We start from the raw sequence: 57,671 nt of genomic DNA on the forward strand, positions 1-57,671 counted from the left end.
AATACCGCACCTGACAGCCAAGAGGATAAGCGCGGTGAAACGAGTGCATGTAGCAGCAGCGGTGATCCGCGGTGTCGATGGCAGGATCCTGCTGGCGCGCCGTGCCGATACCCAGCATCAAGGCGGCCTCTGGGAATTTCCCGGTGGCAAGGTGGAGGCCGATGAGTCGGTTGCTGCCGCCTTGTCCCGCGAATTGCAGGAAGAACTGGGCATCCAGGTCACCACGGCACGCCCGCTGATCAAGGTGCAGCATGACTACCCGGACAAGCAGGTGTTGCTGGATGTCTGGGAAGTCTCGGCCTTTACCGGCGAGCCCCATGGTGCCGAAGGGCAGCCGTTGGAATGGGTGGCCCCGCGAGACTTGATCAACTATGCGTTCCCCGCAGCGAATGCCCCGATCGTGGCGGCGGCGCGGCTGCCGGCTGAGTACCTGATTACCCCGGGCGAGCTGGAAACCCCGACGTTGCTGCGCGGTATTCAGAAGGCGATTGCCGGGGGCATCAAGCTGGTTCAGCTGCGTGCGCCCAATGGTTACGACCCTAAGTACCGTGACCTGGCGGTGGACGCCGTTGGCCTGTGTGCCGGCAAGGCGCAATTGATGCTCAAGGGCCCGTTTGAGTGGTTGGGGGATTTCCCGGCGGCCGGCTGGCACATGACGTCGGCGCAGTTGCGTAAATACGCGAGCAAGGGACGCCCGCTGCCGAAGGATCGCTGGTTGGCGGCTTCCTGCCATAACGCTGAAGAACTGGCGCTGGCGCAAATGATGGACGTGGATTTTGTCACGCTGTCACCGGTGCAGCCGACACAGACGCATCCGGATGCTCAGCCATTGGGTTGGGAGCAGGCGGCCGAGTTGATCCGTGGGTTCAGCAAGCCGGTGTTTTTGCTCGGCGGCGTAGGGCCGACTGAGCGGGAACAGGCTTGGGCCGCTGGTGCTCAGGGTGTGGCAGGTATTCGGGCGTTTTGGCCGCAGGTTTGATGTTGTTCTGACGGGCCTGTTCGCGGGCAAGCCCGCTCCCACAGTCGACTGGGTTTCAACGTTGGAATGCAGTCAAATGTGGGAGAGGGCTTGCTCGCGAAGGGGCCAGATCAGTCACCCCAAAACTCAGTGTGGCTTAGCCGCCGCCTGCCACAACACCTCCGCAACCCCCTGGCGCTTGGCAATCACCCGTGCCGCCACAAACAACAAGTCCGACAACCGATTGATGTACGCCAACCCCACGCCTTCCAACGGTTCAATCGCATTCAACTGCTGACACCGCCGCTCCGCACTGCGCGCCAGGCTGCGGCACACGTGCGCTTGGGCGATCAGCGCTGAACCACCGGGCAAGATGAAGTTTTCCAGTGGCCCGACTTCCTCGTTCCAGCGATCAATCGCCGCTTCCAGCCGATCAACTTCGGCCGCATTCAATGCCTTGTACACCGGCATCGCCAGCTCACCGCCCAAATCGAACAACCGATGCTGGCAAGGGGTAAGCACCTCAATCACATCGTCCAGTTGCGGATGCTTGCCGCTCTGCTCTTCAAGGCTGGCCAGCAGTAAACCCAACTGGCTGTTGAGCGTGTCCACCTCGCCGATGGCTTCCACGCGCGGGTGGTCCTTGGGCACGCGGCGGCCGTCGCCCAGGCCGGTCTCGCCTGTGTCGCCGGTACGGGTGTAGATCTTCGACAGGCGAAAGCCCATGGTTATTGCTCCAGTTGAGTCAGGTCAAAGGTTGGCATTTGGCTGCCGGCCAACGGCAGGCGCAGGGTGAAGCAGGTACCTTGGCCGAGGGTGGAATGCACTTCCATCTGGCCCTTGTGGTTATTGGTGATGATGAAATACGACACCGACAGCCCCAGCCCGGTGCCTTGGCCGATTTCCTTGGTGGTGAAGAACGGCTCGAAAGTGCGTTTGCGCACGTTTTCGCTCATGCCGATGCCATTGTCTTCCACCTGGATCTCCGCCCAGGGCGGGTTGAGGCGGGTACGCAAAATAATGCGCCCGGGCTCGCGGTCGTCTTCACGCAGGTGAATGGCCTGGGCGGCGTTTTTCAACAGGTTGAGCAGTACCTGTTCCAGTTCGTTGGCGGTGCCGGGCACCGGGCCGAGCTGCGGGTCGAACTGGCGGATGATTGCCTGACCCTTGAAGTCGAAGCCGATCGTCAGGTCGAAGTCATTACCGGCAATTTCCACTGCCTGGTCGATCAGTGCCGGCAAATCGCAAGGCGCCATTTGGCGATTGCTGCGGCGGCTGAAGCTGAGCATATGCGTGACGATCTTCGCCGCGCGTGCGCCGGCTTGCTGGATGCCATCGAGCAATTGCGGGACTTCGCGGCCCTGCAGGTAGCGGTTGACCACCTCCAGTTCGATGCCCGCCTGTTCCGCGTGTTCCAGGTTTTTCGGCAGGTCGGGAGACAGGCGGCGGCGGATGTTCTGCACGTTGTGCAGGATTGCCCCGAGCGGGTTGTTGATTTCGTGGGCCATGCCCGCGGCCAGGCCGCCGACGGAGAGCATTTTTTCCGACTGCACCATCATTTCTTCCAGCGACAAGCGCTGGGTGATGTCGTCGATACGGATCACCACCCCGCGCCCGGCGCCGCCCATCAAGGGGTAGAAGGTCAGGGCGTAATGCTTGGCCTCGTCATCCTTTATCCAGGTGACGCGCTCAATGCGTTCAACCGTGTGTTGCTCAACCGTGGCCTTGATTTGCGGCAGGTAGGGCTTGAGTGGCTGGAACGCGAGGAAGATCGGCTGGTTCAGCGCTTCGTCCAGGCGCGTGCCGGAAAGCGCAGTGGCTTCCTGATTCCACTGGGTGACGTAGAGTTGTTCGTCCAGGGCGATCAGCGCAGAAGGCATCGAGTCGATAATGCTGTTGAGGTAATTCTGGAAGCCCGTGAGTTTTTTCTCGATCTTGCTGCGAACCTGCACCTCGAGTTCCAGCTTGCGGTTGGTGTGGCGCGTCTCTTCGGCCAGGCCCTGGGCTTGGGCGTAGGCGGCCTGGGAGTCGTCCCGCGCTCGCTTGAGCTGATGCTCGCGGGCTTCGATGCGCGACAGCATGGTGTTGAACGCTTCGGCCAGGCTGCCGATTTCATCATGGTTGCCGCGCCCGGCACGCAGGGCGTAGTTTTCTTCGCGGGTCACCTGGCGCGACAGTTCTTCGAGTTCGTGAATCGGGCGGGTGATCAAGCGTTTGATCTGCCGGGCGATGACCAGCCAGAGCAATACGCTGAAAATCAGGATGCCGAGGCTGGCTGTCAGCGTGCCGGTATAAAACGCCACGGGTAGCTCGCTGCTGGCAACCAACAGTAAATGCCCCGGAGGCTGGCCGGCGCGGGGCAGGGTGATGACCTGGTTGCTGCGAAATTCGGTGACGCGCCAGGCCTCGATATGCCGGTAGTTGTCCGGCAGGTGCAGGCGGTTGCCATGTTGCATTTGGGCCAGGCGGGTGCCTTCGCCGTCATACAACGCGGCGGCGCGTAATGGCGAGTAACTGGTCAATTCGCTGAGCAGGGCGTCGGCCTTGGCCGGGGATTCGAGGGCTTCGGCGGCGAGGGCGGGGTTGGACACCAGGCGACCGATGGCCTGCAACGCCTGCGGGGCCATGCTTTCCTGGGAGATCCAGTAGGCGGCGCTGATAAACGTCAGGTTGGCCACCAACAATACGGTGGTCAACAACACCAGCAGGGCGGCCAGCAGTTTCTGCCCTACCGGTAGATTTTCAAGACGCTGGCGCAATGGCATCAGGGTTTTCCCAGGTGATAGACAGGTAGGCAGGGTAGCGCGTGCCTCAGTCGGTGGCTAATCCGCGTGCGCGTAAGTGGTCGATCAGCCGCGCTTGCACCTGTTGCAGATGCGGCAGGACCAACTGATGGCGGGCTGCCGCCTGGCAAGCGTAGCCCAGCAGGTAGCTGATTTCGGTGCGCCGGGCGTTGGCCACGTCTTGATACATGGAGGAGTAGTTGGCCGCCGTTGCGTGGATGACCCGCTCTACTTCGCTGTGTAACGCCTCGGCGGCGGCCGGTTGACCGCAGCATTCGAGCAACTCGGTCAATTCGGCGCACAAGGTCGCCACTTCGCATTGGTGGTCGTGCAGGCCGCCGTTGCGGCACTGGTAGAGCACGGTCAACGGGTTGATCGCGCAATTGAGCGCCAGCTTGCGCCACAGGCGGGTGAGAATATCGGTGCTCCATTCGTGGGGAATGCCGGCGGCGTGCAGGTCGTCCAGCCACAGCGGTGGCGTCGGGTGGCCCGCGTCCCCCAGCCAGGTGTAGCCATGGCCGGCAAAGACCACGCGCCAATCGCCGTCGCGGAATGCGCCCTCGGTGCTGGAGGCGAAGATGCAGCGGGCCTGCGGCAGCTGCGCGGCCACGGCATCCTGGCTGCCCAGGCCGTTTTGCAACAGGATCAGTTCGGCGTCCGGTACCAGCCGGTGTTGCAGCTGTGCGATGGCGGTTTCGGCGTCGTAGGCTTTGCACGCCACCAGCAGACGATGAATGGGTTCTTGGCTGTGGGGCGTTTCGCCGATCACTGGGTAGGTGTGTGCTACGCCATGCTCTACCAGCGTCAGGCCGTTTGCCTGCCGGTAGCTGGACAGGCGGGCCTCATCCCGCAGGATCAGCCGCACGGGCACGCCCGCGCGCGACAGGCGTGTGGCCCACAGTGTGCCCAGGCTGCCGGCGCCGAGAATGTGCCAGGTAGTCGACATGAGTTTTTGCTCCGTAGGGTCGCTCACAGTGAACAGCGCGAAAGAACCGCTATAATGCCTCGGCATTTTAGCTTGGGCGCGCTCCATCTCTACTGAGCCCGCCCCTTATATTGGAGAAATGACATGCCTTCGTTCGACGTGGTATCCGAACTGGACAAACACGAAGTCACCAACGCCGTCGAGAACGCCGTCAAGGAATTGGACCGCCGCTATGACTTGAAAGGCAAGGGCAGCTTCGAGTTCAAGGAAAAGGAACTGACCGTCAACCTGACCGCTGAAGCCGATTTCCAGCTGGAAGCGATGATCGAGATTCTCAAGCTGGCCCTGGTCAAGCGCAAGATCGACGTGCAGTGCCTTGAAGTCAAGGACGCCTACGCCTCCGGCAAGCTGATGAAGCAGGAAGCCGTGCTCAAGGAAGGCATCGACAAAGAGCTGGCGAAGAAGATCGTCGCGCATATCAAGGATGCCAAGCTGAAAGTCCAGGCCGCCATCCAGGGTGAACAGGTTCGCGTGACCGGCAAGAAGCGTGACGATCTGCAAGAGGCAATCGCGGCCCTGCGCGCCAAGACTTTCGACATGCCGCTGCAGTTCAATAACTTCCGCGACTGATGGCACTTTGCGGAACCTGCGGGTGTTTTTGACGTCCCACGCCCCAGAGTCTGTGCCTACACTTGAGCCCCACGGGGCTCATTTGCGTTTTATGGCAGTCAATCAAGCCGCACATCCGCGCAACAGGAGAAGATAGATGGATTTGAACGCTGAAGTGGATCACCTGATCAAGACCTCGCAGTCCTGGATCCCGATGATTATGGAATACGGCAGCCGAGTGTTGCTGGCAGTGATAACCCTGGCCATCGGCTGGTGGCTGATCAACGTATTTACCCACCGCGTAGGGCGCTTGCTGGCCATTCGCAATGCGGACCTGGCGCTGCAGCACTTCATCACCAGCCTTGCCAACATCGCATTGAAAGTGATGCTGATTGTCAGCGTGGCTTCGATGATCGGCGTGGCAACCACCTCGTTCGTCGCCGCCATCGGTGCGGCCACCCTGGCTATCGGCCTGGCGTTGCAAGGCAGCCTGGCCAACTTCGCCGGCGGCGTGCTGATTCTTCTGTTCCGCCCGTTTCGCATCGGCGACTGGATCGAGGCTCAAGGCACGTCCGGGACGGTCGACAGTATTCAGATCTTCCACACCGTGCTGCGTACCGGCGACAACAAAACCGTGATTGTGCCTAACGGCATTCTGTCCAACGGCATCATCACCAACACCAACCGCCAGCCTACCCGCAAGGTAGTGTTCGACGTGGGTGTCGACTACGAAGCCGACTTGCAGAAAGCCCGTGAAGTGCTGCTGGAGCTGGCGAAAGACCCGCGCGTGCTGACAGACCCACCAGCGGTGGCGGTGGTGTCGACGTTGGGCGACAGTTCGATCACGGTGTCTTTGCGTTGCTGGACCAAGACTTCCGATTACTGGGACGTGGTGTTCATGCTTAATGAACTGTCGCGTGATCGCTTGAAAGGCGCGGGCATTGATATTCCGTTTCCACAGCGCGTTATCCGCGTGATGCAGGAACCGGCTGCGAAATAACTAAGCGCAGTGTATCGAACTTGGCCGAATGGTCAGGTTCAATGCGCGCCGTTAACCTCGTTAGTTAGCTTGCTAGTTATTTTTTCAGCGAAATAAAACTGCAATAAAAAAGCCGCTCCCTTGCAAACAGGGGAGCGGCTTTTTATTTAAGGCCGAGGCCTTAAGCCATCGTTGTAATCAAACTGGCAATTACAAGATGTTCAACGGGTATTGCGCGATCAGACGCAGTTCGTCGATAGACGCCGAACCGTAGTACACGCCATCAGACGAACGATAGGTCGCTTGACGCACGCGCAGGCTCAGGTCTTTTGCTGGACCGCTCTGAATCACGTACTTGGCTTCGATGTCACGTTCCCACTCTTTGCCGTTGGAGGTCTCTGCGGTATTAGCGCCGGTACCTTTAACGTAGCGAGTCATGAAGCTCAGGCCTGGCACGCCGAAGGTGGCCATGTTCAGGTCATAACGAGCCTGGAACGATTTTTCGTCTTCTGCGTTGAAGTCGGAACGGGCGATGGAGTTGGCCAGGAAAATCGTGCCGCCGCCGTCTACGCCGTAGCCGTAGTCACCGTCACCGCTGACTTTCTGGTAGGCCAGGGTGAACGTGTGAGCCTGGATGGTGTACGCGCCTTGCAAGCTGTAGGCACGGTTGTCCAGTTTGGTGGTGCCGTCTTTTTCTGCGCGTTGCAGGCCGGCGCCGTCGCTCTTGGTGCTGTAGATGTTGAAGTCAACGGCCAGGGACTGTTCGTTGCTCAGCGCGTGAGTCCAGTTCAGGTTGGCGTAGGTTTTCTTCCAGTAGTCTTCAGTCTTCGCGTAGTAGAGGCTGGCGCTGACTTCTGGAGTCAGGGCGTAGACACCGCCGATGAAGTCGGTTTTGGTCAGGCCCAGGCTGTCACGGTAAGTCTGTGCTTGTGCCACGCTCGAGGTGAAGTGACCACCTTCAAGTTTCAGGCCCTTGATCTCGTTGCTGGTGATCGAGATACCTTGCGGCAGCTCTGGCAGCAAGCGGCTGTCATCGGAGGCGAATACCGGCGCGGTGGTGTACTGGTCGCCGACTTTGAGCACGGTGTCGGAGATGCGGAACTTAACAGCGCCGCCGCCTTTGGAGTAGTCGTCTTGCGCGCGGCCGTCTGCACCGGTAGGGAACAGGCCAGTGCCCGAACGACCCTTGCCGCTGTCGAGTTTCACGCCCAGCAGGCCGATGACATCAACACCGACGCCGATGGTGCCTTGGGTGTAGCCCGACTGGAACAGGCCGTTGAAGCCCAGGCCGGTTTCGTCTACACGGCTTTTGCCGGTGTCGTTGTTACGGAAGTCGCGGCTGAAGTTCAGCAAGCGAGTGTTGATGCTGAAAGTACTGTCTTCAACAAAGCCCTTGGAATCGTCCTGGGCGGACGCCATTGCGAACTGCGAGGTGCCTGCTGAAACAGCCAGGGCGATCATGCTCCACTTCATCACGCGCATCGTGATTTGCTCCTTTGGTTTTAGGAAGAGTACTGCCGTCCCACCTGTATTTTTATCTGGGCGGCTCTTTCTTTTTTTGTGTCGGCGCAAAGTTATATCACGCGGACCCTATTGACGATACTTACCCATCTATCCTTTCAGCTTCTTTACGAGGCTGTCGTAAATTGCTATTTCCATGTCGCAAATTCACAGCCCGATTGTCACCAGGCTGACAACTTAAGTGCTGTTTTCAGACCGCTTTCGAAGTTTGAAATCTTCCGTGATACGCACTGAATCGCTTGTGTTTTTATCGCGAAACACCTGCTTCCAAACGGGTGTCGTTGCCGACGATAGTGGGGTGAATGCAACAAGCGTGCACAAAGCGGTAACCGAATGTCATTTTTTCGTGAAAAACGTTACGGGAGTGTAAAAACCGCATAAGCACGGGCTTTTTACGCCGTTTGGTTTGGGCTTGACGTCCAGGTGTTACACCTGTGAAGGGGTACCTAAATCCTGTTCCAGAGAAAAACGTTACCGGTTGACCCCCATGAGTGGGTAATCGGCGGATCCCTTTGAGCACAGGTGGGTCATTTTGGTGCATCCCGTCGAGGCCCGATTTAGCGTAGCTCAAATATTCGCCTGCCTCTAAAGGGTGCAAGTTTTTTATCCGCATGCATCCAGGCTTTCCGCATTCGCCGTGAAGCGCTGCGCATTCAAAGGTATGCTGGGCACCTGAAATTGACCTGCCAAACGGAGTGCCCGCGTGTTCGCCTTAGACCAACGCCTGCAACAAGACACACTGGCTATTGGGGACTTCCCGCTCTGCCGCCTGCTGCTGTCCAATGACTCGAATTACCCATGGTTCATCCTGGTGCCGCGCATTGACGGTATCAGTGAAGTGTTTCAGCTGGATGTCGCCGATCAGCACACCTTGTGGCAGGAAACCACGGCCCTGGCGGCGTTGTTGAACGAAGGGTTGGCAGCCGACAAGATGAACATTGGTGCGCTGGGTAACGTTGTCAGCCAGTTGCACGTGCATGTGATCGTGCGCAAGCGTGATGACGCCGCCTGGCCTGCACCGGTGTGGGGCAAGCATCCGGCCCGACCGTACACCGAAGAGCAAGTAACGGCGATACGCACCCGACTGCGCGCTTTATTGCCTGCCGGCTTCATCTTTAGCCAGGACTGAATTATGGATCTGCAAGACCGCGTCACCGACCTGGAAAGCCGCCTGGCCTTTCAGGACGACACCATCGAGACCCTCAATGACATTCTGGTCACCCAGCAGCGGGCGGTAGAGCGCCTGCAGCTGCAGATGACGGCGCTGCTCAAGCGTCAGGAAGAAATGGGTGGCCAGTTCGAATCATCCGAAGAAGAAGCGCCGCCGCCACATTATTAAGGTGCGCCATAAAAAAACCGCGACCCAGCCAGGCTGGATCGCGGTTTTTTTTGCGCCGAGAAAGTATCAGCGACGCGGCAATGCCGCGATCACGTCTTCGGCTTGCAGGCCTTTGTCACGGTTCATGACGGAGAACTCCACGCGCTGGCCTTCGACCAGAACGCGGTGACCTTCGCCACGGATGGCCCGGAAGTGGACGAAGATATCGTCGCCCGAATCGCGGGAAATAAAGCCGAAGCCCTTGGAGGTGTTGAACCACTTCACGGTACCGGTATCCCGGTTGGTCATGTCGTAGTTTTGCGTGGCTGCCGCTGGGGACGAACGGTAGAAGCTGATGGCCAGGTGAAGAACGATAGCGACCACAGCAATCACCAGGCTGAGCAGGATAGCCGGGTGGCCGCCGACTTCAGGCATAGGTGCCAGGAGGGTGAGGGTTTGAACGACAACGGTCAGTACCAGCAGCGCGCTGACCAGGTTTTGCAGTTGATGACGTGTGCCTTTGTTCCAGTATGGGATCACCGGTGCCAGCGTCAGGTTAAGAAGGCCGAACAAGGCCAGGTACAGAGCGTCGTGTTGTTCCAGGTAGGGAGGGCTTCCCTGTTGCAAGCTCGGTATAAAGGACAGCAGCAACGCTGCAACGCCCGTTAGCAGGTGGACGATTTTCAACATTTTGATTAACTCACGTTAAGAAGGATCACAAGGAAGAGCTGACGGGCACGGTTCGCTTCTGAACAATGGGAGGCGTTGGGCACGTGCACGGGTATCAGCCTATGTGGTGCGCCGCGCAAATTAACGGCAACCACACGCCGTCTATTTAACAGCAAAGGCTGTGCCTACTCAAATCAAGCATTTCGGGGTGTTGCAGGCGCGATGGCATTTCTGCTTCAAACACTTGTCCTAGACAGGTGCGGACTTTTTCGGCGGCATTTCGGGCGTTTTCCTACTCAAGGCTGAGGCCTGCGCGCCGCCGATTGAGCGGGGACCGCTGGGTGTTGCAAGCCTGTCATGCAGCGGGGCGATTTGCCGCACGCCAGTTGCGTGTGTCGGGCTGCACACCGCCTGCACTCTTGCTAGAGTGGTCCTGCACCTGATCAATGAATGCTCGTCAATTGAAGGGGAAAAACATGGCAATCGATATTGGTATCAGTGAAGAAGATCGTAAATCCATCGTCGATGGGCTTTCACGGCTGCTGTCCGATACCTATGTACTGTATTTGAAGACCCACAACTTCCATTGGAACGTCACGGGCCCCATGTTTCGTACGCTGCACTTGATGTTTGAAGAGCAGTACAACGAACTGGCGTTGGCAGTGGACTCCATTGCCGAGCGTATCCGTGCCCTGGGTTTCCCGGCGCCGGGTGCCTATTCGATCTACGCCCGTCTGTCTTCGATCAAGGAAGAAGAGGGTGTGCCCAGCGCAGAAGAGATGATCAAGCAATTGGTGGCGGGCCAGGAAGCCGTGACCCGCACGGCGCGCGGTATCTTCCCGTTGCTCGATAAGGTCAGCGATGAGCCGACCGCCGATCTGCTGACCCAGCGTATGCAAGTCCACGAAAAAACGGCGTGGATGCTGCGTTCCCTGCTCGAAAACCAGTAACGCTCCAGCCCCAAAAGCAAACCGAGCGGTGCCGTCCTGGCGCCGCTCGCTTGTTTCTCTGCGCTTCCTGGCGTTGTCCTACGACTATCGACTCCGCGTCTTCTGGCTGCCTGTCACGTCCTGCTGTTTTATAGGGCCACTGTCCGATGGGAGAAACCCATGGGCTGCTGTTTGGCAATGGAGTGTCAGGTGTATGTCACGCGGAGTGGGTAGTGGAGTGATGGAAACCTGCGGTTTTCATAAGATAAAAGTCGATCCTTTCGCTAAAGGCTTCGATATGGGACTGGCCAAGCCGTTGTCCCGGTCGGTCAGGCTCAACGGGTTTTCCACGTGCCTGCGGCTTGAGCAGATCTATTGGAATATCCTCACGGAGATAGCCAGGCTCAATGCCTGCTCAGTCAGCGCATTGCTGTCTTATGTCGATCGGGAAGTGCATTTGCGTTACGGAGGAGTGAAGAACTTCAGTGGCTTGGTCAGGGTGGTGTGCGTGGTTCACGTATTAAAAGGCAATACGGCGTCGCACCACCCTGACTAGTCAGGTGGCACCGGGCCGGCCCGCTACCTGGCGGGCAAGGCCTGGGGCAGAAAGCCGGCTGCGCTGCTTCGATTTACCAGATATAATCCCGCGCTTTGCTGCGCGTGCCGGGTCTTTACCCACAGGGCGGGTGCAGCGCAGTAATGATCTGATCGCCGAGACATCTCCATGCCCATGTACGATTATCAATGTGCTTCCTGTGGTCATCAGTTGGAAGCCATTCAGAAAATCAGCGCAGCGCCGCTGGTCGATTGCCCTGCCTGCCAGGCACCTGAGCTGAAGAAGATGTTGTCCATGCCGGGCTTTCGCCTGAGCGGCGGTGGCTGGTACGAGACCGACTTCAAGACCGGCGCCAAGAAGAATCTGGCGGGCGGCGACAAAGCAGACTGAGTTGAACTCTACGCGCAGGCTCCTGCATTATCCGTCCCCTGCTTAACTGTACGGTGACGAGGCGAGCCTCCACCGAAATTCGAATTACGAGAAGTGAAACCACTATCATGATGCGCAGCCACTATTGCGGCCAACTGAACGAGACCCTGGATGGTCAGGAAATCACCCTGTGCGGATGGGTTCACCGTCGCCGTGACCACGGCGGGGTGATCTTCCTCGATATCCGTGATCGTGATGGTCTGGCCCAGGTGGTGTTCGATCCGGACCGCGCTGAAAGCTTCGCCGCCGCCGACCGCGTGCGCAGCGAATATGTTGTGAAAATTACCGGTAAGGTTCGCCTGCGTCCGGCCGGTGCCGTGAACGCGAACATGGCGTCCGGCGCGATTGAAGTGCTGGGCTACGAGCTCGAAGTGCTGAACGAGTCGGAAACCCCGCCGTTCCCGCTCAACGAATACTCCGACGTCGGCGAAGAAACTCGCCTGCGCTATCGCTTCCTGGACCTGCGTCGTCCGGAAATGGCCGAGAAGCTGCGCCTGCGTTCGCGCATGACCACCAGCATCCGCCGCTTCCTCGACGAAAACGGCTTCCTCGACGTCGAAACGCCGATCCTCACCCGGGCCACTCCGGAAGGCGCGCGTGACTACCTGGTGCCGAGCCGTACCCACGCCGGTTCCTTCTTCGCCTTGCCGCAATCGCCGCAACTGTTCAAGCAACTGCTGATGGTGGCTGGCTTCGACCGTTACTACCAGATCGCCAAGTGCTTTCGCGACGAAGACCTGCGCGCCGACCGCCAGCCGGAATTCACCCAGATCGACATCGAGACCAGCTTCCTCGATGAAAAAGAGATCATGGGCCTGACCGAACAAATGATCCGCAACCTGTTCAAGGAAGTGCTGGATCTGGAATTCGGCGATTTCCCGCACATGACCTTCGAAGAGGCCATGCGCCGCTACGGTTCCGACAAGCCAGACCTGCGAATCCCGCTGGAACTGGTGGACGTGGCCGACCAGCTCAAGGAAGTCGACTTCAAGGTGTTCAGCGGCCCGGCCAACGACCCTAAATGCCGCATCGCCGCCCTGCGCGTGCCTGGCGGCGCGAGCATGCCGCGCAAGCAGATCGACGACTACACCAAGTTCGTCGGCATCTACGGTGCCAAGGGCCTGGCGTACATCAAAGTCAACGAGCGCGCCAATGGCGTTGACGGTCTGCAATCGCCGATCGTGAAGAACATTCCGCTGGACAACCTGAACGCGATCCTCGATCGCGTTGGTGCGGTCGACGGCGACATCGTGTTCTTCGGCGCCGACAAAGCCAAGATCGTCAGCGAAGCCCTGGGCGCGCTGCGGATCAAGCTGGGCCACGACCTGGACCTGCTGACCTGCAAGTGGGCACCGATGTGGGTCGTCGACTTCCCGATGTTCGAAGAGAACGACGACGGCAGCTTCAGCGCCTTGCACCACCCGTTCACTGCGCCGAAGTGCTCGCCTGAAGAGTTGGAAGCCAACCCGGCAGGCGCGCTGTCGCGTGCCTACGACATGGTCTTGAACGGCACCGAGCTGGGTGGCGGTTCGATCCGTATCCACCGCAAAGAAATGCAACAAGCGGTGTTCCGCCTGTTGGGCATCAACGAAGCCGAACAGGAAGAGAAATTCGGCTTCCTGCTCGATGCCCTGAAGTACGGCGCGCCGCCGCACGGTGGCCTGGCATTCGGTCTGGACCGTCTGGTGATGCTGATGACCGGCGCCCAGTCGATCCGTGAAGTGATCGCCTTCCCGAAAACCCAGAGTGCTGCGGACGTAATGACCCAGGCTCCGGGCGTGGTGGATGCCAAGGCGCTGCGCGAGTTGCACATCCGTCTGCGCGAGACGCCAAAGGCTGAGTAAGGCTGCTGCGTGAAAGCGCACTGAGGTTTACGCAGTCTAAAAAGGCGCATCTTCGGATGCGCCTTTGCGTTACAAGGGTTGTGCTTTCAAGAGGAAAATCCTGCCTGGGGCGGGATTGATAAGGTTTCTAGAGAATTTCGGAGTTGTGTTATGGCTGGCCATTCCAAGTGGGCGAACATCAAGCACCGCAAAGAGCGTCAGGATGCCAAGAAAGGCAAGATCTTCACCAAGTGGATTCGCGAGCTGACCGTCGCTGCCCGCCAAGGCGGTGGTGACCCGGGCTCCAACCCGCGTCTGCGCCTGGCGCTGGACAAGGCTCTGGGCGCGAACATGAGCCGCGACATCATCGACCGCGCCGTGGCCCGTGGTGCCGGCGCCGCCGACACCGACGACATGGTCGAACTGAGCTACGAAGGCTACGGCCCGGGCGGCGTGGCGGTGATGGTCGAGTGCATGACCGACAACCGCAACCGTACTGCGGCAGCCGTGCGCCATGCGTTCAGCAAATGCGGCGGCAACCTGGGCACCGACGGTTCGGTGGCCTACCTGTTCGAGCGCAAGGGGCAGATCACCTTTGCGCCGGGTACGGATGAAGACGCGCTGATGGAAGCTGCGATGGAGGCTGACGCCGACGACGTGGTGACCAACGAAGACGGTTCTATCGACGTGTTCACCTCGTTTGCCGGCTTCTATGCGGTGCGCAACGCGCTGGAAGCGGCAGGTTTCAAAGGCACTGACGCGGAAATCGTGATGCTGCCGACCACCAGCGCCGAACTGGACCTGGACGGCGCGCAGAAAGTGCTGAAGATGCTGGATATGCTTGAAGACCTGGATGACGTGCAGAACGTGTACTCGAACGCCGACATCCCTGAGTCTGTGGCCGAGCAGCTAGGCTGAAGGGCGATGTAGATCACAATGTGGGAGCGGGCTTGCTCGCGAAAGCGATGTATCAGTCAGCATATGAGTTGACTGACACATCGCTTTCGCGAGCAAGCCCGCTCCCACATTAGAGCTTCTCTGTATCAAAAATTGTTTTTACCCAACCCGCAGGCGTTATGACTTTAATCCTAGGTATCGACCCCGGTTCGCGCATCACCGGTTTTGGCGTGGTGCAACAGACCCCGCGCGGCTGCGTCTACGTCGCCTCGGGCTGCATCCGCACCGGCGCGGGCGAGTTGGCCGAGCGCCTGCAGATTGTCTACCGCGGCGTGCGTGAAGTGATCCAGACCTACGGCCCGGTGACCATGGGCATCGAAAAGGTGTTCATGGCGAAAAACGCCGACTCCGCGCTCAAGCTTGGCCAGGCCCGTGGGGCCGCGATTGTTGCCGGCGCGGAGGAGGGCATGGAAATCGCCGAGTACACAGCGACCCAGGTCAAACAGGCTGTGGTCGGCACCGGTGCGGCGAATAAGGAGCAGGTGCAGATGATGGTCATGCACATGCTCAAGCTCACCTCAAAACCGCAAATCGACGCCTCCGACGCCCTGGCCATTGCCATTTGCCATGCGCACACGCGCTCAAGCTTGCTGCCGCACGGCCTGGGCACGGCACGCAGTCGTGGCGGCCGGCTGCGTCTCTGATAGCATCAGCGCAATCGTTATTTCCGGTCAGGCCTCGATCTGACCCCAAGCTTTAAGGATCTGAACCGTGATTGGACGCTTGCGCGGCACCCTGGCTGAAAAACAGCCACCGCACCTGATTCTGGATGTGAATGGGTTGGGGTATGAGCTGGAAGTGCCCATGACCACCCTGTACCGCCTACCGTCGGTCGGCGAGCCGCTGACCCTGCACACCCATCTGGTGGTACGGGAAGACGCGCAACTGCTCTACGGTTTCATTGGCAAGCGCGACCGCGACTTTTTCCGCGAGTTGATTCGCCTGAATGGTGTAGGGCCAAAGCTCGCGCTGGCATTGATGTCGAGCCTGGAAGTCGATGAGCTGGTGCGCGCGGTGTCGGCCCAGGACACTTCGGCGTTGACCAAGGTGCCGGGTGTCGGCAAGAAAACCGCCGAGCGCCTGCTGGTAGAACTCAAGGACCGCTTCAAGGCCTGGGAAGTGGTGCCGAGCATGTTTGCCCTGGTGCCGAACCAGCCGGACATGCCGGCAGGCCAGGTCGCCAGCGCCGAGAGCGATGCGGTCAGCGCGTTGATCTCCCTGGGCTACAAGCCTCAGGAAGCGAGCAAGGCCGTATCGGCTATCAAGGACAAGAACCTGAGCAGCGAAGACATGATCCGCCGAGCCCTGAAGGGAATGATTTAAGTGATTGAAGCTGATCGTCTGATCGCGGCCACTGGCCCGCGCGACCGTGAAGAAGTCCAGGACCGGGCCATCCGCCCGCTCAGCCTGGCCGAATACATCGGCCAGCCCACCGTGCGCGAGCAGATGGAGTTGTTCATCCAGGCCGCGCGCGGGCGCAGCGAGTCCCTGGACCACACCTTGATCTTCGGCCCGCCGGGGCTGGGTAAAACCACGCTGGCGAACATCATCGCCCAGGAAATGGGCGTGTCGATCAAGTCCACCTCCGGCCCGGTGCTGGAGCGTCCGGGTGATCTGGCGGCCCTGCTGACCAATCTTGAACCGCACGATGTGCTGTTTATCGACGAGATTCACCGGTTGTCGCCCATCGTCGAAGAAGTGCTGTACCCGGCCATGGAAGACTTCCAGCTCGACATCATGATCGGCGAAGGCCCGGCGGCCCGCTCGATCAAGCTCGACCTGCCGCCGTTCACCTTGGTGGGCGCGACCACCCGCGCGGGCATGCTGACCAACCCGCTGCGAGACCGTTTCGGCATTGTTCAACGTCTAGAGTTCTATAGCACCGCAGACCTGGCGACGATTGTCAGTCGTTCGGCGAGTATTCTTGGCTTGCCGCTCGACCCGGAAGGCGCCTTTGAAATCGCCCGTCGAGCGCGGGGCACGCCGCGGATTGCCAACCGTTTATTGCGACGTGTGCGCGATTTTGCTGAAGTGCGCGCCAAGGGTCATATCACCAAGGCCGTGGCCGATTTGGCGTTGAACCTGCTGGATGTGGACGAACATGGCTTCGACCACCAGGATCGACGTCTACTCTTGACCATGATCGAGAAGTTCGACGGCGGCCCGGTGGGTGTGGACAGCCTGGCGGCGGCGATCAGCGAGGAGCGTCATACCATTGAGGATGTGCTGGAACCGTACCTGATCCAGCAGGGGTACATCATGCGCACGCCAAGGGGGCGGGTGGTGACGCGCCATGCTTATCTGCACTTCGGGTTAAACATTCCGTCACGATTGGGCGAGATGCCTGTAGTAGACGAATTCCTGGATGCAGTGGACGATTAAAAAGCTCACGTCAGTCGATTTATCTGAGGTTTGTGCTGTCCTAGTGGCTGGTAGCGTCATTCAGTTGCTGCAAATGTTTCAGAGAATGGAAAAAACAGTTGCCCAGCCGGATTGGCAACCTGAGGAGTAAGCACTAGAGTATGCGCGCGCAAAACGGGGATCAGTCGTTCGCACATCGCTGTCGCGTTTATTACGAGGACACCGATGCCGGCGGCATCGTTTATTACGTCAACTACCTCAAGTTCATGGAGCGGGCTCGAACCGAGCGGCTACGGGAGCTGGGCTTTGCCCAATCCCAGCTGGCAGGGGAGGACCTGTTATTCGTCGTGCATTCCAGCGAGGCGCGTTATCACGCACCGGCGCGATTGGACGACGAGTTGCTGGTCAGCGCTGAAGTAATCGAATTGAACCGTGTCAGCCTGCGCTTTAAACAGCAAGTCAGGCGGGCAACGGATGCAACGCTGCTCTGTGAGGGGCAGTTCCTGGTGGCCTGTGTGCGCACCAATAGTTTGAAACCCCGGGCCATTCCCGAAGCTCTACGTGCGGCCTTTGCCGGCGTAAGCGGCGCGGGTAAACAATCAAAGCAGGAGATTTAGCGTGGAACCTACCGTCGTCGACCATTCCTCCATGTGGAGCCTGGTCAGCAATGCCAGTGTCGTGGTTCAACTGGTGATGCTGGTCCTGGTAGCCGCATCGGTTACCTCTTGGGTCATGATTTTTCAGCGCAGCAATTTGCTGCGTGCCGGTCGACGTGCCCTGGAGAGCTTTGAAGAGCGCTTCTGGTCGGGTATCGACCTGTCCAAGCTGTACCGCCAGGCCGGCAGCAACCCGGACCCGGATTCGGGCGTCGAGCAGATCTTCCGCGCCGGCTTCAAGGAGTTCTCCCGCCTGCGTCAGCAACCGGGCGTTGACCCGGAAGCAGTCATGGAAGGCGTGGCCCGTGCCATGCGCGTCGCGATTTCCCGCGAAGAAGAGAAGCTGGAGCAAAGCCTGCCGTTTCTCGCCACCGTCGGTTCCGTGAGCCCGTATATCGGCCTGTTCGGTACGGTGTGGGGCATCATGAACTCCTTCCGTGGCCTGGCTCAGGCCCAGCAAGCGACCCTGGCCACCGTGGCCCCGGGTATCGCCGAAGCCCTGATCGCTACCGCGATCGGCTTGTTCGCTGCTATCCCCGCAGTAATTGCCTACAACCGTTTTGCCGCGCGCGGCGAGACCTTGATCAGCCGTTACTACACCTTCGCCGACGAATTCCAGGCGATCCTGCACCGTAAAGTGCACACCAGCGAAGAATAAGCAGGTAATTCCCAATGGCTTTAATCGCTCGAGCTCGCAAAAAGCGCAAGCCGGTCGCCGAGATGAACGTAGTGCCTTACATCGACGTGATGTTGGTGCTGCTGGTCATCTTCATGGTGACCGCGCCGATGCTCAATCAGGGCGTGAAGGTTGATCTGCCCAAGGTTTCCAGCGAAGCCTTGCCGCAAGACAACAACACTCAGGTCCTGACCATTTCGATCAAGGCTGACAAGACCTATTACTGGAACCTTGGCAGCGAAGTCGACACCCAGAAACAGCAGGACAAGGCCATGACCTTGCCGCAGATGACCGATGCCGTGACCAAGATCATCCGGTCCGGCAACGAAGGCGGCAAGCACACCCAGGTGTTCATTCGCGGCGACAAAGTGGTCGACTATGGTTCCGTCATGGGCGCCATGGGTGGGCTGCAGAAGGCCGGCGTGGGTAACGTTGGCTTGATTACCGAGGCGCCCTGATGCAGCAACAGCGAGAGCCGTCCGCCTCGGAAAGCTACTTCTGGCCTAGCGTCTGGGCAATTGCCCTGCACGTCCTGGTGTTTGGCATGCTGTTCGTCAGCTTTGCCATGACCCCGGACTTGCCGCCAGCCAAGCCGATCGTGCAGGCGACCCTGTATCAGCTGAAATCGAAAAGTCAGGCCACCACCCAGACCAATCAGAAGATTGCGGGTGAGGCCCAGAAGTCGGCTGCGCGCCAGACTGAAGTCGAACAGATGGAACAGAAGAAGGTCGAGCAGGAAGCGGTGAAGGCTGCTGCGGAACAAAAGAAAGAAGAGGCGGCTCAAAAGGCCGAGGAATCGAAAAAGGCTGACGAAGCCAAGAAAGCTGACGAGGCGAAAAAGGCTGATGAAGCCAAAAAAGCCGATAAAGCTGCCGAAGCTAAAAAAGCCGAAGAGAAACAATTGGCTGATATAGCTAAGAAGAAGTCTGAAGAAGAAGCCAAAAAAGCTGCCGAAGAAGAGGCCAAGAAAAAGGCCGCTGAAGACGCCAAGAAAAAGATAGTCGAAGACGCGAAGAAGAAAGCCGCCGAAGACGCCAAGAAAAAAGCTGAAGCAGACGAGGCGAAGAAGAAAGTCGCCGACGACGCGAAGAAGAAAGCTGCCGCCGACGCCAGCAAGAAAAAGGCCCAGGAAGCAGCACGTAAATCCGCCGAAGAGAAAAAGGCCCAGGCCTTGGCAGATTTGCTTTCCGACACGCCGCAGCGTCAGCAAGCCTTGGCCGATGAACGTGGTGATGAAGTCGCGGGCAGTTTCGACGACCTGATTCGGGCACGGGCAGCGGAAGGCTGGACACGTCCACCTTCGGCACGCAAAGGCATGACAGTAGTGCTGCAGATCGGCATGTTGCCGGACGGTACGGTGACTTCGGTCAGCGTGGCCAAGTCCAGTGGTGACGGTTCGTTCGACAGTTCGGCGGTTGCCGCGGTCAAGAACATTGGCCGGTTGACCGAGATGCAGGGAATGAAACCAAGCGACTTCGCTCCCTATCGTTCATTCAAGATGACATTCACACCTGAGGATCTAGCCTTGTGAGAAACCTTCTTCGAGGAATGCTTGTCGTTATTTGCTGTATGGCAGGGATAGCGGCGGCGGATGAAAAGAACATCCTGGTTACCAGCGGTAGCGATCGGGCCACCCCGATTGCCGTAGTACCGTTCGGCTGGCAGGGCGGCAGCGTGCTGCCGGACGACATGGCCCAGATCGTCAGTGACGACCTGCGCAACTCCGGGTACTACGCGCCGATTCCGAAAGGCAACATGATCAGCCAGCCTAACCAGGCCAGCGAAGTTGTGTTCCGTGACTGGAAGGCAGTGGGCGCCCAGTACCTGATGGTCGGCAACATCACGCCGGCCGGCGGTCGCCTGCAGATCCAGTACACGTTGTTCAACGTGGCCACCGAGCAGCAGGTCTTGACCGGCAGCGTATCGGGCACCGCCGAACAACTGCGGGACATGGCGCACTACATCTCGGACCAGTCGTTTGAAAAGCTGACCGGTATCAAGGGTGCTTTCTCGACACGTCTGCTTTATGTAACGGCTGAGCGTTTCTCTGTAGACAACACTCGTTACACTTTGCAGCGTTCGGACTACGACGGCGCACGTGCTGTGACCTTGCTGCAATCGCGTGAGCCAATCCTGTCGCCGCGCTTTGCGCCGGACGGCAAGCGTATTGCCTACGTATCGTTCGAGCAGCGCCGTCCACGGATCTTTGTTCAGCACATCGATACAGGTCGTCGCGAGCAGATCACCAACTTCGAAGGCCTCAACGGTGCACCAGCCTGGTCGCCGGATGGTTCGCGCCTGGCGTTCGTGCTCTCCAAGGACGGCAACCCGGACATCTACGTGATGAACATGGCTTCGCGCCAGATCAGCCGTGTTACCAGCGGCCCGGGCATCAACACCGAACCTTTCTGGGGTAAGGATGGCTCGACCATCTACTTCACCTCCGACCGTGGCGGCAAGCCACAAGTTTATAAAGCGAACGTGAATGGCGGTGGCGCAGAACGCGTGACCTTTATTGGTAACTACAATGCCAATCCTAAGCTTTCGGCCGATGAAAAGACGTTGGTGATGATTCACCGTCAGGATGGTTTCACTAATTTCCGGGTTGCGGCCCAGGATTTGCAGCGCGGAACCGTAAAAATCCTCACAGATACCAACCTTGATGAGTCAGCTACTGTTGCGCCCAACGGCACCATGGTAATCTACGCCACCCGCCAGCAGGGCCGGGGAGTCTTGATGCTCGTGTCCATTAATGGACGCGTAAGGCTCCCGCTTCCTACCGCTCAAGGCGAAGTCAGAGAACCGTCCTGGTCCCCTTACCTGAACTGACGCGGCGCTACAAAAAGAAGTACTTAACACACTGGGGTTCATTAGGAGTTTCACGATGGAAATGCTGAAGTTTGGTAAGTTTGCTGCTCTGGCTCTGGCTCTGTCCGTAGCCGTTGGTTGCTCGTCTAAAGGCGGCGACAATGCCGGTGAAGGCGCAGCTGTTGATCCAAACGCTGGTTACGGCGCTAACACTGGTGCAGTTGACGGCTCCCTGAGCGAAGAAGCTGCTCTGCGCGCTATCACCACTTTCTACTTCGAATACGACAGTTCGGACCTGAAGCCAGAAGCCATGCGCGCTCTGGACGTTCACGCGAAGGACCTGAAAGCTAACGGCGCTCGCGTTGTTCTGGAAGGTAACACTGACGAACGTGGTACTCGTGAGTACAACATGGCACTGGGCGAGCGTCGTGCGAAAGCCGTTCAGCGCTACCTGGTACTGCAAGGTGTTGCTCCAGGCCAACTGGAACTGGTTTCCTACGGTAAAGAGCGTCCAGTTGCTACTGGCCACGACGAGCAGTCCTGGGCTCAAAACCGTCGCGTCGAACTGCGTAAGTAATTCGTCATGCGAACGTGCCGTCGTGCTCTAACTGTATTGGCTCTCAGCCTCGCACCGCTTGCGGTGTGGGCTGCGGTTCCTGTGGAAGATAGCAACTCTGGCTATAACAATAGCGGGAGCAGTTATCCGCCAGCGGGTTATGGCACGAACGGCGCCTATGCTGGGGGAGCGGCTACGTCCGCTCCCTCGGCACAGGGCGAACTGTTCAACCAGCTGCAACGCATGCAGGATCAATTGTCGCAGCAACAAGGCACGATTGAAGTTCTGCAGAATCAAGTGAACCAGCTTAAGCAAGAAGGCCTGGAGCGTTACCAGGATCTTGACCGACGCATTGGAGCCGGCGTTACACCTGCCGCCACTCCTGATAATTCTTCTGCCGGTGGCGCACCAAGCGCCGCCGGTGGTGCAGCAGCAGGGGCCGCGGCGGCAAGCCAAGCCCCTGCCGCCAGCAGCGAACCGGGTGATCCGGCGAAAGAAAAGCTGTATTACGATGCAGCCTTCGACCTGATCAAAGCCAAGGATTTCGATAAGGCCAGCCAGGCCTTTACCGCATTCCTGCGCAAATACCCGAACAGCCAATACGCGGGCAATGCCCAGTACTGGTTGGGCGAGGTCAACTTGGCCAAGGGTGATTTGCAAGGTGCAGGCCAGGCTTTTGCCAAGGTCAGCCAGCTTTACCCAAAGCACGCCAAGGTGCCTGATTCGTTGTACAAACTCGCTGACGTAGAACGCCGCCTGGGTCACACCGACAAGGTCAAAGGCATTCTGCAGCAGGTGGTTGCCCAATATCCGGGTACCTCCGCTGCCCAGTTGGCACAGCGGGATCTGCAGCGCTTGTAAGCGATGCTTCCCGTTTAGAAGAAACCCGCGCCTGGCGCGGGTTTTTTCGTTAGAATCCACGCCCTTTTATGAAACACGCTTCCTGGGGTTTACGCGTTTGCGCAATTCCTTGAAGTGCCTGACGGAGGCGGACAGCCTGTTTAGCTGTTACGCCCGTGGCGACTATGCAAGACACATTACGTATTACCGAAGTTTTTTACTCGTTACAGGGTGAAACGCGCACTGCTGGCCTGCCGACTGTATTTGTACGGCTGACCGGCTGCCCCTTGCGTTGCCAATACTGTGACAGCGCCTACGCCTTCAGCGGCGGCACCGTGCGCACCCTGGACGACATCATCGAGCAGGTTGCCGGTTTCAAGCCGCGCTACGTCTGTGTGACGGGCGGCGAACCCCTGGCCCAGCCCAATGCCATCGCGCTGCTCAAGCGGCTGTGTGACGCCGGTTACGAGGTTTCCCTCGAAACCAGCGGCGCCCTGGACATCTCGGCCGTGGATCCGCGCGTCAGCCGTGTGGTCGACCTCAAGACCCCTGGCTCCAAAGAGGCGCACCGCAACCTGTACGCCAACATGGACCTGCTGACCGCCAATGACCAGGTCAAGTTCGTGATCTGTTCCCGCGACGATTATGACTGGGCGGCTTCCAAGCTGATCCAGTACGGGCTGGACCGTCGTGCAGGCGAGGTGCTGTTCTCTCCCAGCCATCACGACCTGAACGCTCGCGACCTGGCTGACTGGGTGGTGGCGGACAACCTGCCGGTGCGCCTGCAGTTGCAGCTGCACAAATACCTGTGGAATGACGAGCCGGGGCGCTGACATGGCTGAACAAAAGCGTGCAGTCATCCTGCTTTCCGGCGGTCTGGACTCGGCCACCCTGGTGGCCATGGTCCGCGCCCAAGGCTTCAACTGCTACACCCTGAGCTTCGACTACGGCCAGCGCCACCGCGCCGAGCTGAACGCCGCCGCGCGCGTGGCCCGTGACATGGGCGTGGTCGAGCATAAGGTGATCGGTCTCAACCTCAATGGCATCGGCGGGTCCGCGCTCACCGACAGCAGCATTGCCGTGCCCGAGGCGCCCAGTGAAGGCATTCCGCTGACCTATGTGCCAGCGCGCAACACCGTATTTCTGTCTCTGGCGCTTGGCTGGGCTGAAGTATTGAATGCGCGCGACATCTTCATCGGTGTCAACGCGCTGGACTACAACGGCTATCCAGACTGCCGACCAGCGTACGTCGAGTCGTTCGAGCGCATGGCCAACCTGGCCACCAAGGCCGGCGTAGAGGGGCAGGGCTTCCATATTCAGGCGCCGCTGCAGAACATGACCAAGGCGGACATTGTGAAGACTGGTGTAGCACTTGGCGTCGATTACACGCTGACTGTTTCCTGCTACCAGGCAGACGATGACGGCCGTGCATGTGGGAAATGCGACGCCTGCCGACTGCGCGCAGAAGGCTTCCAGGCGGCCGGAATTACTGACCCAACGCGTTATTTCTGATTTATTTAAAATAAGGTGTTGAATAATCCTTAGAAATCAGTATTATACGCGCCACCACACAGCGGGTCGTTAGCTCAGTTGGTAGAGCAGTTGGCTTTTAACCAATTGGTCGTAGGTTCGAATCCCACACGACCCACCATTTTTGGCGGTTTAGAAAATCCGGAAGGCCCACGCAAGTGAGGATTTCCGGGTTTTTTTTTGCCTGTGATTTGGGCCTTGCGACGCCAGGCTTTACTGCGAGCCCTTGGCATACAGACTTATCGCAGCCTGTGCATCGATCAATAGGTAAATCCAGCCCGCTCGGGCTGAGCCTGCCACCAAGCCGCCAATGCTTTACCACGCCGAGCGGTTAGCCAAACCGCCCGGTAATGTAATCCTCAGTCTGCTTCATCTTCGGCGTGGTAAAGATCTGGTCGGTCTTGCCGTACTCAATCAATTCCCCCATGAACATGAACGCGGTGTTGTCCGACACCCGTGCGGCCTGCTGCATGTTGTGGGTCACGATGATCACCGTGTACTGCGTCTTCAATTCCGTAATCAATTGCTCGATGCGCCCGGTGGAAATGGGGTCGAGCGCTGAGGTCGGCTCGTCCAGCAGCAACACTTGCGGGCGCAGCGCGATGGTGCGTGCGATGCACAGTCGCTGTTGCTGGCCACCGGAGAGGCTCTGTGCGCTCTGGTTGAGTTTGTCTTTCACCTCATCCCACAGGGCGCCGCCGCGCAGGGCTTGCTCGACGCGATCGTTCATTTCGCGGCGGGAAAGTTTTTCGTGGTGGCGCACGGCGTAGGCGATGTTGTCGTAGATCGACATCGGAAACGGCACCGGCTTTTGGAACACCATGCCCACGTGGCTGCGCAGGCGATTCATCGAGTAGCCGGGAGCGAGGATGTTTTCGCCGTTGAGCAGCACTTCGCCACGGGCTTCCTGCTTGGGGTACATCGAGTAGATGCGGTTGAACACGCGCAGCAAGGTGGATTTGCCACAGCCTGAAGGGCCGATGATGGCGGTGATGCGTTTTTCCGGGATATCAATGTCGATGGCGTTCAGCGAGCGCTGGTTGTTGTAGAAAAACTCCAACCCGCGCACCTGGATTTTGGTTTTTTCGTGAGCAATGCCGGTGGCGTCCATCAGTGAGACCTATTGCGTAAAAGGATCAGGCGGGATGTCAGGCTCAGCACCAGCACGAACAGCGTCAGCACCAGTGCACCCGCCCAGGCGAGCGCGTGCCAGTCATCGAACGGGCTCATGGCGTACTGGAAAATAACCACGGGTACGCTGGCAATCGGCTTGAGCAGGTTGCTGCTCCAGAACTGATTGCCGAAGGCGGTGAACAGCAAGGGCGCGGTTTCCCCGGTAATCCGCGCCAGGGCGAGCAGGATGCCGGTGACGACGCCGGCCTTGGCCGCTCTCAACACAATCTGCAGCGTCAGCTTCCATTGCGGTACACCCAATGCCAAGGCTGCTTCGCGCATGGTCGAAGGTTGCAGCTGGAGCATTTCATCGGTGGTGCGCACCACTACCGGGATCACCAATAACGCCAGGGCCAGGGCGCCGGCGATGGCGGAAAACCCGACCTGATGGTTGGTCAGCAGGTTCAGCGGCAGGATGACGCCGGTATAGATAAACAGGCCCAGCACAATCGACGGCGCCGACAGCAGGATGTCGTTGATAAACCGCACCGTGGTGCCCAGACGCGAGTGGCGGGCGAACTCCGCCAGCCAAATTCCCGCCATCAGCCCGATGGGCGTGCCGATCAACAGCGCGATGCCGGACATCAGCGCGCTGCCGTAAAAGGCATTGGCCAGTCCGCCTTCGGTACCGGGTGGCGGAGTCATCTGGGTAAACAGGCGCAGGTTGAGCGCCTGAAACCCATTGATGAGGGTGGTCAGCAGTATCCACGCCAGCCACAGCAAGCCAAAGGCGGTGGCGCCGCAACTGAAGAACATGGCCACGGCGTTTTTAAGCGCGCGTTTGCGGTACAGGCGTTCGTGAGTGTTCATAACCCTTCCTTACGCGACAGGCGCATCAGCATCAGGCGCGCCAGTGCCAGCACCACGAATGTCACGATAAACAGCAAGAAGCCCAAGGCGATCAGCGCGGAGCGATGCAGGTCGGTGTAGGCCTCGCTGAATTCGTTGGCGATGACCGAGGCAATCGAGCTGCTGGGCATCAACAGGGACGCGGAAAACTGTTGCGCGTTACCCAGTACGAAGGTCACGGCCATGGTCTCGCCAAGGGCGCGGCCCAAGCCGAGAAAAATCCCGCCTACGACGGCCGAGCGGGTGTAGGGCAAGACGATGTCCCACACCACTTCCCAGGTAGTGCTGCCAAGCGCGTAGGCCGATTCTTTCAACGGCGTGGGCACACTACGAAACACCTCATGCATCACCGAGGTGATAAACGGCATGATCATCACCGCCAGCACGATGCCAGCAGTGAGCATGCCAATTCCCAACGGCGGGCCCTGGAACAGCGAGCCAACAAAGGGCAGGGCACCCAGGTAGTCATTGATCAAGGGCGAGAGGTGTTCGGCCATGAACGGCCCGAATACGAACAGGCCCCACATGCCATAGATGATCGAGGGGATACCGGCGAGCAGCTCAATGGCCGACGCGACCGGCATCTTCAGCCAGGGTGGCGCGACTTCGGTGAGAAAAATCGCAATGCCGAAACTCACCGGCACCGCGATCAGCAAGGCCAGAAACGAGGTGACCAAGGTGCCGTAAATCGGCACCACAGCACCAAAGTGGTTGTTCACCGCATCCCATTCGGTGCTGGTGATAAAGCTCCAACCAAAGGTCTTGAACGCCAGGCCGCCGCCCCACAGGGTCGAGGCCGCAATGGCACCCAGCAGCGCCAACACCAGCATGGCTGCGCCGAACATCGAGCGTTTGAACCACAAGTCGTGGCGTTGATCGCGGGTGGCACGACGGTCGCCCGCGGTGTCGCCTGCGTGAGTAGTCATAACCAGCGGGTGGACGGTGTCGTTCATATCAGATGTGCTCACCGCCTCCCGCAATCAATGAGGAAGGCGGTTGTAGGGCGAATCAGTTGGCGAAGTCAGACTTCCAGTAACCTTCGATGCGCGACACCAGGGAGTCCGGCAGGGCTACGTAGTCCAGCGCTGCTGCCTGTTGTTGGCCTTTTTCCAGCGACCATTTGAAGAAGCTGAACGCTGCCTGGCTTTGCTCGGCATTCTTGGGCTGCTTGTACATGATGATCCAGGTGGTCGCCGTGATCGGCCACGCGCCTTCGCCTGGGGCATTGGTCATGATCAGGTTGAAGTCTTTGGCATTGGCCCAGTCGGCGGTGTCCGCGGCTGCCTGGAAGGCCTTGGCGTCAGGTTTGACGAATTTGCCCGACGCATTCTTCAACTGGGTGTAGGTCATCTTGTTCTGCAGCGCGTAGGCGTATTCCACAAAGCCGATAGAGTTCTTGATCTGCTTCACGTAGGCCGAAACGCCTTCGTTGCCTTTGCCGCCCACACCCACCGGCCACGGCACAGTGGTGCCGAAACCGATCTTGGTTTTCCAGCTGTCACTGACTTTGGCCAGGTAGTTGGTGAAGTTGTACGAGGTGCCCGAACCGTCGGAGCGGTGCACCACGGTGATGTTTGCCACCGGCAGGTTCAAGCCAGGGTTGAGCGCGGCGATGGCCGGGTCGTTCCAGGCCTTGATGTCACCGAGAAAGATCTTCGCCAGCACGTCGCCGTCGAGCTTCAACTGGCCCGGCGCAATACCTTCGACGTTCATCACCGGCACGATGCCGCCGATCACGCTGGGGAACTGGCCCAGGCCGCCGGCCTTGAGCTCGTCGGCCGACAGCGGGGCGTCGGAGGCGCCGAAGTCCACGGTGGCGGCCTTGATTTGGGCAATACCGCCTCCGGAGCCGATCGACTGATAGTTGATGCGGTTGCTGGAGTTCTTGCTGTAGTCCTGCGACCACTTGGACAGCACCGGGTAGACGAAGCTGGAACCGGCGCCGGTAACGTCAGTGGCGTGGGCCACGCCGCTCAGGCACAGGGCGGCGAACAGAACAGACAGACTTTTTTTAGTCGGCAACATCACGACAACACCTCAAGGGAAGGGGTAAGTGGATAGGTCCACCTGTCTAGGACGTGACGATTTAATTCCTGAGATATGTCTGTTTAATGACGGTTTGGCTTTATGAAGAAACATTTAGAAATGTTTGCGCCGATGAGCGCGGGCTTGCCCACGTCCACCGCCGCCGTGCTGCTTAGTTGATGCTTTGGTCGACCCCCGCCTGCAGCACCTGGTTGTCACTGTGCCCGCCCACCCGCAGCGGCCCAACGTTGAAGGCTTGATCCTTACGCGTGGCGTCGTCCTGTTTTTGGGTCAATTCATCCTTGGCCCCCAACGCCAGGTTGACCGGTGATTTGGACAGGTTCAGCCCCACATCCGCGCGGTAGTCGCTGCCAGCCAGCGTCGTTGCCGTCACCTTGGAACCGCCCAAGTCGACCTTGCCATTGTCCGCACTGATCCGCGCGCCCGTGAGGCGAGTTTCACCACTCACCTGCAGGTTGACGGCCTGGGTACCGCGCAGGCCCGACGCTTGAGTGACGCTGTCTTTCACCCCATGGCTGACGTCCAGCTTCAATGTCGGGGTGTAGGACGTGTTGCCGCTTTTGTCGCCAAACAGCACGCCTTCTGCCGTATCGGCCACCGCACTGCCGGTGGTGTTCTTGCCGCTGACGGCGTAGCTGTCAGTGGTTTTTGGCCAGACCTTGTCCTTGAGGTCGGACAGCCGAGTGCCCACGGCCTCCTTTTTGTCCGCCAGGTAAGCCTTGGCTTTGTCCACGCCTGTACCGAAGGCGCCACGCGGCTCGGGGTTCACGTCGTAGCTGCCGCTGCGGGTGAGTTTTTCGCCGAGGCGCTCCTTGGCGTTGCCGACGCTGTTGACCACGCTGTCCTTGGCCGAAGCCAGGTGCTCGGTGCCTGTGTCCACGGCGTTTTCGAGCTTTTCACGGTGCTTGTCGAACGCGCCCTCGGCCTTGGCTTGCACCTTGTCCTTGAGCGGGCCGCTGGCCTTGGCCAGTTTGCTGACCACGCCGGGCTGGTTTTTTTCGGCATCCAGCTTGGCGTCGACGTTGACCTGGGTGCTGCTGACTTGATCCTTGCGGCTCTCGACAACGAGGTTGCCGCCGACGTTGCCACTGACGTGCTGCGCTTCAATCCGCGCGCCAGCCAGGTGCGTATCACCGGCACTGTTGATGACAACGTTATCTGCCTTGATCAGGCTGTTCTGCTGGGTGGTGCCCTGCAGGCGATCCACGTCGACCTTGGCCCGCGCATTGATGGCGTGCTGGGTCTTGGGTGTGTCGTGCTCACCGGCGTCGGCCAGGGTGGTTTTGCCGCCGCTGCCGCCTGCGCCCAGGGTCACGCCCCAGGTGTTATGCGCCTGGGGCGATTGCGCCGATTCTTGCAGGATGCCGCCGTTCTGCGCCTCCAGATTGACGCTGTCAGCCACCACCTGGGTGCCTTGCAAGTGGATGGCATCCGCCGTGGCGGCGCCGCTGGTGAGGCTCACGTTGCCGTTGCTGTGCAACTGGCCGACGCTAACGCCTTGGTCGTTTTCCGCGCCTTTGCCGATGTTGAAGTTGGCGCTCAAGCTGCCAGTCGTGCCGCTGCTTTCGGCGCTGCTGGTCTTGCCGGCCCCCAGCGTCAGGCCGCCGCCCAGGTTGCTGGTGCTGCTCACGTGAGTAGCGGTGGCCGCCTGCAGGTTCAGCTTGCCGCCGGCGTTGAGGCTGATGTCACCGGTCTTCGCGGTGCTGCTGCCGACCTGAGTGCCTTGCAAAGTCATGTCGCCACCGCTGCTGAGCTGGACCGGGCCGTTGCCCTGCAGCGTCGCGACGCGCGCCTGACTGTCGTGGGCGTCCAGGCGCTTGTTGTCCAGTTGCACACCGGCACCGAGGTTGATGTTCGTACCGTTGCTGCCCGGTGCCGTGCCCACGGTCAATGAACCGCTGCCACGCAGGCTGTTATCGGTGTTGTTCTGGGTATCGTTGGCCTGGTTCAGCGCCAATTCGCCACCGGCCTTGAGGTTGACGCCGGCCTGGCCGCCGTTGAGCTGGCTGCCTGCATAACGCGCGTCGTCCTTGGTTTGGATGTTCACACCCTGGGCTCCGGCATAGCTGCCAACCACCGCCGTGCTGCCGGACTCGCGTACATCGCTGCTGCCGCCCGCGCCGCTGCCGCGAATGTTCAAGTCTTCACCGGTGCTGGTGTAGACCCGCACGCCGGCCTTGGCGTCCACGCCTTGCTCGCTGCTGCTGTGGGTGTTGGCGGCCGCCGTGGCGAAGTGCTCGCCGGCGTTGATCTTCAGCCCGCCCTCGCTGGCGCGGTACTGCGTGCCTTGATCCTTCAGAGTGTTGGCGACATTGACCTGCACCGTGCCACCACTGAACTGGCTGACCACGGCAGTGCTGTCCTGCTGCGTGCGGACCTTGTTGGCATGGCCGACTTCCACATCCAGCCCGACATTCGGTTGCTCGAAGGCATCCAGCAGGCCGGGCTGATGGAATTTGGCCTGGGCCACGCCTTCGACGGCTTTTTCGATTGGCCGGGTGATGCCTTTGTATTCCACATTGGCACCGACGTCGGCGGTCCAACCGTTCTGCTTGTGGGTACTGGTCTGGGTGTTATGCGCCGCCTGGTTATCGACCTGGGCCGCATTGACCTGCAACGCGGAACCCGCCTTCACCTGCGCGCCCTGGCTGGTAAGGGTGTTGCCGGCGTTGATCGTCAGCGTGCCGGCCGACGTCACGCGGCTGGTTTGCGCTGTGGTTTCGTCACGGGTGTCATGGCTGCTCTGATGGCTGAACTGCGCACCACTGCCGGCTCGGTCCAGGCCGCCGGTGTAGTACACGCCGCCGGCAGTGGTGGCCGCGTCGGTTTGATTGCGGGTGCTGTCATCGGTCGCCAGCAATTCAACGTTTTTACCCCTCACGCTCGCATCGCCTGCTGTGGCTTTAAGGTCGGAGCCTTTGATGCTCACCTCGCCACCTGCCGTCACGGCCAGGCTGGCGCCGCTGAGGCTGGAGGCCTGCTGCTTCGTGGTAGCGGTTTTGCTGGTGTGCTGCTGGTCTGCATAGTTCACGCCCGCCCGGTATTGACGGCTGCCGTCGGCGGTTTCCTTGGCGTAGCCATCAAAGCCCCGCGTGTGAGTGCTGGTGGTGGTGTGGGAGGTGTTTTCAGCCGAAGCGACTTTGATGTCACCCTTGGCATCCGCTTGCAGTTCGCCTGCCGCAGAAACCTTGGCGCCGCTGACGCTGATGTCCTTGGCGCTGTGCAGTGTGAGGTTGCTGTCCGAGCGCAGGTCGCTGGCGACCACGGTGCTGTCCTTGAGGTTCTTGCGACTTTCATCCTTGCTGATGCCGAAGAACTTACTGTCGTTGCTGTGGCTGTTGTCGTGGGACGTGTCTTGCACGCCGTCGATCACCAGCGAGCCGTTGTCGCTGATCACGCTGGCCTGTTGGCCGCCGCGCGCCTGGCTGCCGCTGATGCGCACCTCGTCGGCTTGGACGATCAGCTTGCCGTCGGCGTTGACCTTGCTGCCGGTGTTCAGGGTCTTGCCCTTGTCGCCGTCGCCGTTCTTGCCGAAGAAACTGCCGCCAGTCAGGTCACCGGAGTAAGCGTTGTCGCGGCTGCTCTGGGTGCGGCTGGCGCTGGTGATGTCCACTTGGCGGGCGGCCAATTGAATATCGCCCGCCGATTTCAACTCGGCGCCCTGCAGCTGCAATGTTTGCTGGCTGGTCAGCGCCAGCGTCTTGCCGGCCTTGAGGCTGCTGGTGACGCTGCGCTGTTCGCTGCTGGAGTTGTCCCAGTTGGCTTTCCACAGGTGCTTGCGATGGTTGCCCTGGTCGCGGGTTTCATGGGTTTGGGTGGCGGCACTCAATTGCAGGTCGGCGCCGCTGTTGACGCGCAGGGCTTGGCCCGCTTCGACGGTGCTGGCCTTGATCTCGGTGTTGGCGCCAGACGACAGCGCGGCGTTTTGCTGCGCGACGACGCTGTTGCCGTGCTGGCGCGAGTCCTTGTCGGTGGTGGTGCGCTCGTAGGTTTCGTAGGTGAACAGGAAGTTGCTGTTGTTCCACTGTTCACGCTTCTCTTGCAGCGTGCGGCTTTCCAGCGTGCTGAGCGTCAGGTTGCGGCCGGCGTCGAGCTTGACGTTGCGCCCGCTGACGTCAGCGGCAGCCAGGCTCAAGTCCTTGGCGCTGTGCACGTCGACATCGCCCTGGCGACTGTGCACGCCGGCGCGGGTGGCGGCGAGGCTGTCGGCGTGGACCTGGCCGCTGATACCGAGGTCGCCGGCCGAGCTGACCTTCACCCCGTCGCGGCCTTCGAGTTGCACAGCGCCCACCCGCACGCCGGCACCTTCGGCGGTGCTGATGATGTTGATGCGGCCAGCCTGCATGGCCCCAAATAGACGAGCGTCGATGCGCTGGTCCTGGGTTTTGCTCGCCGGGTCGACCTGGCGCACCTGGCCGCTGGCATAGTCAACCTGATTGCGCCCCACCGTGAGGTTCAATTGGTCACGCGCGCTGAGGCGCCCGTCGCTGTCGATGCGCGGCGCGATCAGGTTGATCGAACCCGCGCCGTTTTGCAGGCCCTGGCCTTGCACCGTCAGTTGGCCGCTGGCATCGCGCGTGTTCAAACCTTGCAGCTTGCCGTCGTTGAGTTCAGGCCGGCCCACCACCAGGTTGGCATTCGGCGTGTTGATGAAACTGCCGCCGTTGACGGAAATCCCGTTGGGGTTGGCCAGCACGTAATCGGCGGCGCGGCCAAAAATCTCCTGGGCGCCGTTGATGGCCGAGGCGTTGCGGCTCACCACTTCGTTAAGGATCACGCTCGCCGCCTGGCCCTGGAACTGCGGGTTGGCCGCCAACTGCCCGGCGAGTTGCGATTGGCCGGCCTGCAAGGCGTTGTTCAACACCACGCCCTGGCGATCGACGTTGTAGTCCAGGAACTGGTTGTGGGACAGGCCACCGGCGTTCGGCGCGACGATGTTGACGATGGGCACGCCGCCCTGGTTTTGCAGCTGCGGGGTACCGCCAGGCCCTTGGACGACGCTCAAGCCACCGGCCAGCACCAGCTGCGGCAGCAGGAACAGGCTGGCGATGGCCCAGCGCAGTTTGCCCTGAGGGGAAAGGTGAAACGTATGGGTGTCAGTCGGCATAAATATATTCGCTCTGTGTTGGCTGATCCGCGACGTGCGTTGTTCGTTGCAACGCTGCTGAGGGGGTCAGGTACGGCGGTTGACTCAGGCTAAAAACCGGTGGTTGCTCATATTTGCAGGCTCAAGCGCGTCAGCCAGACCTCCGGCTCCTGGCCAAACCCTGTGGGGGTGTTGAGGTTGCGTTGGTAATCGAGGTCCAGTTGCACGTTCTTCCAGCTGAGGTTGAGCCCGGCACTGGCCCCGCTCAGGCGTTGGCCCGGTGCGCCGTGTTCGCGCTTGACCCAGCCGTTGTCCAGGCCCAGGCGTGGCGTGATTTTTATCGGCAGGTCGCTGTTCAGCGGCAGGCGCAAGGTGTTGCGCCACACCGCGCCGATGGCCCCGGATGCACTGTTGTCGCGGTAGCCGCGCACCGCCGAGTCGTCGGTGCCCAGCAATTGTTCGATGGCGGGCAACGTATCCGGGCTGTATTGCGCCGAGAGTTGGCTCTGCCATTGCCACGCTTGGCCCTGCCATTGGCCGTTGCGCCATTGGGTGAGGTTGGCGCGGTACTTGTGGAATTGCGCCTGGGGCAGGTTGTTCTGCGTGTGGTCAGCATCGCGATCGGCGCCGAACCAGGTCAGGCCCTGGGCGTAATTGACATCGAGGTTCCACACCGCGCTGTTGAGCCAGAACAGATTCACGCCAGCCTCGGCCACAGTCAGCGTCGGGCTCTGGATGCCCAGGCGAACCTTTTGCAGGTAGCTGTCGACGTCCTTATAGGCCAGTTGCAGGTTGGCGCTGAGTTGATGGCTTTGGTCGCGCCACAGCACGCGGTCGGTGCGCAAGCTGACCTGATCGGTGCGGCCACTGTTGTAAAACGTGGCGCGGCTGAGCTTATACGGCGAGCGGTATTCGGTGTGGCTGGCGAACAGGCTGTAGGTCCAATAACCATAAGGAATCGAATAAAACAGGCTGTTGCTGCGGCTGTAGCGCGGGCCGTGGTTGAGGGTGTCGCTGAAGCTCAGGTTGAGCGCATCGTTAAGCTGCAGCGGGCTGTCCAGGCTCAGGCTGATGGCGTTGCGATCACGCCCGGTGCCGGCGCTGCCAAGGTTATCCACGCCCAGCCCCAGACCCCAGCGTGAGGCGCTGCTGCGCGAGCGCAGGATAATGCGCGAGGCGCCCGGCGCACTGCCAGGGGCGATGTCGGCAGTGAGGTCGACCGAGCGCAGACGGTTGAGCTGGTCCAGGCCTTGCTCCAGGTCGCGCAGGTTCAGCGGCTTGCCGAGCATCCCCGCAAACGCGCCGCCTAACGACACCGGCAGGCTTTGGTCGGCCAGCTCGATGGCTTCCAGGTAGCCTTCTTCGACGTGAATATCCAGCGGCTGACCGGCAACGGGCGTGCTGACGAGGTACGGACGGCTGGCGATATAACCGGCTTCGACATACAGCCGGGTGATCTCGGCCAGCAGGCGATTGATCTGGATAACGCCCATGCAGGGCGCAACATAGGGGTCGATGTGCTTGCTCAGCTCAGCCTTGCTGAACAGCGTGACACCGACCAGGTGTGTACCGCTCAACGGCCAGCAACGCTGGTCCCTGGTGATGTCCGCAGGCAGGGCTGGCGTGGCCGGTTGCGTACCGAAACTGCCTCGTTGCATCTGCCGTTGGCGCTGCTCCAGTTGTAATTGCTGCAGGTCGCGCTGCTGTTGCTGCTGCAGGCGCAACGCTTCCTGACCTGGCTGCGGCGCATCGGCGGCGGCAGCCGGCAGCGCGCACAGGCAGAGCAGGGCAATACCCAGTCCGCGCAGATAACACCGGCGTTCGGTTGAGGGCTGACTCGGCACTCGACATCCTTAACGTAGAAATACTGACAAACGGCCGCTGAGCCAAACCTTGGACTCAGAGGACTTGCCGCACTTGAGTCATCATTAAACGGTTTGTTACATCGGCTGTAGGATTTATTACGTAAAACGTGAGGAATGCCGCGTTATTCAGTAAAAAAATGCACAAAGGTGGTGCGAGCGCGGGGCATGGGCGTGGGTTGGGGGTTGGTTTTACGGGTTTTGGTGGCAGTGCCAGGGCGCGGGTCGGTTTTTGATTGTTGCAGAGAAACTGCTTAATCGAAGTGTTTATAGACGGGGCGGGTGCGGCCCCGTCTCAGGCTTAGCTTTGTGCGGTGAGGTTCAAGCGACTCTTGACGACTTTCTGCAGCAGCACGGCCAGTGCTTCGGTGGAGTAGGGCTTTTGCAACAGCACAAAACGCTGGGCTTCTTCCTGGGCGATACGTGCGTATTCGTCGTTGTAACCCGTGGTGAGCACCACCGGCAGCCACGGGTAGAGGGCTTCGAGCGCATCGAGCAATTCCAGTCCGCTCATGCCCGGCATGGAAATGTCGGAGAACACCACCTGGAAGCTTTCGGGGTTCGGCGCGAGGGCCTCGAGCGCACTGTTGGCGTCCGCGACCCAAAGCACTTTGAAACCCATTTGCTCCAGGGTCTGCGAGGTGTAGAGGCCGACGTCGGGGTTGTCCTCAACCATCAGCACGCACAGGTCCGTGGCGATGGGGACGTCGTAACTGTCCTGGATGACGGGCATCAAGCCGGCCTCGACCTTGGGCAGGTACAACATAAACTGGCTGCCTTTGCCGCATTCGCTTCGCACCAGGATTTCACCGCCCGACTGCTTGGCAAAGCCGTACACCTGCGACAACCCCAGCCCGGTGCCCTGGCCAATGCCCTTGGTGGTGTAGAAGGGTTCGAAGATGGCGTCGAGCTTTTCCGGAGGAATGCCCGAACCGGTGTCGCTCAACTCAATGGTCACGTATTCGGCGACTCGCACCGGATGGGCGCGCACTGAAGGCAGCCACGTAGCGGTTGCCACCCGGATCGCCAATTGGCCATTGCCGGCCATGGCATCCCGGGCATTGACCACCATATTCACCAGGGCAGTGTCGAATTGGCTTTCATCGGCGTTGATAAAGCAGGGTTCCTGCGGCACCTCGATGGTGACCTTGACGCGTGAGCCGGTCAGGCTGTCCATCATTTCGCCCACGCGCAGTACGCTGTTGCCGACGTTGAAAACCTCCGGACGCAGCGCCTGGCGGCGCGCGAAGGTCAGCAGTTGGGCGGTCAGACGCGCGGCGCGGTCCACGGTGCTGGCAATGGCTTCCACGTACTTGATGCGCCGCTCTTCGCTCAAAGAAGGCGTCTTGAGCAAGTCAGCGCAAGACTTGATGACCGTCAGCAGGTTATTGAAATCGTGTGCGACGCCGCCGGTGAGTTGGCCGATCGCTTCAAGCTTCTGCGATTGACGCAGGGCGTCTTCCGACAAGCGCAGGGCTTCCTTGGCTTCTTCTTCGGCCTGGATATCCCGGCCCACCGCGTGGATGTAGTCGCTGTCGGGCACGGCGGTCCAGGCGATCATGCGGTAGCTGCCATCCTGGTGGCGGTAACGGTTCTTGAAGTTGGGAAAATTCTTGCCGTCCCCCAGGCGGCTGACCGCCGAGGAGGAGACCGCGAGGTCTTCCGGGTGCACCAGGGCCAGCAGCTGGCTGCCCACCAAATCATGTTCGGTGTGGCCGAGCATGCGTGTCCAGGCCGGGTTCACCGCAGAGATGACGCCGTCGAGCTGGGCGACCAGCATCAGGTCCGGCGACAGGCGCCAGATACGATCGCGATCGCGCGTGCGCTCCATCACCCTTTGCTCAAGGGATTCGTTGAGTGTGCGCAGGGACTCTTCGGCTTCACGCAGGGCGGTGATATCACGCGAGACACACAGGATCTGTTCCGGCCGGCCGTCGCTGTCGAGGATCGGGCTGACCTGCACATGCCACCATTTCAGGTTGCCGGCCAACGTCTCGGCAGGGCCGATGAAACTTGCGCTTTCGCCATTTTTGGCGGCCTCTACGGCAGCCTTGGCATCCGTGTTTCCCTTGGCCTGCCAGAAGTCGGGCCAGGGGCAGCCGCGGATCGCGTTGAAGTCACTGACTTCCATGATTTTCATGCCGCCTTCGCTCATGAAGGTGAGGCGGGCATCGAGGTCCAGAACCTTGATGCAATCGTTGATGCTGGCCAGAACGCGCTCGGTAAACGCTTCGCTTCTGCCCAAGCCGGTGGCGGCCAGCTCGCTTGGCTCTGAGCCGATCCCGACAGTGGTATTCATTTGAGTTTGGCCGAATGGGTTAAATGGGCCTTATCATGTCATTACGATATCTATCCCACCAGCGACTTCCGCACGTACGGTGCTGACTGGCGCCGGCAAAGCGTTGGGGTTGACGCTCAGGCGTCGGGTACTCGCGACGCGTCAGCCAGACACCCTCAATGCAATCGCGCGCACCCCGTGCCCGCGTGTGACTGGGTTCAGCTTTCAAGGGCGGACCGCCCTGGCGTGAAGGGCAGATAAAACCGGGCGGTCACGATCAGGTTCAAAGGTCATAAAAAGACGCTTAAAAACAAGCAAAGTCTTTGAAAAATCTAGAATTGTCCGACAATCCCGTGCATGAAAAACTCTTCATAAACGCCGCGCTCGAACGTTGGTAGTTTTCCCGGCGCTGACCAATTATTCGAGTCCTAATAATGAATAACAAAACTCTTAAAGGCGCCCTGGCGCTTTGCGTTTCGCTTGCCTCTACACAACTGCTGGCCGGTGGCTTCGCCCTCAATGAACAAAGCATCAGTTCAATGGGCACCGGTTACGCCGGGCGTTCTTCCTCGGCCGACGACGCCAGCACGGTGTTTGGCAACCCGGCCGGCATGTCGCGCCTCAAGCACAATGAAGTCAGCATCGGGGCGACCTACCTGGATGCCAAAACCAATATCAAGGACGCCAGCTCCAGCCAGGGCGGCGTCGATAATCCCGGCACCAACAAGGGCGACATGGTCCCCGGCATTGCCGTGCCGATGGGTTACCTGGTCACGCCGATCGATGAGCACTGGGCGTTCGGCCTGGGGATCTACGCACCGTTTGGCCTGGTGACCGACTATGAACACAGCTTCCAGGGCAATGGCTTTGGGAATAAGAGCAAGATTCAAGTCCTCACCGTGCAGCCGACCGTCAGCTACGCGTTCAACGACAAGGTGTCGGTAGGTTTCGGCCCGACCTTCAACAAAATCAGCGGCGAGCTTGACTCCAAGGTACCGGCGTTCGGGCTGGGGACGGAAACGGCCAAGATCAAGGGCGACGACACCGCGATGGGCTTTAACGCCGGTATCCTGGTGCAGGCGCTGGACAGTACCCGCGTCGGCCTCACCTACCATTCGCAAGTGGTGTATCACTTGAGTGGCCATACCGACGCCTCGGGCGTGCTCTCCGACCTGTTGGATGGCGGGGCACAGAAGTACGACGCCAAGCTGAATGTGACCACGCCTTCTTCCGTGGACTTTTCCGTCACTCACCAGCTGACCGATGCCTTGACCCTTTACGTGGGCAGCACCTATACCCGCTGGAGCCAGTTGAAGAAGATCACGGTGAACAATTCCGGCGTGTCCGACCTGACGGCTGAGCTGGCAGGCCTGGATTCCATCACCGAGCAGGAGCACTGGCACGACACGTGGTCCCATGCGATCGGCCTTTCGTATCAGCTCAACAAACAACTGGTGCTGCGCACCGGCTTCTCGGTGGACCAGACGCCGACCAACAACACCGACCGTTCCGTACGTATTCCTACAGGCGACCGTACCGTGTTTAGCCTCGGTGCCGGCTGGACGCCAGTGGATAACCTGACCTTTGACGTGGCCTATTCCTACCTGAAGGAAGAACCGATCAAGATTCGCGACAACAACCCTCAGTTGGCACTGACCTACGATGCCAAGTATGAGAACAGCGCCAATGGTTTCGGGGGCTCGGTGACTTACCGCTTCTGATCGATGCAATCCGGCGAAGAGCCAGTTTTTTGGCATGGCTCTTTGCCTTCCATTTTGGTTTCAGCGCTGTTAATCCCGGCGTGTCTTGGTTAGATTGAACGCTACTCAGCTTTTAAGACACGGACTGTCATGACTACGCTAACGCCTGTTGTAGCGACTAATCCCCTTGTGGTTCGGGCTGCGACCAGCACGCCGCCGGCCACCTTGGCGAACACCCTCGATGTCTCACCGACGCGGCCTTCTTCAGTGGTCAGCCTTGGCAATCCGGCAGCCGATGTCGTCGATACCTATTCTCGAAACGGCTTGTTGCCCGGCCAGGAAAGCGTGCGGACCTGGGAAAACAACAGCGATGATTCGATCACCTGGGTCATCAACTCCGGCTTCCACTCGGTCACTACGGCCAGCCGCTACAGTGGGCTGGGCGCTGCGTTGGTGGACCAATTCACCAAAGGTGGCGGTGCCGCTATTTCCCAGTCGCTGCTCAACACCACCGCTGACCGCGCCGGCGACACCGATGCAATCAAGGCGGACCAGACGCTGCTGCACAGCAAGGCCGACAACCAGGTCAGCCTCAGCATCAAGACTGCCAGCGGCAAGACGGTGACGTTCAGCCTGTCCAGCCAGAAAGATGGCCTGGGCGTACAGGCCACTGTAGAAGGCGGGGAGTTGACCGCCGATGAACTCAAGGCCGTCGGCCAGTTGGGCAGCGCATTCCAGGCCTCGGTCGACGGGCTGACCGCCGTGCCGCCGAAACTCGACTTGAGCAAGCTGACTCAGTTCGACGCCAAGCTGCTGTCGTCGGTGGACCTCAATGCCAAGGTGAAGGCCTCGAACGGTGAGGACATTACTCTGGCCTTTCATGCCGACAGCGAGAGCCGTACCACGCGCATGAGTGGCCCGGCGGGTCAGATTGACCTCACGGTGGACCTGAGAAACGCGGCGATCCTCGGCAATGCCAAGCAGCAGGCCAAGGCGCTGCAAACCTACCTAGCGCAGTTCGACCGCGTCGAGCAGCGCGGCAGTGCCAACGCGGACCTGATGGCCATGTTCAAGGACGCGTTTAGCGCCATGAACAGCAACTATCCGCCCGGGGCTGGCGCTGCGAACCCGCTGACTCATAACCCGACCGACAAAGGCTTGCTGACGGGCCTGGCTGACTTCAAGGCCTCGATCAAACAGGCGGCGGGCGCGCCCAATTCGATGCGTCGGTCGGAAGTTGAGGGCTTTTCCTACAGCGTGTCGCAGAAGACCCAGGTCAATGGCCGCAGCATGGGCGACCGCAGCGTCACCCAGAACCAGCAATCGCTGCTGTCGGCCAGCTTCCATAAAGGCCTCGACGGTGGCAAACCGCCGGTTTTTGACGGCTCTCGCGAATCGCAGAATTACCTGTATGTGCAAGTGCAGGACAAGGCCAGCAGCACCGCAACCTTCGCCTATAAAGACGGCCGACTGACGAATGCGTCCGTTACCCAATCGGCTTCCCAGAACACCCACACGCAGAAGTACGTGATGGGCAACCGGGTGCAAGACAGCGTGGTGCCAAAGGAAGCCTCAACCAGGCGCGACTACCTGGCGCTGCTTGAGCACGCCGCCCAGGCGAGCAAAAAGTACAAGGATGCCTTGGAGCAGTCACCCTTGAAGGATGCCTTGGCCAACATGCATGACTCGATCCTGTTGCAGAACGATCCGGATGTGCTGATGCGCTGACGTTCGGCGTGGTCAAAGCGGGAAGGCCCAGTCATGAGCCTTCCCGTTTTTTTGCCCGACCAGCGCGCCTGCGCAGGCCAGATTAGGCTTTTGAATCGATTCGATATTCTGTAGCCTTGCGCAGCTTCACCCGTGCTTGATGAACACAATCACTTCGTCCGGCGGCGCCCGAAAGGCTCCAGAGCCGGTGGTACACTCGACTTTCGCGCAACTGCGCCTGCAGGTCTTGCGAACATGACGCAAATTTCCGAACGCCTACTGGTTCAAGCTCACCTCGACGCCAAGCAGCCCAAGGCGCTCAGCGCCGAAGAAGAGGCAAGCCTGCGTACCGCCATCGCCGCCGAGCTCAAGGCTCAGGACGCGGTGCTGGTCGCCCACTTCTACTGCGACCCGGTGATTCAGGCCCTGGCCGAAGAAACCGGCGGCTGTGTCTCCGACTCCCTGGAAATGGCCCGCTTCGGCGCAGCCCACCCGGCCAAGACCGTACTGGTCGCCGGTGTGCGTTTCATGGGCGAGACCGCCAAAATTCTTACGCCCGAAAAACGCATCCTCATGCCCACCCTGGAAGCCACCTGCTCCCTGGATCTTGGCTGCCCGGTGGAGGAATTTTCGGCGTTCTGCGATCAGCATCCCGAGCGCACGGTGGTGGTGTATGCCAACACCTCGGCGGCGGTGAAGGCGCGGGCCGATTGGGTCGTTACCTCAAGCTGCGCACTGGAAATCGTCGAAAGCCTGATGGACAACGGCGAGACGATTATCTGGGGGCCGGACAAGCACCTGGGCACCTACATTCAGCGCCAGACCGGCGCAGACATGCTGCTGTGGGACGGCGCGTGCATCGTCCACGAAGAGTTCAAGTCCAAGCAGCTCGAGGACATGAAGGCGCTGTACCCGGATGCCGCGATTCTGGTGCACCCGGAGTCGCCGACGTCGGTGATTGAATTGGCCGATGCCGTGGGTTCCACCAGCCAATTGATTGCAGCGGCCCAGCGCCTGCCGAACAAGACGTTTATCGTCGCGACCGACCGCGGCATTTTCTACAAGATGCAGCAGCTGTGCCCGGACAAGGTCTTCATCGAGGCACCGACTGCCGGCAACGGCGCGGCCTGCCGCAGTTGCGCGCATTGTCCATGGATGGCGATGAATACACTGGAACGCACGCTGCAGTGCCTGCGCGAGGGCAGCAACGAGATCTTCGTCGAGCCGTCGGTGATTCCGCACGCGGTGCGGCCGTTAAAGCGCATGCTGGACTTCACCCAGGCGGCGCGCCTCAAGCTTGCCGGCAACGCTTAATTTAATTGTAAACACGGTCAAAATGTGGGAGCTGGCTTGCCTGCTATAGCATCACCCTGGTCTGCCTGATAGACCGAGGTGCTGCATCGCAGGCAAGCCAGCTCCCACAGTTGTTTTGTGTAGTTTGGAATTACTTTTTCTGCTTCGGAATCCGCACCAGCTGCGTATCCGAATAGATGTCATGCCAGCTGCGTTTTTGCTTATCAAACAGCGACCAGATAAAACCCAGCCCAACGCACAACCACGACGCAATCGACACCACAAACCGCAACAGCGCTTGCCACAGGCTGATCCGCGAGCCGTCGGCGTTCTGCACGCGCACGCCCCACACCTGCATGCCCAGGGTCTGGCCGGAATAGGTCCAGAACTTGGCGAAAAAACCAAATAACACAAAAAACAGAATCGTCGACAGCAACGGGTCTCCGTCCAGCGCGCCGGACTCGGTGAGTGCGCGCATCTTCGCCTCGCCGATAAAGGCCATCCACACCAGCTTGTAGATAAACGCCGTGACGATCAGCAAGGCAGTGCACAGGAGAAAGTCATAAAACATCGCTGCCAGGCGACGGCCCAGGCCAACGGCGGGAAACTCGCCTTGGGGGCTCAGCAGGGGTTTGGACATGGCAGTCTCTCTAGAGGAAAAAGCCATTTTACGAGCAAACGCTTATAAAAAAGCCCCTGATGTCACCATCAGGGGCTTTTTGTCGCAGCAAGGATCAGCCTTCTGCTTGTACTTCGTCAGCCTGCATGCCTTTCTGGCCTTGCACGGCGACGAACGTCACTTTCTGGCCTTCTTTGAGGCTCTTGAAGCCGTTGCCCTGAATAGCGCGGAAGTGCACGAACAGATCCGGACCGCTTTCTGGAGTGATAAAACCAAACCCTTTCTCGTCGTTAAACCACTTGACGGTACCGCTCTGACGATCAGCCATTTTCTTATTTCCTTGACGCAAAAAAATTAATGACAGCCCCTTTCACATGAAAGAGTACTGGGCTGAGTTGCAGGAAAGTAAGAGACGTCGAACGGGTTGTAGCAAACTTTGGCTACTGCCCAGGTCCAGGTTCAAAGCGACCCATGCAAACACAGTGGGCAAACTCTACGCCAACTAACAGAGAAAAAACAAGCCCCGCCAAAAGCCCAGCGTTTGCTTGGCTTCGTGACTGTTTGATGGGTAATGTGGATCCCACTTATTCGATAGAGTTGATCACTTGTTATAGGTTGTCCGCTATTACATTGACTATCGTCAATGCACTGTTTTATGGCGGTTGCGTTACACTTTAGTGCACGTTAACGCAACCGCGTTACTTATAGGAACAGTCAATCAGCCACGGAAGTAACGTTGTGGCACGAATGGCATTTTACTTACACGTAATGGCACCTTTTTCCCACGTACCAACGCAGACACTTCGGTGTCCAGTGCAATGAATGCGCTGTCCAGGTAACCCATGGCCAGCGGGCCGCCCAAGGTCGGGCCAAAGCCGCCGCTGCACACGCTGCCGATCACGGTGCCCTGCGCATCGACGATCTCGGCACCTTCACGCACCGGGGTACGTTCCTGTGGCAACAGGCCGACCCGCTTGCGGCTCACACCGGCTTGTTGCTGGGTGAAAATGCGGTCGGCGCCAGGGAAGCCACCGGCACGCGCGCCATCGGCACGGCGAGCCTTGGAGATGGCCCACAACAGGCTGGCCTCAATCGGCGTGGTGTCGGTGTTCATGTCGTGGCCGTAGAGGCACAGACCGGCTTCCAGGCGCAGCGAGTCACGGGCGCCCAGGCCGATGGCCTGCACTTCGGTCTCGGCCAGCAGGCTGCGCGCCAGGCTCTCGGCGTTGGCGGCGGGCACGGAGATTTCAAACCCGTCTTCGCCGGTGTAGCCGGAACGGCTGACATAGCAGTCCACACCCAGCAGGCGCAGGGTGGCGAACTGCATGAAAGTCATCTTGGTCACTTCCGGCGCCAGGCGCGCCAGTACCTTCACCGCCGCCGGGCCTTGCAGGGCCAGCAGGGCGCGCTCTTCAAACAGCGGCTCGATCGTGCACTGCTCGCCAATGTGTTGGCGCAGGTGCGCCAGGTCCTGGTCCTTGCAAGCGGCGTTGACCACCAGGAACAGTTCGTCGTTACCCAGGTTGGCCACCATCAGGTCGTCAAGAATGCCGCCCTGATCGTTGGTGAACATCGCGTAGCGCTGCATGCCCATCGGCAGGTCGATGATGTCGACAGGCACGAGGGTTTCCAGGGCCTTGGCGGCATTCGCGCCGGTCAGGCGGATCTGGCCCATGTGCGACACGTCAAACAACCCGGCCTGTTCACGGGTGTGCAGGTGTTCCTTCATCACGCCCAGTGGGTATTGCACCGGCATGTCGTAGCCGGCGAAGGGCACCATGCGCGCGCCCAGCTCAAGGTGCAGCGCATGCAGTGGAGTTTTCAACAGGGTTTGGGTGGACATATTCAGCTCCTGAAAAACGTGCGGACGCGCTGTTAGGCGTCAGCACTCGATAATGTTGACCGCCAAACCGCCACGGGCGGTTTCCTTGTATTTGCTTTTCATGTCGGCGCCGGTCTGGCGCATGGTGCGGATGACTTTATCCAGCGAGACGAAATGCTGCCCGTCACCGCGCAAGGCCATGCGCACCGCATTGATCGCCTTGACCGAGCCCATCGCATTGCGCTCGATGCACGGCACCTGCACCAACCCGCCAATCGGGTCGCAGGTCAGGCCGAGGTTGTGTTCCATGCCGATCTCGGCGGCGTTCTCCACTTGAGACACGCTGCCGCCCAGCACTTCACACAGTGCGCCGGCTGCCATCGAACAGGCCACGCCGACCTCGCCCTGGCAGCCGACTTCGGCGCCAGAGATCGAGGCGTTTTCCTTGTACAAAATCCCGATGGCGGCGGCGGTGAGCAGAAAGCGCACCACGCCGTCTTCATTGGCGCCGGGGATAAAGCGCATGTAGTAATGCAAAACCGCCGGCACAATCCCGGCCGCGCCGTTGGTGGGCGCCGTGACCACGCGGCCGCCGTTGGCGTTTTCTTCGTTGACCGCCAGCGCGTACAGGTTGACCCAGTCGAGCACCGACAACGGGTCGCGCAGCGCCGACTCGGGGTTCTTGCACAGCTGTCGATGCAACGCGGCAGCGCGGCGCTTGACCTTCAAACCGCCGGGCAAGATGCCTTCATTGCGACAACCCGCATCCACACAGTCCTGCATGACCTGCCAGATGTTCAGCAAGCCAGCGCGGGTTTCCGCTTCCGGGCGCCAGGCACTTTCATTGGTCAGCATCACCTGGCTGATCGACAGCCCATAGGTGGCGCAATGCCCAAGCAAGTCCTTGGCGTGTTTGAAGGGGAAGGTCAGCGGCGTGGTGTCTTCGACAATCCGGTCGGCGCCGGCCGCGTCTTCGTCCACCACGAACCCGCCACCGACCGAGTAGTACTCGCGGCTGCGGATCTGGATGCCGGCGGCGTCGAAGGCCCGAAAAATCATGCCGTTGGGATGGTAGGCGAGGGGTTTGCGAATCATCGCCAAATGTTCTTTCTCGTTGAACGCAATGCTGTGTTCACCGAGCAGGTTCAAGCGGCCGTCGCTGCGCATCTGCGCCAGGCGTGCAGCCACGGTTTCAGTGTTCACGGTGTCCGGGTGTTCGCCTTCCAGGCCCAGCAACACGGCCTTGTCGCTGCCATGGCCTTTGCCGGTGGCGCCCAGCGAGCCATAGAGTTCCACCTTGATGCCGGTGGTGGCGCTCAACAGGTTGTCGCGCTTGAGGCCCTCGACGAAGCGGGCGGCGGCGCGCATCGGGCCAACGGTGTGGGAACTGGAGGGGCCGATGCCAATCTTGAACAGGTCGAACACGCTAAGGGACATGGTTGTTCTCCGGTTTCTTATTATTTTTTGAAGACTGGCTCGGTTCAAATGTGGGAGCGGGCTTGCTCGCGAATGCGTTGGTTCAGTCACCAGATGTATCAACTGGTACACCGCATTCGCGAGCAAGCCCGCTCCCACATTTTTGACCGTGTTCCTCCAGTCAGATCAGGCGTAGCTTTCGATCGACGGGCACGCACACACCAGATTGCGGTCGCCAAACACGTTGTCGACCCGGCCAACCGGCGGCCAGTACTTGCCCTCAATCAACGACGCAACCGGGTACACCGCTTGTTCACGGCTGTACGGGTGGCTCCATTCGCCGACGATTTCAGCGGCAGTGTGCGGCGCGTTTTTCAGCGGGTTGTCGTCCTTGTCCAGCGTGCCGTTTTCCACCGCGCGGATTTCTTCGCGGATGGCAATCATCGCGTCACAGAAGCGGTCCAGTTCTTCCTTGGATTCACTTTCGGTCGGCTCGATCATCAACGTGCCGGCCACCGGGAACGACATGGTCGGCGCATGGAAACCAAAATCGATCAGGCGCTTGGCCACGTCGTCCACGCTGATACCGCTGCTGTCTTTCAACGGGCGCAGGTCCAGGATGCACTCGTGCGCCACCAGGCCATTACTGCCGGTGTAGAGCACCGGATAGTGCTCTTCGAGACGACGGGAAATGTAGTTGGCATTCAGGATCGCCAGTTGGGACGCGCGCTTGAGGCCCGCGCCGCCCATCATGCTGATGTACATCCAGGTGATCGGCAGGATGCTCGCGCTGCCAAATGGCGCCGCGCACACCGCGCCTTCCTTGCGTTCCATGGCCGCGTGGCCAGGCAGGAACGGGGTCAGGTGCGATTTGACGCCAATCGGGCCAACACCCGGGCCGCCACCGCCGTGCGGGATGCAGAAGGTTTTGTGCAGGTTCAGGTGGGACACGTCGCCGCCGAACTTGCCCGGTGCGCACAGGCCGACCATGGCGTTCATGTTGGCGCCGTCGATGTACACCTGGCCGCCGTTGTCGTGAATGATCGCGCAGATTTCGCGGATGCCTTCTTCGAACACGCCGTGGGTGGACGGGTAGGTGATCATCAGCGCGGCGAGGTGCTCGCGGTGCTCGATGGCCTTGGCGCGCAGGTCTTCGATGTCGACGTTACCGCGTGCATCGCAGGCGGTCACGACCACGCGCATACCGGCCATGTTGGCGGTCGCGGGGTTGGTGCCGTGGGCCGACGACGGGATCAGGCAGATGTCGCGGCGCGCTTCGCCACGGCTCTGGTGATAGGCACGAATCGCCAGCAGGCCGGCGTACTCGCCCTGGGAACCGGCGTTCGGCTGCAGCGAGATGGCGTCGTAACCGGTGGCCGCGCACAGCATGGCTTCCAGCTCGGACGTCAGTTGCAGGTAGCCAGCGCTTTGCTCGGCCGGGGCGAAGGGGTGCAGGGCACCGAACTCGGCCCAGGTCACCGGGATCATTTCGCTGGCGGCGTTGAGCTTCATGGTGCACGAGCCCAGCGGGATCATGGTGCGGTCCAGCGCCAGGTCCTTGTCGGCCAGCTTGCGCAGGTAGCGCATCAGCTCGGTTTCGGAGTGATAACGGTTGAACACCGGGTGGCTGAGGATCGGCGACTGGCGCAGCAGCGCGGCCGGCAGGGTGCTTTGAACGTTGGCGTCGAATTCCGGCAGGGCTTTGCCGTCCGCGAAGATCGACCACAAGGCTTCGATATCCGCCTGGGTGGTGGTTTCGTCAACCGACAGGCCCAGGCGCTCAGCATCCACCACACGCAGGTTGATGCGCTGGGCGCGCGCCTTGTCGTGCAGGGCCGCGGTGTTGGCGCCGGTGTTGAGGGTCAGGGTGTCGAAGAAGTGTGTTTGCTCAACCTTCAGGCCCAGCGCGCTCAGGCCTTTGGCGAGAATCGCGGTCAGGTGATGAATGCGGTTGGCGATCTGGGTCAGACCTTTGGGGCCGTGGTACACGGCGTACATGCTGGCGATGTTGGCGAGCAGCACTTGCGCGGTACAGATGTTGCTCGTGGCCTTCTCGCGGCGGATATGTTGCTCGCGGGTCTGCATGGCCAGGCGCAGGGCCGGCTTGCCGAAACGGTCAACGGAAACGCCGACCAGACGGCCCGGCATGTCGCGCTTGAACGCATCCTTGGTGGAGAAATACGCCGCGTGCGGGCCACCAAAGCCCAGCGGCACGCCGAAGCGTTGCGCGCTGCCGATGGCCACGTCGGCGCCGAACTCACCCGGCGGGGTCAGCAGGGTCAGGGCCAGCAGGTCGGCGGCGACCGCGACCAGGGCATTGGCAGCGTGGAAACGTTCGGTCAGTTCACGGTAATCAAACACGTCACCGTTGCTGGCCGGGTATTGCAGCAGGGCGCCGAAGAATGCGCTGACGTCGGTCAGTTCACGCTCGTCGCCCACGACCACGTCGATACCCAGCGGCTCGGCACGGGTGCGCAGCACGTCGAGGGTTTGCGGGTGGCTGTGGATCGAGGCGAAGAAGGCGTTGCTGCCCTTGTTCTTGCTCAGGCGCTTGCAGAAGGTCATGGCTTCGGCGGCGGCGGTGGCTTCGTCGAGCAAGGACGCGTTGGCGATCGGCAGGCCGGTGAGGTCGCTGATCAGGGTCTGGAAGTTCAGCAGCGCTTCCAGGCGGCCTTGGGAAATCTCGGGTTGGTACGGGGTGTAGGCGGTGTACCAGGCCGGGTTTTCCAGCAGGTTGCGCAGGATCGGCGACGGCGTGTGGCAGTTGTAGTAGCCCTGGCCGATGTAGGTCTTGAACAGTTGGTTCTGGCTGGCGATGGCCTTGATCTTGGCCAGGGCCTGAGCTTCGCTCAAGCCGTCTTCCAGGCCGAGCACGCTGGTGCCCTTGATGCTTTCCGGGATCACGCTGGCGCTCAGAGCTTCGAGAGAGTCAAAGCCCAGCTTTGCGAGCATTTGCTGCTCGTCTTCCTGGCGTGGGCCGATATGACGGGCGATGAATTCGTTGGCGGTGCTGAGATTGATCGTCATGGCGCGCTCCTCAGGCTTGGGCGTTGGCTTTGATCAGGCGGTCGTACGCATCCTGATCCAACAGCTTAGCCACTGCGTCGGCATCGGCGGGTTTAAAGCGGAAGAACCAGCCTTCGCCCATCGGGTCTTCGTTGACCAGTTCCGGGCTGTCGCTGAGTTTGTCGTTTACGTCGAGGACTTCGCCGTCCAGCGGCATGTACACGCCGCTCGCTGCCTTGACCGACTCAACGGTGGAGGCTTCTGCGCCCTTGGCGTAGGCCTGCAACTCCGGCAGTTGCACGAAAACCACATCACCCAGCGCATTTTGCGCGAAAGCGGTGATGCCCACGGTGACGCTGCCATCGGCTTCGGCGCGCAGCCATTCGTGATCTTCAGTGAAACGCAACTCGCTCATGGAAACTCCTCGGGGCCAGATTCGTCTGGTGGACGGGATTGGAATAATGAGGAGTTACTTAGCAATATCGCGGCCAATGTTATTAATTCATTATAAATCAACGGCTTAATAAAATCGGTGAGGAGTTGGAAAGATTGGCCTGTAGCGATTTCGCTACAGCTGGGCCGCTGAAAAAAAGCCTATGTGGATCAAAGCCTTGCATGGCGCGCAAAAAACAGGGTTGTAGCGATATCGTTACGCTGTAGCGCTTTCAGTACACTGGATGTCGTTCTCAGACCCAATTGGGTGAGTCATGCAATCCCTGTGGGAGCTGGCTTGCCTGCGATAGCGGTCTATCAGTCACTTAGGCGTTGGCTGACCCACCGCTATCGCAGGCAAGCCAGCTCCCACATTTGAACCGTGTTTACTCAGTCAGGGCTTGTTTGGGATGCCGTACTTGCGCAGGCGGTGGGCAATCGCGGTGTGCGAAGTCTGCAGGCGGCTCGCCAGTTGGCGGGTCGAGGGGTAACTGGCGTAGAGCTTTTCCAGCAGGCTGCGCTCGAAGTCTTCCACTGCTTGTTCGAGGCTGTCGACTTCACCGTCGCTTTGGCGCGCCACCGACGTGCCGGCGATGTCCAGGTCGCCGATGTCCACCAAACTGCTTTCGCAAATCGCGGCGGCGCGGAAGATCACGTTTTGCAGCTGCCGAACGTTGCCCGGCCAGCGGTTTCCCAACAGCGCCGGATAGGTGCCCGGCGCCAGGCGGCACACCGGGCGCTGGATCTGCGCGCAGGCCTGCTGCATGAAGTAGCGGGCGAGCAGCAAGATGTCCTGGCCGCGCTCGCGCAACGGCGGCACTTCGACGTTGAGCACATTGAGGCGGTAGAACAGGTCTTCACGAAAGGTGCCTTCGCTGACCATCTTTTCCAGGTCGCGGTGGGTGGCGCTGAGGATGCGCACATTGACCTTTACTTCGCGGTCGCCGCCGACGCGCCGGAAGCTGCCGTCGTTGAGAAAACGCAGCAGCTTGGCCTGCAGGTACGGTGACATCTCGCCGATTTCATCCAGAAACACCGTGCCTTGGTTGGCCAGCTCCATCAGCCCCGGCTTGCCGCCGCGCTGCGCGCCGGTAAAGGCGCCGGGGGCGTAGCCGAACAGTTCACTCTCGGCGAGGTTTTCCGGCAGCGCCGCGCAGTTCAAGGCCAGAAACGGCGCACTGTGGCGCGCGCTGATGGCGTGACAGGCCCGCGCGACCAGCTCTTTGCCGGTGCCGGTTTCGCCTTGGATCAACAGCGGCGCATCGAGTGCGGCGACGCGCTGCGCACGCGCCTTGAGGGTGCGGATCACCGGTGACTCGCCCAACAACGCATCAAAGCCTTCGGCATGGTCATGGTGCAGCGCCGACAGTTGCTCGCCGATGCGGTTGGGCTGGTACAGCGTCAGCAGGGCGCCGGCGTCGGTGATCGGCGTGGCGTCCAGCAAAAAGGTCTGGCCGTTGACGCTGATTTCGCGCAGCGGCAGGCGAAAGCCGTGTTCCAGCAAGGTCTCCAGCAGCGCCGCGTCGTTGAACAGCTCGCTGATGCTTTCCCCCGCCGGCTCGCGGCCGTACAGGGCGATCAGCGCCGGGTTGGCCAGCAGGATCTTGCCGGCACTGTCCAGCGCCAGCACCGGGTCGGTCATGGCGGCCAGCAGGGCGTCGAGTTGCAGGTGGCGGCGTTGGCCGGGAAGGATATCCACCACCGTGACTGCCTGTACACCGTGCACGCTGAACAGCGCGTCGCGCAGTTCTTCGAGTACCTCGGCGCTGAGCGTGGGCGCATCGATGTAGACGTTGGGCGGCACCATCTCCACCGCATCCAGGTTGAGATTGCGCCCACCGAGCAGGGCCAGGACTTCCTGGGTAATGCCGACGCGGTCGATGAAGCTGACGTGGATACGCATGGGGCGGTTAACGATTCTGGGGAGCGTGAGGCGGCAAGTATGCCTTGGCGCTGAGGGAGATCAAAATGTGGGAGCGGGCTTGCTCGCGAATGCGGTGTGCCAGTCGCTTGATTCATTGACTGAAAGACCGCATTCGCGAGCAAGCCCGCTCCCACATGGAGGGTGTTGTGTCAGTGCGAACGTGTTATCCCAAGTGCTCGGGCTTGACCGGATCCCCGGGCTTCACATCCAGCTGATGCCGTACGTCCTCAAACATCAAGTCGTACTGCTTGTGCATCTGGCCGTTAAGCGTCGCGATCTTGGGCATGCCATATTTCTGCGCGATGTTCATCGCATGGCGCGCAAAATCAAAGGCCTGGTCCTTGGGCAAAAAGAATTCCTCCTTGAGGTCCTTGCCCTGCACCGAACCGTGCAGCTTGAAGAGCATTCCCTTGCCTTCCTTTGGGTCCTGGCTGACCTCGTAGTCGATGCACAGGTTGTAGCTGTAGTCATCCTTGTTGAGCGCGTGACGTTCGACGTGCAAGTGACCGGGTTCAAAGGTGGCCATAGGCGTATCTCCTTTACTTCACAGATAGGTGATGCCAGGTTTTGCCGTGCTGATGCGTGTACCGGCACTGCCCTGGACGATGGCTTCGATGTCCGAGAGTGAACCGATGACGGCGGTTTTTCCAGTCTGGCGGGCGAACTCGCAGGCGGCTTGTACCTTGGGGCCCATGGAGCCGGCGGCGAAGCCGAGTTTTTCCATGTCGTCGGGGTGGGCCTGGCCGATGGCTTTCTGGGTCGGCTTGCCGAAGTCGATAAACGCCGCATTAACGTCGGTGGCGATCACCAGCAAATCGGCGTCCAGTTGCGCGGCAAGCAGGGATGAGCACAGGTCTTTGTCGATCACCGCTTCAATGCCGCGCAGCTTGCCGTCCTCGCCGTACATGGTCGGGATGCCGCCGCCACCGGCGCAGATCACGATGGCGCTTTTTTCCAGCAGCCACTTGATCGGGCGGATTTCAAAGATGCGTTTGGGGCGTGGGCTGGCAACCACACGACGATACTTATCGCCGTCCGGGGCGATGGCCCAGCCTTTTTCGGCGGCGAGTTTCTCGGCTTCGGCTTTGGCGTATACCGGGCCGATGGGTTTGGTCGGGTTTTTGAAGGCCGGGTCGTTGGCGTCCACTTCCACCTGGGTCAGCAAGGTTGCGAACGGCACTTCGAAGTCCAGCAGGTTGCCCAATTCCTGTTCGATGATGTAGCCGATCATGCCTTCGGTTTCGGCGCCCAGCACGTCCAGCGGGTAGGGCGACACGCTGGTATAGGCCGCCGCCTGCAACGACAGCAGGCCGACTTGCGGGCCATTGCCGTGGGCGATCACCAACTCGTTGCCGGGGTGGATCTTGGCGATCTGTTCGGTGGCGATTCGGATGTTGGCGCGTTGGTTATCCGCGGTCATGGGTTCACCACGGCGGAGCAGGGCGTTACCGCCCAGTGCAACGACGATACGCATAAAGAATGTCCTTCTGAAAGTTCTAGGTTGCGAACACAGGACCCAATGTGGGAGAGGGCTTATGTGGGAGCCGGGCTTGCCCGCGATGGCATCACCTCGGTACATCTGAAATAACGAGGCGTCTGCATCGCAGGCAAGCCAGCTCCCACAGAAGCACTCCCACATTGACTGCGTTCCAACAGTGGGAGCGGTGTTGGGTTAGATATCCGCCAGCGCCGACACCAGAATCGCCTTGATGGTGTGCATGCGGTTTTCCGCTTGCTCAAAGGCGATGTTGGCCGGCGACTCGAACACCTCTTCGGTCACTTCCACACCATTGGCCAGGTTCGGGTAACGCGCGGCTATGTCCTTGCCCACCTTGGTTTCGCTGTTATGAAACGCCGGCAGGCAGTGCATGAACTTCACGCGTGGGTTGCCCGAGGCCTTCATCATTTTGGCGTTGACCTGGTACGGCAGCAGTTGCTCGATACGCTCGTCCCACGCTTCCACCGGCTCGCCCATCGACACCCAGATATCGGTGTGGATGAAGTCCACGCCTTTGACCGCCTCTTTCGGGTCTTCAGTGATGGTGATGCGCGCGCCGCTCTCTTCGGCAAACGCTTGGCACTGCTTGATGAAATCCTCGTGTGGCCACAGGGCTTTCGGCGCGCCGATGCGCACGTCCATGCCCAGCTTGGCGCCGATCATCAGCAGCGAATTGCCCATGTTGTAACGCGCATCGCCGAGGTAGGCGTAGCTGATGTCATGCAGCGGCTTGTCGCTGTGTTCGCGCATGGTCAGGGTGTCGGCGATCATTTGCGTCGGGTGGAATTCGGCGGTGAGGCCGTTGAACACCGGCACGCCGGCGAACTTGGCCAGCTCTTCGACGATTTCCTGTTCAAAGCCACGGTACTCGATGGCATCGAACATGCGGCCCAGGACGCGGGCGGTGTCTTTCATGCTTTCTTTGTGGCCGATCTGCGACGACACCGGGTCGATGTAGGTGACGTGGGCGCCCTGGTCGTGGGCCGCCACTTCGAACGCGCAACGGGTGCGGGTCGAGGTTTTTTCGAAGATCAACGCGATGTTTTTGCCCTTCAGGTGTGGACGCTCGGTGCCGGTGTATTTGGCGCGCTTGAGGTCGCGGGACAGGTCCAGCAGGTAGTGCAGCTCGCGGGTGGTGTGGTGCATCAGCGAGAGCAGGCTGCGGTTGCGCATATTAAAAGCCATGGTGGATCTCCTTCTGTTTAGGTTATCCCCTTGGCCGGCGCCTCATGAGCGGCGGCCAAGGTTTAAAAGTTAGTAGTCGATTGGGTCGCGGATGATCGGGCAGGTCATGCAGTGGCCGCCGCCACGGCCGCGACCGAGTTCACCGGCGCTGATGGTGATGACTTCCACGCCGGCCTTGCGCAGCAGGGTGTTGGTGTAGGTGTTGCGGTCGTAGCCGATCACCACGCCAGGCTCCACGGCCACCACGTTGTTGCCGTCGTCCCACTGCTCGCGCTCGGCGGCGAAGCTGTTGCCGCCGGTCTCGACCACGCGCAGCGCCTTGAGGTTGAGTGCTGCGGCCACGGTTTCGAGGAAGTTGGTTTTCTCCCGCTGGATATCGATGCCGTGTGGCTTGCTTTCATCCGGGCGCAGGGTGAAGGGGATGATCTGGTTGACCACTTCCGGGAAGACGGTGACCAGGTCGCGGTCGCAGAAGCTGAACACGGTGTCCAGGTGCATCGCCGCGCGGGATTTGGGCAGGCCGGCAACGATCACGCGTTCCACGGCTTTGTTTTTGAACAGGTTGCGCGCCAGTTGGCCAATGGCCTGGTGAGAAGAGCGCTCGCCCATGCCGATCAACACCACGCCATTGCCAATCGGCATGACGTCGCCGCCTTCCAGCGTGGCGGCACCGTGTTCCTGGTCGGGGTCGCCGTACCAGATCTGGAAGTCTGCGTTGGTGAACTCGGGGTGGAATTTGTAGATGGCCGAGGCCAGCAGGGTTTCCTGGCGTCGCGCCGGCCAGTACATCGGGTTCAGCGTCACGCCGCCGTAGATCCAGCAGGTGGTGTCGCGGGTGAACTGGGTGTTGGGCAGCGGCGGCAGAATGAAGCTTGCGTGGCCGAGGAAGTCGCGGAACATCTCGATGGTCTTGCCACCGAAGCTGCTCGGCAGGTCCTCGGCCGACACGCCACCGATCAGGAACTCGCTGATTTTGCGCGGCTCAAGGCTGCGCAGCCAGGAACTGACTTCATCGACCAGGCCAAGGCCCACGGTGTTTGGGGTGATCTTGCGTTCCAGAATCCAGTCCAGCGCTTCGGGGATGGCAACGATGTCGGTCAGCAGGTTGTGCATTTCCAGCACATCGATATCCCGCTCGCGCATCTTGGTGACGAAGTCGAAGTGGTCGCGCTTGGCCTGGGCCACCCACAGCACGTCATCGAACAGCAGTTCATCGCAGTTGTTGGGGGTCAGCCGCTGGTGGGCCAAACCTGGGGAGCACACCATGACTTTGCGCAGTTTGCCGGCTTCGGAATGTACGCCGTACTTCACTTTTTCCGTGGTCATTACAGATCCTCCAGTAGAAAACACTTACAGAGTCAAGAAGCCGTCGTAGAGGCCATAGGCAGCCACCAGGGCGCCAATGACGACGGCGGCGAAAATCAGCTTCTCGACGTTGGTGAAAATCGGTTTGCCCAATTCATGCTTGGCTTTGGCGAACAGGATTACGCCAGGTGCATACAGCAGGGCGGACAGCAGCAGGTATTTCACGCCGCCGGCGTAGAGCAGCCAGACCGCGTAGATCAACGCGATGGCGCCGATGAACAGGTCTTTCTTGCGTTCGCGCAGGGCGTTTTCGTAGGTCTCGCCGCGCACCGCCAGCAGCAACGCGTAAGCGGCCGACCACAGGTAAGGCACCAGAATCATCGAGGTGGCGAGGTAGATCAGCGACAGGTAGGTGCTGGCGGAAAACAGCGTGATCACCAGGAAAATCTGCACCATGGCGTTGGTCAGCCACAGGGCGTTGGCCGGCACGTGGTTGGCGTTCTCCTTACGCAGGAACTCCGGCATGGTGTGGTCCTTGGCGGCGGCGAACATGATCTCCGCACACAGCAGCACCCACGACAGCAGCGCGCCCAGCAAGGAAATGATCAAGCCGACGCTGATCAGCACCGCGCCCCAGTGACCGACCACATGCTCCAGCACGGCGGCCATCGACGGGTTCTGCAACTTGGCCAGTTCCGGCTGGGTCATGATCCCCAAAGACAGCACGTTCACCAGCATCAGGAACAGCAGCACGGTGATAAAGCCAATCACCGTGGCCTTGCCCACGTCGCTGCGTTTTTCCGCCCGCGACGAGAAGATGCTCGCGCCTTCGATGCCGATGAACACCCACACGGTGACCAGCATCATGTTGCGCACCTGGTTCATCACACTGCCCAGGTCCGGGTTTTTAACGCCCCAGATGTCAGCGGTGAAGATGTCCAGCTTGAACGCGAACAGTGCGATCAACACGAACAGCACCAGCGGCACGACCTTGGCGACGGTGGTCACCAGGTTGATGAACGCCGCTTCCTTGATCCCGCGCAGGACCAGAAAGTGCACGGCCCACAGCAACACCGACGCGCCAATCACCGCTGCCGGGGTGTTGCCTTCGCCAAAGATCGGAAAGAAATAACCGAGGGTGCTGAACAGCAACACGAAGTAACCGACGTTGCCCAGCCAGGCGCTGATCCAGTAACCCCAGGCTGACGAGAAGCCCATGTAGTCGCCGAAACCGGCCTTGGCGTAGGCGTACACGCCGCCGTCGAGGTCGGGTTTGCGGTTGGCCAGGGTCTGGAACACGAAGGCGAGGGTCAGCATGCCGATGGCGGTAATCACCCAACCAATCAACACCGCACCCACATCGGCGCTGGCGGCCATGTTTTGCGGCAGTGAGAAGATCCCGCCACCAATCATTGAGCCCACGACCAGCGCAACCAGCGCGCCTAATCGAAGTTTTCCGGGAGATTCAGACATTGCGTGACTCCAATGCAGGAGAAGTGAGACCACAGAATAATTCCGTGCGCTAATCAAACAGCTGACTCAGATCACTTCATTGGCACATTCCATTGTGAATTAATGACTTAGGGGTAATAACCCTGGGCAATAGTGTTCCTCGCAAAGTCGCGTCCCAGAGCGGCTCTGCGTTGTGATTAATCATTTAGTGCGTTTATGTGGACTTTTGAAGCTAGCCCCTTTTGCTGAATGTGCAAACTTTTTCGGGACGGGCTGCCAAATAGCCGGAAGCTGGCAAAGTGCCTGCCTATTTAAATTCTAAATAAACCTAAACTATATAAACTGTCATGCCATTACGTTATGAGCTTGACGGTTTTATCGCTGTCTTTAATAAACGCTACACTCGCTGAACTAATTAGTTGAGTGCACGGTCGTCAGCTCAATTGTTAGTTATTCAGGAGTGTCCATGTCGCAACCGGCCCAAAAACTCAAACTCAGTGCGCTGATCGCCCTGGTGGTGGGCTCAATGATTGGCGGGGGGATTTTTTCCTTGCCGCAGAACATGGCTGCACGCGCTGAGGTGGGCGCCATATTGATCGGCTGGGCGATCACCGCCGTGGGCATGCTGACGTTGGCCTTCGTGTTTCAGACCCTGGCCAACCGCAAGCCCGAACTGGACTCCGGGGTGTATGCCTACGCCAAGGCCGGTTTTGGCGACTACATGGGGTTTTCGTCGGCCTGGGGTTACTGGATCAGCGCCTGGATGGGCAATGTCGGTTACTTCGTGTTGCTGTTCAGCACCCTCGGCTACTTTTTCCCGGTGTTCGGCCAGGGCAACACGCCGATCGCCATCGCCTGCGCCTCGCTGTTGTTGTGGGCCGTGCATTTTCTGGTGATGCGCGGGATCAAGGAGGCAGCGTTCATCAACCAGATCACCACCGTGGCGAAGATCGTGCCGCTGCTGATGTTTATCGTGATCGCCGGTGTGGCGTTCAAGGCGGATATCTTCACCCGTGACATATGGGGCCTGGGCAACCCGCAAGTCGGCAGCGTGGTTGATCAAGTGCGCAACATGATGCTGGTCACCGTGTTTGTGTTCATCGGCATCGAAGGCGCCAGCGTGTATTCGGCGCGG

Annotated in this window: 51 protein-coding genes and 1 tRNA gene (2 of these 52 cut by a window edge); 28 read left to right on the plus strand and 24 right to left on the minus strand. The window is 60.1% G+C overall.

Annotated features, from left to right (window positions below):
- A protein-coding gene (gene argJ / locus AACW30_RS26805; protein WP_106578376.1) for a bifunctional glutamate N-acetyltransferase/amino-acid acetyltransferase ArgJ crosses the window boundary here: on the plus strand, positions 1–14 show its end. Its footprint begins 1,204 nt before the window's first position; the window shows 14 of its 1,218 coding nt (coding positions 1,205–1,218); its start codon lies off the left edge, out of view; it ends in the stop codon at positions 12–14.
- A gap of 20 nt (positions 15–34) precedes the next feature.
- Entirely contained in the window at positions 35–979 is a 945-nt protein-coding gene (locus tag AACW30_RS26810) for a Nudix family hydrolase (protein ID WP_200623859.1), read from the plus strand.
- Between the two features lie 126 nt (positions 980–1,105).
- On the opposite strand, the gene AACW30_RS26815 is transcribed toward AACW30_RS26810, so the two are convergent.
- The 3 genes from AACW30_RS26815 to AACW30_RS26825 are packed head-to-tail and all read right to left on the minus strand — an operon-like array spanning position 1,106 to position 4,687.
- Positions 1,106–1,684 (minus strand): cob(I)yrinic acid a,c-diamide adenosyltransferase, encoded by a 579-nt coding sequence (locus AACW30_RS26815; RefSeq protein ID WP_106578378.1) that lies wholly within the window; start codon positions 1,682–1,684, stop codon positions 1,106–1,108.
- A gap of 2 nt (positions 1,685–1,686) precedes the next feature.
- Entirely contained in the window at positions 1,687–3,723 is a 2,037-nt protein-coding gene (locus tag AACW30_RS26820; protein WP_106578379.1) for a sensor histidine kinase, read from the minus strand.
- Positions 3,724–3,769: 46 nt separating this feature from the next.
- Positions 3,770–4,687, minus strand: a complete 918-nt coding sequence (locus AACW30_RS26825) for a putative 2-dehydropantoate 2-reductase (RefSeq protein ID WP_200623860.1) — start codon at positions 4,685–4,687, stop codon at positions 3,770–3,772.
- 123 nt (positions 4,688–4,810) lie between these two features.
- Here AACW30_RS26825 and AACW30_RS26830 point away from each other — a divergent pair, with 123 nt between their 5' ends.
- Both AACW30_RS26830 and AACW30_RS26835 read left to right on the plus strand, forming a co-directional pair.
- Entirely contained in the window at positions 4,811–5,296 is a 486-nt protein-coding gene (locus AACW30_RS26830) for a YajQ family cyclic di-GMP-binding protein (RefSeq protein ID WP_003193880.1), read from the plus strand.
- Between the two features lie 136 nt (positions 5,297–5,432).
- Positions 5,433–6,275: a mechanosensitive ion channel family protein gene (locus AACW30_RS26835; RefSeq protein WP_200623861.1), complete on the plus strand. Its 843-nt coding sequence runs from the start codon at positions 5,433–5,435 to the stop codon at positions 6,273–6,275.
- A 189-nt stretch (positions 6,276–6,464) separates the two neighbouring features.
- On the opposite strand, the gene AACW30_RS26840 is transcribed toward AACW30_RS26835, so the two are convergent.
- Positions 6,465–7,736, minus strand: coding sequence for an OprD family porin (locus AACW30_RS26840; protein WP_106578382.1), 1,272 nt, complete (start codon positions 7,734–7,736; stop codon positions 6,465–6,467).
- A 742-nt stretch (positions 7,737–8,478) separates the two neighbouring features.
- Here AACW30_RS26840 and AACW30_RS26845 point away from each other — a divergent pair.
- The gene (locus AACW30_RS26845; protein WP_106578383.1) at positions 8,479–8,904 is read left to right on the plus strand and encodes an HIT domain-containing protein; all 426 of its coding nucleotides are present in this window, start codon (positions 8,479–8,481) and stop codon (positions 8,902–8,904) included.
- 3 nt (positions 8,905–8,907) lie between these two features.
- Positions 8,908–9,114, plus strand: a complete 207-nt coding sequence (locus AACW30_RS26850; RefSeq protein WP_017847119.1) for a SlyX family protein — start codon at positions 8,908–8,910, stop codon at positions 9,112–9,114.
- 66 nt (positions 9,115–9,180) lie between these two features.
- Here AACW30_RS26850 and AACW30_RS26855 read toward each other — a convergent pair whose 3' ends face one another.
- Positions 9,181–9,783, minus strand: a complete 603-nt coding sequence (locus AACW30_RS26855; RefSeq protein ID WP_106578384.1) for a cold-shock protein — start codon at positions 9,781–9,783, stop codon at positions 9,181–9,183.
- Positions 9,784–10,238: 455 nt separating this feature from the next.
- Here AACW30_RS26855 and AACW30_RS26860 point away from each other — a divergent pair, with 455 nt between their 5' ends.
- From AACW30_RS26860 to AACW30_RS26945, 18 genes are all read left to right on the plus strand, one after another.
- On the plus strand, positions 10,239–10,712 hold the full coding sequence (locus AACW30_RS26860) for a Dps family protein (RefSeq protein WP_003193874.1): 474 nt from the start codon (positions 10,239–10,241) through the stop codon (positions 10,710–10,712).
- A gap of 193 nt (positions 10,713–10,905) precedes the next feature.
- Positions 10,906–11,247 carry a ribbon-helix-helix domain-containing protein gene (locus tag AACW30_RS26865; protein WP_119736966.1) on the plus strand — a complete coding sequence of 114 codons (342 nt, stop codon included), beginning with the start codon at positions 10,906–10,908 and terminating at the stop codon, positions 11,245–11,247.
- A 168-nt stretch (positions 11,248–11,415) separates the two neighbouring features.
- Positions 11,416–11,637, plus strand: a complete 222-nt coding sequence (locus tag AACW30_RS26870; RefSeq protein ID WP_017139808.1) for an FmdB family zinc ribbon protein — start codon at positions 11,416–11,418, stop codon at positions 11,635–11,637.
- A gap of 107 nt (positions 11,638–11,744) precedes the next feature.
- The gene (aspS, locus tag AACW30_RS26875) at positions 11,745–13,520 is read left to right on the plus strand and encodes an aspartate--tRNA ligase (RefSeq protein ID WP_200623862.1); all 1,776 of its coding nucleotides are present in this window, start codon (positions 11,745–11,747) and stop codon (positions 13,518–13,520) included.
- A 150-nt stretch (positions 13,521–13,670) separates the two neighbouring features.
- Positions 13,671–14,417 (plus strand): YebC/PmpR family DNA-binding transcriptional regulator, encoded by a 747-nt coding sequence (locus AACW30_RS26880; protein ID WP_106578386.1) that lies wholly within the window; start codon positions 13,671–13,673, stop codon positions 14,415–14,417.
- 158 nt (positions 14,418–14,575) lie between these two features.
- Complete coding sequence (gene ruvC, locus AACW30_RS26885) at positions 14,576–15,100, plus strand: crossover junction endodeoxyribonuclease RuvC (RefSeq protein WP_016975450.1); 525 nt, start codon at positions 14,576–14,578, stop codon at positions 15,098–15,100.
- A 67-nt stretch (positions 15,101–15,167) separates the two neighbouring features.
- On the plus strand, positions 15,168–15,779 hold the full coding sequence (ruvA, locus tag AACW30_RS26890; RefSeq protein ID WP_025854761.1) for a Holliday junction branch migration protein RuvA: 612 nt from the start codon (positions 15,168–15,170) through the stop codon (positions 15,777–15,779).
- Positions 15,780–16,838 (plus strand): Holliday junction branch migration DNA helicase RuvB, encoded by a 1,059-nt coding sequence (ruvB, locus tag AACW30_RS26895; protein WP_003193867.1) that lies wholly within the window; start codon positions 15,780–15,782, stop codon positions 16,836–16,838. It begins immediately after the preceding gene.
- A 140-nt stretch (positions 16,839–16,978) separates the two neighbouring features.
- Positions 16,979–17,434 carry a tol-pal system-associated acyl-CoA thioesterase gene (ybgC, locus tag AACW30_RS26900; protein WP_071484353.1) on the plus strand — a complete coding sequence of 152 codons (456 nt, stop codon included), beginning with the start codon at positions 16,979–16,981 and terminating at the stop codon, positions 17,432–17,434.
- A gap of 1 nt (position 17,435) precedes the next feature.
- Entirely contained in the window at positions 17,436–18,131 is a 696-nt protein-coding gene (gene tolQ / locus AACW30_RS26905) for a protein TolQ (protein WP_003209819.1), read from the plus strand.
- A gap of 23 nt (positions 18,132–18,154) precedes the next feature.
- Positions 18,155–18,607 (plus strand): protein TolR, encoded by a 453-nt coding sequence (tolR, locus tag AACW30_RS26910; RefSeq protein ID WP_161630238.1) that lies wholly within the window; start codon positions 18,155–18,157, stop codon positions 18,605–18,607.
- Positions 18,607–19,680: a cell envelope integrity protein TolA gene (tolA, locus tag AACW30_RS26915; RefSeq protein WP_106578387.1), complete on the plus strand. Its 1,074-nt coding sequence runs from the start codon at positions 18,607–18,609 to the stop codon at positions 19,678–19,680. The genes tolR and tolA overlap by 1 nt, the downstream gene beginning before the upstream one ends.
- Before the next feature lie 17 nt (positions 19,681–19,697).
- On the plus strand, positions 19,698–20,978 hold the full coding sequence (tolB, locus tag AACW30_RS26920; RefSeq protein WP_043205819.1) for a Tol-Pal system beta propeller repeat protein TolB: 1,281 nt from the start codon (positions 19,698–19,700) through the stop codon (positions 20,976–20,978).
- A 55-nt stretch (positions 20,979–21,033) separates the two neighbouring features.
- The gene (gene pal, locus AACW30_RS26925) at positions 21,034–21,534 is read left to right on the plus strand and encodes a peptidoglycan-associated lipoprotein Pal (protein WP_003209827.1); all 501 of its coding nucleotides are present in this window, start codon (positions 21,034–21,036) and stop codon (positions 21,532–21,534) included.
- A 6-nt stretch (positions 21,535–21,540) separates the two neighbouring features.
- Entirely contained in the window at positions 21,541–22,374 is an 834-nt protein-coding gene (gene ybgF, locus AACW30_RS26930; protein WP_119736970.1) for a tol-pal system protein YbgF, read from the plus strand.
- 164 nt (positions 22,375–22,538) lie between these two features.
- A complete protein-coding gene (queE, locus tag AACW30_RS26935) occupies positions 22,539–23,186 on the plus strand; it encodes a 7-carboxy-7-deazaguanine synthase QueE (protein WP_106578389.1) in 648 nt (215 codons plus the stop codon).
- Position 23,187: 1 nt separating this feature from the next.
- Complete coding sequence (queC, locus tag AACW30_RS26940; protein WP_234452524.1) at positions 23,188–23,865, plus strand: 7-cyano-7-deazaguanine synthase QueC; 678 nt, start codon at positions 23,188–23,190, stop codon at positions 23,863–23,865.
- A 63-nt stretch (positions 23,866–23,928) separates the two neighbouring features.
- Positions 23,929–24,004 (plus strand) — tRNA-Lys (locus AACW30_RS26945).
- 210 nt (positions 24,005–24,214) lie between these two features.
- Here AACW30_RS26945 and pstB read toward each other — a convergent pair.
- The 7 genes from pstB to AACW30_RS26980 form a co-directional block, all read right to left on the minus strand.
- Positions 24,215–24,994 (minus strand): phosphate ABC transporter ATP-binding protein PstB, encoded by a 780-nt coding sequence (pstB, locus tag AACW30_RS26950; RefSeq protein ID WP_106578391.1) that lies wholly within the window; start codon positions 24,992–24,994, stop codon positions 24,215–24,217.
- Positions 24,994–25,866 (minus strand): phosphate ABC transporter permease PstA, encoded by an 873-nt coding sequence (pstA, locus tag AACW30_RS26955; RefSeq protein WP_106578392.1) that lies wholly within the window; start codon positions 25,864–25,866, stop codon positions 24,994–24,996. The genes pstB and pstA overlap by 1 nt, the downstream gene beginning before the upstream one ends.
- Positions 25,863–26,858 carry a phosphate ABC transporter permease subunit PstC gene (gene pstC, locus AACW30_RS26960; protein ID WP_200623864.1) on the minus strand — a complete coding sequence of 332 codons (996 nt, stop codon included), beginning with the start codon at positions 26,856–26,858 and terminating at the stop codon, positions 25,863–25,865. The genes pstA and pstC overlap by 4 nt, the downstream gene beginning before the upstream one ends.
- A gap of 55 nt (positions 26,859–26,913) precedes the next feature.
- Positions 26,914–27,930 carry a phosphate ABC transporter substrate-binding protein PstS gene (gene pstS / locus AACW30_RS26965; protein WP_119737129.1) on the minus strand — a complete coding sequence of 339 codons (1,017 nt, stop codon included), beginning with the start codon at positions 27,928–27,930 and terminating at the stop codon, positions 26,914–26,916.
- Between the two features lie 172 nt (positions 27,931–28,102).
- Entirely contained in the window at positions 28,103–33,058 is a 4,956-nt protein-coding gene (locus AACW30_RS26970; RefSeq protein ID WP_200623865.1) for a hemagglutinin repeat-containing protein, read from the minus strand.
- 107 nt (positions 33,059–33,165) lie between these two features.
- Entirely contained in the window at positions 33,166–34,881 is a 1,716-nt protein-coding gene (locus AACW30_RS26975; protein ID WP_200623866.1) for a ShlB/FhaC/HecB family hemolysin secretion/activation protein, read from the minus strand.
- 319 nt (positions 34,882–35,200) lie between these two features.
- Positions 35,201–37,198: a hybrid sensor histidine kinase/response regulator gene (locus AACW30_RS26980; protein ID WP_234452525.1), complete on the minus strand. Its 1,998-nt coding sequence runs from the start codon at positions 37,196–37,198 to the stop codon at positions 35,201–35,203.
- A gap of 413 nt (positions 37,199–37,611) precedes the next feature.
- Here AACW30_RS26980 and AACW30_RS26985 point away from each other — a divergent pair, with 413 nt between their 5' ends.
- From AACW30_RS26985 to nadA, 3 genes are all read left to right on the plus strand, one after another.
- Positions 37,612–38,898 carry an OmpP1/FadL family transporter gene (locus AACW30_RS26985; protein ID WP_200623867.1) on the plus strand — a complete coding sequence of 429 codons (1,287 nt, stop codon included), beginning with the start codon at positions 37,612–37,614 and terminating at the stop codon, positions 38,896–38,898.
- Positions 38,899–39,027: 129 nt separating this feature from the next.
- Positions 39,028–40,605 (plus strand): lactate dehydrogenase, encoded by a 1,578-nt coding sequence (locus AACW30_RS26990; protein ID WP_234452526.1) that lies wholly within the window; start codon positions 39,028–39,030, stop codon positions 40,603–40,605.
- 234 nt (positions 40,606–40,839) lie between these two features.
- Complete coding sequence (nadA, locus tag AACW30_RS26995; protein ID WP_106578396.1) at positions 40,840–41,898, plus strand: quinolinate synthase NadA; 1,059 nt, start codon at positions 40,840–40,842, stop codon at positions 41,896–41,898.
- A gap of 130 nt (positions 41,899–42,028) precedes the next feature.
- On the opposite strand, the gene AACW30_RS27000 is transcribed toward nadA, so the two are convergent.
- The 12 genes from AACW30_RS27000 to arcD (AACW30_RS27055) form a co-directional block, all read right to left on the minus strand.
- Positions 42,029–42,517 carry an RDD family protein gene (locus tag AACW30_RS27000; protein WP_124418356.1) on the minus strand — a complete coding sequence of 163 codons (489 nt, stop codon included), beginning with the start codon at positions 42,515–42,517 and terminating at the stop codon, positions 42,029–42,031.
- 94 nt (positions 42,518–42,611) lie between these two features.
- Positions 42,612–42,824: a cold-shock protein gene (locus AACW30_RS27005; RefSeq protein ID WP_014339904.1), complete on the minus strand. Its 213-nt coding sequence runs from the start codon at positions 42,822–42,824 to the stop codon at positions 42,612–42,614.
- Positions 42,825–43,214: 390 nt separating this feature from the next.
- Positions 43,215–44,339, minus strand: a complete 1,125-nt coding sequence (gene gcvT / locus AACW30_RS27010; protein ID WP_200623868.1) for a glycine cleavage system aminomethyltransferase GcvT — start codon at positions 44,337–44,339, stop codon at positions 43,215–43,217.
- A 39-nt stretch (positions 44,340–44,378) separates the two neighbouring features.
- Positions 44,379–45,755, minus strand: a complete 1,377-nt coding sequence (locus tag AACW30_RS27015; RefSeq protein WP_106578399.1) for an L-serine ammonia-lyase — start codon at positions 45,753–45,755, stop codon at positions 44,379–44,381.
- Between the two features lie 165 nt (positions 45,756–45,920).
- Positions 45,921–48,761 (minus strand): aminomethyl-transferring glycine dehydrogenase, encoded by a 2,841-nt coding sequence (gene gcvP / locus AACW30_RS27020; RefSeq protein ID WP_200623869.1) that lies wholly within the window; start codon positions 48,759–48,761, stop codon positions 45,921–45,923.
- 10 nt (positions 48,762–48,771) lie between these two features.
- Complete coding sequence (gene gcvH, locus AACW30_RS27025) at positions 48,772–49,155, minus strand: glycine cleavage system protein GcvH (RefSeq protein WP_145165334.1); 384 nt, start codon at positions 49,153–49,155, stop codon at positions 48,772–48,774.
- Positions 49,156–49,566: 411 nt separating this feature from the next.
- Positions 49,567–51,075, minus strand: a complete 1,509-nt coding sequence (locus AACW30_RS27030) for a sigma-54-dependent transcriptional regulator (protein WP_106578402.1) — start codon at positions 51,073–51,075, stop codon at positions 49,567–49,569.
- 184 nt (positions 51,076–51,259) lie between these two features.
- Positions 51,260–51,622: a DUF5064 family protein gene (locus AACW30_RS27035; RefSeq protein WP_119737150.1), complete on the minus strand. Its 363-nt coding sequence runs from the start codon at positions 51,620–51,622 to the stop codon at positions 51,260–51,262.
- A gap of 18 nt (positions 51,623–51,640) precedes the next feature.
- Entirely contained in the window at positions 51,641–52,570 is a 930-nt protein-coding gene (gene arcC, locus AACW30_RS27040; RefSeq protein ID WP_106578404.1) for a carbamate kinase, read from the minus strand.
- Positions 52,571–52,768: 198 nt separating this feature from the next.
- Positions 52,769–53,779: an ornithine carbamoyltransferase gene (locus AACW30_RS27045; RefSeq protein ID WP_071484378.1), complete on the minus strand. Its 1,011-nt coding sequence runs from the start codon at positions 53,777–53,779 to the stop codon at positions 52,769–52,771.
- 69 nt (positions 53,780–53,848) lie between these two features.
- Positions 53,849–55,105, minus strand: a complete 1,257-nt coding sequence (arcA, locus tag AACW30_RS27050) for an arginine deiminase (RefSeq protein ID WP_106578405.1) — start codon at positions 55,103–55,105, stop codon at positions 53,849–53,851.
- A 24-nt stretch (positions 55,106–55,129) separates the two neighbouring features.
- The gene (arcD, locus tag AACW30_RS27055; protein WP_106578406.1) at positions 55,130–56,557 is read right to left on the minus strand and encodes an arginine-ornithine antiporter; all 1,428 of its coding nucleotides are present in this window, start codon (positions 56,555–56,557) and stop codon (positions 55,130–55,132) included.
- A gap of 445 nt (positions 56,558–57,002) precedes the next feature.
- On the opposite strand from arcD (AACW30_RS27055), the gene arcD (AACW30_RS27060) reads away from it, so the two are divergent.
- Positions 57,003–57,671, plus strand: partial view of an arginine-ornithine antiporter gene (gene arcD, locus AACW30_RS27060; protein WP_179609703.1) — the 5' portion only. It continues 759 nt past the right edge of the window; 669 of the gene's 1,428 nt are visible here — the first part of the coding sequence; the start codon lies at positions 57,003–57,005; its stop codon lies off the right edge, out of view.

It is taken from the genome of Pseudomonas sp. MF6747, assembly GCF_963890955.1.
In the GTDB taxonomy this organism is placed as follows: domain Bacteria; phylum Pseudomonadota; class Gammaproteobacteria; order Pseudomonadales; family Pseudomonadaceae; genus Aquipseudomonas.

Excerpts from the sequence above, each read along its gene's own strand:
- AACW30_RS26815 (WP_106578378.1), bottom strand. The coding sequence starts at position 1,684 with ATGGGCTTTCGCCTGTCGAAGATCTACACCCGTACCGGCGACACAGGC.
- AACW30_RS26820 (WP_106578379.1), bottom strand. The coding sequence starts at position 3,723 with ATGCCATTGCGCCAGCGTCTTGAAAATCTACCGGTAGGGCAGAAACTG.
- AACW30_RS26825 (WP_200623860.1), bottom strand. The coding sequence starts at position 4,687 with ATGTCGACTACCTGGCACATTCTCGGCGCCGGCAGCCTGGGCACACTG.
- AACW30_RS26830 (WP_003193880.1), top strand. The coding sequence starts at position 4,811 with ATGCCTTCGTTCGACGTGGTATCCGAACTGGACAAACACGAAGTCACC.
- AACW30_RS26835 (WP_200623861.1), top strand. The coding sequence starts at position 5,433 with ATGGATTTGAACGCTGAAGTGGATCACCTGATCAAGACCTCGCAGTCC.
- AACW30_RS26840 (WP_106578382.1), bottom strand. The coding sequence starts at position 7,736 with ATGCGCGTGATGAAGTGGAGCATGATCGCCCTGGCTGTTTCAGCAGGC.
- AACW30_RS26850 (WP_017847119.1), top strand. The coding sequence starts at position 8,908 with ATGGATCTGCAAGACCGCGTCACCGACCTGGAAAGCCGCCTGGCCTTT.
- AACW30_RS26855 (WP_106578384.1), bottom strand. The coding sequence starts at position 9,783 with ATGTTGAAAATCGTCCACCTGCTAACGGGCGTTGCAGCGTTGCTGCTG.
- AACW30_RS26860 (WP_003193874.1), top strand. The coding sequence starts at position 10,239 with ATGGCAATCGATATTGGTATCAGTGAAGAAGATCGTAAATCCATCGTC.
- AACW30_RS26865 (WP_119736966.1), top strand. The coding sequence starts at position 10,906 with ATGTCACGCGGAGTGGGTAGTGGAGTGATGGAAACCTGCGGTTTTCAT.
- AACW30_RS26870 (WP_017139808.1), top strand. The coding sequence starts at position 11,416 with ATGCCCATGTACGATTATCAATGTGCTTCCTGTGGTCATCAGTTGGAA.
- aspS (WP_200623862.1), top strand. The coding sequence starts at position 11,745 with ATGATGCGCAGCCACTATTGCGGCCAACTGAACGAGACCCTGGATGGT.
- AACW30_RS26880 (WP_106578386.1), top strand. The coding sequence starts at position 13,671 with ATGGCTGGCCATTCCAAGTGGGCGAACATCAAGCACCGCAAAGAGCGT.
- ruvC (WP_016975450.1), top strand. The coding sequence starts at position 14,576 with ATGACTTTAATCCTAGGTATCGACCCCGGTTCGCGCATCACCGGTTTT.
- ybgC (WP_071484353.1), top strand. The coding sequence starts at position 16,979 with ATGCGCGCGCAAAACGGGGATCAGTCGTTCGCACATCGCTGTCGCGTT.
- tolA (WP_106578387.1), top strand. The coding sequence starts at position 18,607 with ATGCAGCAACAGCGAGAGCCGTCCGCCTCGGAAAGCTACTTCTGGCCT.
- tolB (WP_043205819.1), top strand. The coding sequence starts at position 19,698 with ATGCTTGTCGTTATTTGCTGTATGGCAGGGATAGCGGCGGCGGATGAA.
- pal (WP_003209827.1), top strand. The coding sequence starts at position 21,034 with ATGGAAATGCTGAAGTTTGGTAAGTTTGCTGCTCTGGCTCTGGCTCTG.
- ybgF (WP_119736970.1), top strand. The coding sequence starts at position 21,541 with ATGCGAACGTGCCGTCGTGCTCTAACTGTATTGGCTCTCAGCCTCGCA.
- queE (WP_106578389.1), top strand. The coding sequence starts at position 22,539 with ATGCAAGACACATTACGTATTACCGAAGTTTTTTACTCGTTACAGGGT.
- queC (WP_234452524.1), top strand. The coding sequence starts at position 23,188 with ATGGCTGAACAAAAGCGTGCAGTCATCCTGCTTTCCGGCGGTCTGGAC.
- pstB (WP_106578391.1), bottom strand. The coding sequence starts at position 24,994 with ATGGACGCCACCGGCATTGCTCACGAAAAAACCAAAATCCAGGTGCGC.
- pstA (WP_106578392.1), bottom strand. The coding sequence starts at position 25,866 with ATGAACACTCACGAACGCCTGTACCGCAAACGCGCGCTTAAAAACGCC.
- pstC (WP_200623864.1), bottom strand. The coding sequence starts at position 26,858 with ATGAACGACACCGTCCACCCGCTGGTTATGACTACTCACGCAGGCGAC.
- pstS (WP_119737129.1), bottom strand. The coding sequence starts at position 27,930 with ATGTTGCCGACTAAAAAAAGTCTGTCTGTTCTGTTCGCCGCCCTGTGC.
- AACW30_RS26970 (WP_200623865.1), bottom strand. The coding sequence starts at position 33,058 with ATGCCGACTGACACCCATACGTTTCACCTTTCCCCTCAGGGCAAACTG.
- AACW30_RS26980 (WP_234452525.1), bottom strand. The coding sequence starts at position 37,198 with ATGAATACCACTGTCGGGATCGGCTCAGAGCCAAGCGAGCTGGCCGCC.
- AACW30_RS26985 (WP_200623867.1), top strand. The coding sequence starts at position 37,612 with ATGAATAACAAAACTCTTAAAGGCGCCCTGGCGCTTTGCGTTTCGCTT.
- AACW30_RS26990 (WP_234452526.1), top strand. The coding sequence starts at position 39,028 with ATGACTACGCTAACGCCTGTTGTAGCGACTAATCCCCTTGTGGTTCGG.
- nadA (WP_106578396.1), top strand. The coding sequence starts at position 40,840 with ATGACGCAAATTTCCGAACGCCTACTGGTTCAAGCTCACCTCGACGCC.
- AACW30_RS27000 (WP_124418356.1), bottom strand. The coding sequence starts at position 42,517 with ATGTCCAAACCCCTGCTGAGCCCCCAAGGCGAGTTTCCCGCCGTTGGC.
- AACW30_RS27005 (WP_014339904.1), bottom strand. The coding sequence starts at position 42,824 with ATGGCTGATCGTCAGAGCGGTACCGTCAAGTGGTTTAACGACGAGAAA.
- gcvT (WP_200623868.1), bottom strand. The coding sequence starts at position 44,339 with ATGTCCACCCAAACCCTGTTGAAAACTCCACTGCATGCGCTGCACCTT.
- AACW30_RS27015 (WP_106578399.1), bottom strand. The coding sequence starts at position 45,755 with ATGTCCCTTAGCGTGTTCGACCTGTTCAAGATTGGCATCGGCCCCTCC.
- gcvP (WP_200623869.1), bottom strand. The coding sequence starts at position 48,761 with ATGACGATCAATCTCAGCACCGCCAACGAATTCATCGCCCGTCATATC.
- gcvH (WP_145165334.1), bottom strand. The coding sequence starts at position 49,155 with ATGAGCGAGTTGCGTTTCACTGAAGATCACGAATGGCTGCGCGCCGAA.
- AACW30_RS27030 (WP_106578402.1), bottom strand. The coding sequence starts at position 51,075 with ATGCGTATCCACGTCAGCTTCATCGACCGCGTCGGCATTACCCAGGAA.
- AACW30_RS27035 (WP_119737150.1), bottom strand. The coding sequence starts at position 51,622 with ATGGCCACCTTTGAACCCGGTCACTTGCACGTCGAACGTCACGCGCTC.
- arcC (WP_106578404.1), bottom strand. The coding sequence starts at position 52,570 with ATGCGTATCGTCGTTGCACTGGGCGGTAACGCCCTGCTCCGCCGTGGT.
- AACW30_RS27045 (WP_071484378.1), bottom strand. The coding sequence starts at position 53,779 with ATGGCTTTTAATATGCGCAACCGCAGCCTGCTCTCGCTGATGCACCAC.
- arcA (WP_106578405.1), bottom strand. The coding sequence starts at position 55,105 with ATGACCACGGAAAAAGTGAAGTACGGCGTACATTCCGAAGCCGGCAAA.
- arcD (WP_106578406.1), bottom strand. The coding sequence starts at position 56,557 with ATGTCTGAATCTCCCGGAAAACTTCGATTAGGCGCGCTGGTTGCGCTG.